Source organism: Dietzia sp. IBK-p2-16D, from assembly GCF_057773085.1.
The window spans coordinates 1-57671 of record NZ_JBYMTL010000004.1 but is presented as its reverse complement, the minus strand read 5'-3'; the positions used below and the strand labels follow the sequence as shown (position 1 = coordinate 57671).

46 protein-coding genes (1 of these 46 running past the window's edge) are annotated in these 57671 nt (G+C 71.1%); 27 read left to right on the top strand and 19 right to left on the bottom strand.

Annotated elements, in window-relative coordinates:
• Together gltB and AC3DE3_RS10080 are read right to left on the bottom strand one after the other, a co-directional pair.
• Positions 1–4468, bottom strand: the 5' portion of a protein-coding gene (gene gltB, locus AC3DE3_RS10085; RefSeq protein WP_488369863.1) for a glutamate synthase large subunit. It extends 134 nt beyond the left edge of the window; only the first 4468 of its 4602 coding nucleotides appear in the window; the start codon lies at positions 4466–4468; the stop codon falls past the left edge of the window.
• A gap of 264 nt (positions 4469–4732) precedes the next feature.
• On the bottom strand, positions 4733–6640 hold the full coding sequence (locus tag AC3DE3_RS10080; RefSeq protein WP_488369862.1) for a hypothetical protein: 1908 nt from the start codon (positions 6638–6640) through the stop codon (positions 4733–4735).
• 279 nt (positions 6641–6919) lie between these two features.
• Here AC3DE3_RS10080 and AC3DE3_RS10075 point away from each other — a divergent pair, with 279 nt between their 5' ends.
• Positions 6920–8206, top strand: coding sequence for a DUF4921 family protein (locus tag AC3DE3_RS10075; protein WP_260489241.1), 1287 nt, complete (start codon positions 6920–6922; stop codon positions 8204–8206).
• A gap of 55 nt (positions 8207–8261) precedes the next feature.
• Here the strand turns inward: AC3DE3_RS10075 and AC3DE3_RS10070 are convergent, their stop codons facing one another.
• Positions 8262–8825, bottom strand: coding sequence for a thioredoxin domain-containing protein (locus AC3DE3_RS10070; RefSeq protein ID WP_260486350.1), 564 nt, complete (start codon positions 8823–8825; stop codon positions 8262–8264).
• Between the two features lie 109 nt (positions 8826–8934).
• On the opposite strand from AC3DE3_RS10070, the gene AC3DE3_RS10065 reads away from it, so the two are divergent.
• On the top strand, positions 8935–10128 hold the full coding sequence (locus tag AC3DE3_RS10065) for a glycoside hydrolase family 183 protein (RefSeq protein ID WP_488369861.1): 1194 nt from the start codon (positions 8935–8937) through the stop codon (positions 10126–10128).
• Here the strand turns inward: AC3DE3_RS10065 and AC3DE3_RS10060 are convergent.
• The gene (locus tag AC3DE3_RS10060) at positions 10125–11669 is read right to left on the bottom strand and encodes a bifunctional aminoglycoside phosphotransferase/ATP-binding protein (RefSeq protein ID WP_488369860.1); all 1545 of its coding nucleotides are present in this window, start codon (positions 11667–11669) and stop codon (positions 10125–10127) included. The genes AC3DE3_RS10065 and AC3DE3_RS10060 overlap by 4 nt on opposite strands.
• Positions 11670–11893: 224 nt before the next feature.
• On the opposite strand from AC3DE3_RS10060, the gene AC3DE3_RS10055 reads away from it, so the two are divergent.
• The 3 genes from AC3DE3_RS10055 to AC3DE3_RS10045 all read left to right on the top strand — a co-directional run bounded on the left by AC3DE3_RS10055 (position 11894) and on the right by AC3DE3_RS10045 (position 15596).
• On the top strand, positions 11894–12613 hold the full coding sequence (locus tag AC3DE3_RS10055; RefSeq protein ID WP_488369858.1) for a hypothetical protein: 720 nt from the start codon (positions 11894–11896) through the stop codon (positions 12611–12613).
• 110 nt (positions 12614–12723) lie between these two features.
• Entirely contained in the window at positions 12724–13845 is a 1122-nt protein-coding gene (locus AC3DE3_RS10050; protein ID WP_260486346.1) for a glycerate kinase, read from the top strand.
• Between the two features lie 167 nt (positions 13846–14012).
• The gene (locus AC3DE3_RS10045) at positions 14013–15596 is read left to right on the top strand and encodes a glutamate synthase-related protein (protein WP_488369857.1); all 1584 of its coding nucleotides are present in this window, start codon (positions 14013–14015) and stop codon (positions 15594–15596) included.
• A gap of 12 nt (positions 15597–15608) precedes the next feature.
• On the opposite strand, the gene AC3DE3_RS10040 is transcribed toward AC3DE3_RS10045, so the two are convergent.
• From AC3DE3_RS10040 to AC3DE3_RS10025, 4 genes are all read right to left on the bottom strand, one after another.
• Entirely contained in the window at positions 15609–16241 is a 633-nt protein-coding gene (locus tag AC3DE3_RS10040) for an HD domain-containing protein (protein ID WP_260486344.1), read from the bottom strand.
• 46 nt (positions 16242–16287) lie between these two features.
• The gene (locus AC3DE3_RS10035; protein WP_260486343.1) at positions 16288–16833 is read right to left on the bottom strand and encodes a DUF779 domain-containing protein; all 546 of its coding nucleotides are present in this window, start codon (positions 16831–16833) and stop codon (positions 16288–16290) included.
• Entirely contained in the window at positions 16833–18356 is a 1524-nt protein-coding gene (gene exaC, locus AC3DE3_RS10030; RefSeq protein WP_488369856.1) for an acetaldehyde dehydrogenase ExaC, read from the bottom strand. Before exaC ends, AC3DE3_RS10035 begins: the two co-directional genes overlap by 1 nt.
• 139 nt (positions 18357–18495) lie before the next feature.
• On the bottom strand, positions 18496–19647 hold the full coding sequence (locus AC3DE3_RS10025) for a GAF domain-containing protein (RefSeq protein ID WP_488369855.1): 1152 nt from the start codon (positions 19645–19647) through the stop codon (positions 18496–18498).
• A 136-nt stretch (positions 19648–19783) separates the two neighbouring features.
• Between AC3DE3_RS10025 and AC3DE3_RS10020 the strand changes: the two genes are divergently transcribed.
• The 5 genes from AC3DE3_RS10020 (at position 19784) to fdhD (ending at position 25540) form a co-directional block, all read left to right on the top strand.
• On the top strand, positions 19784–21574 hold the full coding sequence (locus AC3DE3_RS10020; protein WP_488369854.1) for an AMP-dependent synthetase/ligase: 1791 nt from the start codon (positions 19784–19786) through the stop codon (positions 21572–21574).
• A 183-nt stretch (positions 21575–21757) separates the two neighbouring features.
• The gene (gene cysK / locus AC3DE3_RS10015) at positions 21758–22693 is read left to right on the top strand and encodes a cysteine synthase A (protein ID WP_488369853.1); all 936 of its coding nucleotides are present in this window, start codon (positions 21758–21760) and stop codon (positions 22691–22693) included.
• Positions 22693–23301, top strand: a complete 609-nt coding sequence (epsC, locus tag AC3DE3_RS10010) for a serine O-acetyltransferase EpsC (RefSeq protein ID WP_396118771.1) — start codon at positions 22693–22695, stop codon at positions 23299–23301. Before cysK ends, epsC begins: the two co-directional genes overlap by 1 nt.
• Before the next feature lie 147 nt (positions 23302–23448).
• Positions 23449–24771 carry a glycosyltransferase 87 family protein gene (locus AC3DE3_RS10005; protein ID WP_488369852.1) on the top strand — a complete coding sequence of 441 codons (1323 nt, stop codon included), beginning with the start codon at positions 23449–23451 and terminating at the stop codon, positions 24769–24771.
• Positions 24719–25540, top strand: a complete 822-nt coding sequence (fdhD, locus tag AC3DE3_RS10000; RefSeq protein ID WP_488369851.1) for a formate dehydrogenase accessory sulfurtransferase FdhD — start codon at positions 24719–24721, stop codon at positions 25538–25540. The genes AC3DE3_RS10005 and fdhD overlap by 53 nt, the downstream gene beginning before the upstream one ends.
• 37 nt (positions 25541–25577) lie before the next feature.
• On the opposite strand, the gene AC3DE3_RS09995 is transcribed toward fdhD, so the two are convergent.
• Positions 25578–27122, bottom strand: a complete 1545-nt coding sequence (locus AC3DE3_RS09995; protein ID WP_260486336.1) for an MFS transporter — start codon at positions 27120–27122, stop codon at positions 25578–25580.
• A gap of 85 nt (positions 27123–27207) precedes the next feature.
• On the opposite strand from AC3DE3_RS09995, the gene AC3DE3_RS09990 reads away from it, so the two are divergent.
• From AC3DE3_RS09990 to AC3DE3_RS09940, 11 genes are all read left to right on the top strand, one after another.
• Complete coding sequence (locus AC3DE3_RS09990; protein WP_488369850.1) at positions 27208–27795, top strand: TetR/AcrR family transcriptional regulator; 588 nt, start codon at positions 27208–27210, stop codon at positions 27793–27795.
• On the top strand, positions 27792–29609 hold the full coding sequence (locus tag AC3DE3_RS09985; RefSeq protein WP_488369849.1) for an NTP transferase domain-containing protein: 1818 nt from the start codon (positions 27792–27794) through the stop codon (positions 29607–29609). Before AC3DE3_RS09990 ends, AC3DE3_RS09985 begins: the two co-directional genes overlap by 4 nt.
• 121 nt (positions 29610–29730) lie before the next feature.
• Complete coding sequence (locus tag AC3DE3_RS09980; protein WP_488369848.1) at positions 29731–30195, top strand: RrF2 family transcriptional regulator; 465 nt, start codon at positions 29731–29733, stop codon at positions 30193–30195.
• Positions 30196–30330: 135 nt separating this feature from the next.
• A complete protein-coding gene (locus AC3DE3_RS09975) occupies positions 30331–31608 on the top strand; it encodes a globin domain-containing protein (protein ID WP_488369847.1) in 1278 nt (425 codons plus the stop codon).
• Positions 31609–31830: 222 nt separating this feature from the next.
• Positions 31831–33108 carry an MFS transporter gene (locus AC3DE3_RS09970; RefSeq protein ID WP_488369846.1) on the top strand — a complete coding sequence of 426 codons (1278 nt, stop codon included), beginning with the start codon at positions 31831–31833 and terminating at the stop codon, positions 33106–33108.
• Positions 33105–36878, top strand: coding sequence for a nitrate reductase subunit alpha (locus AC3DE3_RS09965; RefSeq protein WP_488369845.1), 3774 nt, complete (start codon positions 33105–33107; stop codon positions 36876–36878). The genes AC3DE3_RS09970 and AC3DE3_RS09965 overlap by 4 nt, the downstream gene beginning before the upstream one ends.
• Entirely contained in the window at positions 36878–38533 is a 1656-nt protein-coding gene (gene narH, locus AC3DE3_RS09960; RefSeq protein ID WP_260486329.1) for a nitrate reductase subunit beta, read from the top strand. The genes AC3DE3_RS09965 and narH overlap by 1 nt, the downstream gene beginning before the upstream one ends.
• A 4-nt stretch (positions 38534–38537) precedes the next feature.
• Positions 38538–39260 (top strand): nitrate reductase molybdenum cofactor assembly chaperone, encoded by a 723-nt coding sequence (gene narJ / locus AC3DE3_RS09955; protein WP_488369844.1) that lies wholly within the window; start codon positions 38538–38540, stop codon positions 39258–39260.
• Positions 39257–40078 (top strand): respiratory nitrate reductase subunit gamma, encoded by an 822-nt coding sequence (gene narI, locus AC3DE3_RS09950; protein WP_260486327.1) that lies wholly within the window; start codon positions 39257–39259, stop codon positions 40076–40078. Before narJ ends, narI begins: the two co-directional genes overlap by 4 nt.
• Position 40079: 1 nt before the next feature.
• A complete protein-coding gene (locus AC3DE3_RS09945; protein WP_260486326.1) occupies positions 40080–41117 on the top strand; it encodes a tellurite resistance/C4-dicarboxylate transporter family protein in 1038 nt (345 codons plus the stop codon).
• Positions 41118–41129: 12 nt separating this feature from the next.
• Entirely contained in the window at positions 41130–41642 is a 513-nt protein-coding gene (locus AC3DE3_RS09940; protein ID WP_260486325.1) for a hemerythrin domain-containing protein, read from the top strand.
• A 30-nt stretch (positions 41643–41672) separates the two neighbouring features.
• On the opposite strand, the gene AC3DE3_RS09935 is transcribed toward AC3DE3_RS09940, so the two are convergent.
• Positions 41673–41810 (bottom strand): hypothetical protein, encoded by a 138-nt coding sequence (locus AC3DE3_RS09935; RefSeq protein ID WP_260486324.1) that lies wholly within the window; start codon positions 41808–41810, stop codon positions 41673–41675.
• Positions 41811–41903: 93 nt separating this feature from the next.
• Between AC3DE3_RS09935 and bluB the strand changes: the two genes are divergently transcribed.
• Complete coding sequence (gene bluB, locus AC3DE3_RS09930) at positions 41904–42542, top strand: 5,6-dimethylbenzimidazole synthase (RefSeq protein ID WP_260486323.1); 639 nt, start codon at positions 41904–41906, stop codon at positions 42540–42542.
• A gap of 16 nt (positions 42543–42558) precedes the next feature.
• Here the strand turns inward: bluB and AC3DE3_RS09925 are convergent, their stop codons facing one another.
• From AC3DE3_RS09925 to AC3DE3_RS09900, 6 genes are all read right to left on the bottom strand, one after another.
• Positions 42559–43464: a VOC family protein gene (locus AC3DE3_RS09925; protein WP_260486322.1), complete on the bottom strand. Its 906-nt coding sequence runs from the start codon at positions 43462–43464 to the stop codon at positions 42559–42561.
• 116 nt (positions 43465–43580) lie between these two features.
• Entirely contained in the window at positions 43581–46235 is a 2655-nt protein-coding gene (locus AC3DE3_RS09920; RefSeq protein WP_488369843.1) for a multicopper oxidase domain-containing protein, read from the bottom strand.
• A gap of 42 nt (positions 46236–46277) precedes the next feature.
• On the bottom strand, positions 46278–47060 hold the full coding sequence (locus AC3DE3_RS09915; RefSeq protein ID WP_488369842.1) for a molybdate ABC transporter substrate-binding protein: 783 nt from the start codon (positions 47058–47060) through the stop codon (positions 46278–46280).
• Positions 47061–47087: 27 nt separating this feature from the next.
• The gene (locus tag AC3DE3_RS09910; RefSeq protein WP_260486319.1) at positions 47088–47351 is read right to left on the bottom strand and encodes a ubiquitin family protein; all 264 of its coding nucleotides are present in this window, start codon (positions 47349–47351) and stop codon (positions 47088–47090) included.
• Positions 47352–47382: 31 nt separating this feature from the next.
• A complete protein-coding gene (gene moaA / locus AC3DE3_RS09905; protein WP_488369841.1) occupies positions 47383–48438 on the bottom strand; it encodes a GTP 3',8-cyclase MoaA in 1056 nt (351 codons plus the stop codon).
• A gap of 82 nt (positions 48439–48520) precedes the next feature.
• A complete protein-coding gene (locus AC3DE3_RS09900) occupies positions 48521–49909 on the bottom strand; it encodes a uracil-xanthine permease family protein (RefSeq protein WP_488370037.1) in 1389 nt (462 codons plus the stop codon).
• A 168-nt stretch (positions 49910–50077) separates the two neighbouring features.
• Here AC3DE3_RS09900 and AC3DE3_RS09895 point away from each other — a divergent pair, with 168 nt between their 5' ends.
• The 3 genes from AC3DE3_RS09895 (at position 50078) to AC3DE3_RS09885 (ending at position 53791) form a co-directional block, all read left to right on the top strand.
• Positions 50078–51358, top strand: coding sequence for a molybdopterin molybdotransferase MoeA (locus AC3DE3_RS09895; RefSeq protein ID WP_488369840.1), 1281 nt, complete (start codon positions 50078–50080; stop codon positions 51356–51358).
• A gap of 76 nt (positions 51359–51434) precedes the next feature.
• Positions 51435–52094 carry a TetR/AcrR family transcriptional regulator gene (locus tag AC3DE3_RS09890; protein ID WP_488369839.1) on the top strand — a complete coding sequence of 220 codons (660 nt, stop codon included), beginning with the start codon at positions 51435–51437 and terminating at the stop codon, positions 52092–52094.
• Positions 52091–53791, top strand: a complete 1701-nt coding sequence (locus AC3DE3_RS09885) for an MDR family MFS transporter (protein ID WP_488369838.1) — start codon at positions 52091–52093, stop codon at positions 53789–53791. Before AC3DE3_RS09890 ends, AC3DE3_RS09885 begins: the two co-directional genes overlap by 4 nt.
• A 104-nt stretch (positions 53792–53895) precedes the next feature.
• Here AC3DE3_RS09885 and AC3DE3_RS09880 read toward each other — a convergent pair whose 3' ends face one another.
• The 3 genes from AC3DE3_RS09880 to AC3DE3_RS09870 all read right to left on the bottom strand — a co-directional run bounded on the left by AC3DE3_RS09880 (position 53896) and on the right by AC3DE3_RS09870 (position 55958).
• A complete protein-coding gene (locus AC3DE3_RS09880; RefSeq protein ID WP_488369837.1) occupies positions 53896–54051 on the bottom strand; it encodes a hypothetical protein in 156 nt (51 codons plus the stop codon).
• A gap of 87 nt (positions 54052–54138) precedes the next feature.
• A complete protein-coding gene (locus AC3DE3_RS09875) occupies positions 54139–54801 on the bottom strand; it encodes a TenA family protein (protein ID WP_488369836.1) in 663 nt (220 codons plus the stop codon).
• A 68-nt stretch (positions 54802–54869) separates the two neighbouring features.
• Complete coding sequence (locus AC3DE3_RS09870) at positions 54870–55958, bottom strand: NADH:flavin oxidoreductase/NADH oxidase (RefSeq protein ID WP_488369835.1); 1089 nt, start codon at positions 55956–55958, stop codon at positions 54870–54872.
• Positions 55959–56043: 85 nt separating this feature from the next.
• Between AC3DE3_RS09870 and moaCB the strand changes: the two genes are divergently transcribed.
• Both moaCB and AC3DE3_RS09860 read left to right on the top strand, forming a co-directional pair.
• Entirely contained in the window at positions 56044–57114 is a 1071-nt protein-coding gene (gene moaCB / locus AC3DE3_RS09865; protein ID WP_488369834.1) for a bifunctional molybdenum cofactor biosynthesis protein MoaC/MoaB, read from the top strand.
• Positions 57111–57542 (top strand): molybdenum cofactor biosynthesis protein MoaE, encoded by a 432-nt coding sequence (locus AC3DE3_RS09860; protein ID WP_488369833.1) that lies wholly within the window; start codon positions 57111–57113, stop codon positions 57540–57542. The genes moaCB and AC3DE3_RS09860 overlap by 4 nt, the downstream gene beginning before the upstream one ends.
• Positions 57543–57671: the final 129 nt, after the last annotated feature.

The following is a 57671-nucleotide window of genomic DNA, read 5'->3' as shown; positions in this document are numbered from 1 at the left end:
CGCCGAGGATCTCCCGGCCCCGGGCCGAATCGGTCTCCTCCACGTGGCGCTCCACGATGCCGTGGAGGAACTCCACGTCCTCGCTCGTCAGCTCATCGGTGTCGACGAGTTCGACGTTGAGGTTCTCCGGCAGGACGCCCTGCGGGTCGTAGAAGTACGCGACGCCTCCGGACATACCTGCCGCGACGTTCCGGCCCGTCTCCCCCAGTACGACGACGCGTCCGCCCGTCATGTACTCGCAGGCGTGGTCGCCCACGCCCTCCACGACCGCGGTGACGCCCGAGTTGCGCACGCAGAAGCGCTCACCCACGATGCCGCGGAGGAAGACCTCGCCGGCGGTGGCTCCGTAGCAGATCACGTTGCCGGCGATGATGTTGTTCTCGGCCACGAAGTCGGGCGCGGCGTCCTCTGCGGGTCGAACCACGATGCGGCCCCCCGACAGGCCCTTGCCCACGTAGTCGTTGGCGTCACCGAACACGCGCACCGTCACACCCGAGGCGAGGAACGCCCCGAGAGAGTTGCCGGCGGATCCGGTGAAGCTCAGGTCGATCGACCCGTCCGGGAGGCCGGCACCACCATGGGCCTTGGAGATCTCGTGGCTGAGCATGGTGCCCACCGAGCGGTTGACGTTGCTGATCGGGTAACTGCCCGTGTACGACCCCGACGAGGCGTCGTCGATCACACTGCGGCAGTCATCGATGAGCCTGCGGTCCACGACACCCTCGAGCTTGTGGTCCTGCGACTTGGTGTTCCGCAGGTCCTGGTGCATGAACGGGGACTCCGCCTGGGCGAAGATCGGTTCCAGGTCGAGCTTGGCGACGCGCTTGTTGTGGGCGAACGCCCGCGACTTGTCGAGGCACTCGGAGTGGCCGATCGCCTCGTCGAGGGTGCGGAACCCGAGCTCGGCGAGGTACTCGCGCACCTCCTCGGCGATGAACTCCATGAAGTTCACCACGTACTCGGCCTTGCCGTTGAACCGCTCGCGCAGGACCGGGTTCTGGGTGGCCACGCCGACGGGGCAGGTGTCGAGGTGGCACACGCGCATCATCACGCAGCCGGCCACGACGAGCGGAGCCGTCGCGAAGCCGAACTCCTCGCCGCCGAGCAGTGCGGCGACGATGACGTCGCGCCCCGTCTTGAGCTGCCCGTCGACCTGCACGACGATCCGGTCGCGCAACCCGTTGACCAGCAGGGTCTGCTGGGTCTCGGCGAGCCCCAGTTCCCAGGGTCCGCCCGCGTGCTTCAACGAGGTCAGCGGCGAGGCGCCGGTACCGCCGTCGTGCCCGGAGATGAGCACGACGTCGGCGTGGGTCTTGGACACGCCGGTCGCGACGGTGCCCACGCCCTGCTCGGCCACGAGCTTGACGTGGATCCGGGCCTCGGGATTGGCGTTCTTCAGGTCATAGATGAGCTGTGCCAGGTCCTCGATCGAGTAGATGTCGTGGTGCGGCGGCGGCGAGATCAGCCCGACGCCCGGGGTCGATCCGCGGACCTCGGCGACCCACGGGTAGACCTTGCCCGGCGGGAGCTGACCGCCCTCGCCCGGCTTGGCGCCCTGGGCCATCTTGATCTGGATGTCGGTGCAGTTGGCCAGGTAGTTGCTGGTCACACCGAACCGGCCGGAGGCCACCTGCTTGATCGCCGAGCGGCGCCAGTCCCCGTTGGGGTCGGGGCTGAAGCGGTCGATCGACTCCCCGCCCTCGCCCGAGTTGGACCGGGCGTGGAGACGGTTCATGGCGATCGCCAGCGTCTCGTGGGCCTCTGCCGAGATGGAGCCGTAGCTCATCGCGCCCGTGGAGAAACGCTTGACGATCTCCGAGACCGGCTCGACCTCCTCGATCGGCACCGGGGGACGGGTCCCCTTCAGATCGAACAGGCCGCGGAGGGTCGCCAGGCGCTCCGACTGGTCGTCGACGAGCTTGGTGTACTCCTTGAAGATCTCGTAGCGACCGGAGCGCGTGGAGTGCTGGAGCTTGAACACCGTATCCGGGTTGAACAGGTGATACTCGCCCTCGCGGCGCCACTGGTACTCGCCGCCGATCTCGAGTTCACGGTGCGCGGCCTCCTCCGGCCGCGGCAGGAACGCGAAGCGGTGGCGGCGCGCCACGTCCTCGGCGATCTCGTCCAGGCCGATGCCGTCGATGGGGCTCACCGAGCCCGTGAAGTACTCGTCGCACATCTCCTGCGAGAGTCCCGTGATGTCGAAGAGCTGCGCGCCGGTGTAGGACGCGAGCGTCGAGATGCCCATCTTGGACATCACCTTGAGCACGCCCTTGGCAGCGGCCTTGCGGTAGTTGGCGCAGGCCGCGGGAGTGTCCACGTCGGTGATGTGCCCGGCCTTGACGAGCTCGTCGATGGACTCGAACGCCATGTAGGGGTTGATCGCCTCGGCACCGTAGCCGAACAGGACCGCCATGTGGTGGACCTCGCGGGCGTCACCGGACTCCACGACGAGGCTCACCCGGGTGCGGGTCTTCTCCCGGACGAGGTGATGGTGCACGGCCGAGGTGAGCAGCAGCGACGGGATGGGTGCGTTGCGCTCATCCGACTCCCGATCCGACAGGACGATGATCGTGGCGCCGTCCTCGATGGCGTGGGAGACCTCCCGGCGGATCCTCTCCAGGGCGATCCTGAGACCACGCCCGCCGTGGGCGACGTTGTACAGGCCGCGCACGACCACGGAACGCAGGCCCGGGCGCGTCTCGCCGGCCGCCATCAGGGTCGACAGCTCGTCGTTCCCGAGGATCGGGTTGTCGAGCCGGATCTGACGGCACGACTCCGGGCCCGGGTTGATGAGATCGCCCTCGGGGCCGAGTGTCACGCCGTAGCTGGTGACGAGCTCCTCGCGGATGGCGTCGAGCGGCGGGTTGGTGACCTGGGCGAAACGCTGGGCGAAGTAGTCGAACAGCATCCGCGCGCGCTCGGACAGCACGGGGAGCGGAGTGTCGGTGCCCATCGACCCGATCGCCTCGGCGCCGGCCGCTGCCATCGGGGCGACGAGGATCCGGAGCTCCTCCTCCGTGAACCCGAAGACCCGCTGACGCAGGACGACGCGCTCGTGGGGCATGTACGGATGCTCGACCTGGGGCAGATCCTCGAGTCGGACCATTCCCTCGTCGAGCCACTGCTGGTACGGGTGCTCGGCGGCCAACCCGGTCTTGATCTCCTCGTCGTCGATGATCCGCCCCTGGGCGGTGTCGACCAGGAACATCCGCCCTGGGCGGAGGCGGGTCTTGGTGACCACCTTGTCCTGGGGGATGTCGAGGACGCCGACCTCGGAGGCCATGACGACGAGCCCGTCGTCGGTGACCCAGATCCGGGAGGGCCGCAGACCGTTGCGGTCGAGCACTGCGCCGATCACGGTGCCGTCGGTGAACGTGATGGAAGCCGGTCCGTCCCACGCCTCCATGAGGGAGGAGTGGTACTCGTAGAACGCCCGCTTGGCGGGGTCCATCGTCTCGTGGCGTTCCCACGCCTCCGGGACCATCATGAGCACGGCATGCGGCAGGGTGCGTCCGGCCAGGGTCAGCAACTCGAGCGCCTCGTCGAAGCGCGCGGTGTCGGAGCCGCCCGGGGTACAGATGGGCAGGGCCGCCGACAGGTCCTCGATGTGCTCGCTGGTCATCAGTGACTCGCGGGCCCGCATCCAGTTCTCGTTGCCCCGGGCGGTGTTGATCTCACCGTTGTGGGCGACGTAGCGGAACGGGTGCGCCAGCGGCCACGCGGGGAACGTGTTGGTGGAGAAGCGCGAGTGGACGATGCCCAGGGCGGATTCCACGCGCTCGTCCTGGAGGTCCAGGTAGAACTCCGGGAGCTGCTTCTCGGTGAGCATGCCCTTGTAGACGAAGGTGCGCGGGCTCAGGGACGGGAAGTACACGGTCTCGGAACCGAGGTCCCCCTTGCCCGGCCCCTTGGAGCCCAGCTCGTGCTCGCAGCGCTTGCGCACGACGAAGCACTTGCGCTCCAGTTCCAACCCCGTGAGCAGCGTCCCGCCGGGGCCGGCGGCCTTGACGAAGATCTGACGGATACTGGGCTGCGCGTCGCGGGAGATCGCGCCGACCGTGGAATCGTCGACCGGGACCTCACGCCACCCGACGACGGTCACGCCCTGCTCTGCGGCGATCCGCTCGACCATCCGCATAGCGTCCATCGCGAGCATGCGGGACTGGGGGAGAAAACAAAGGCCGGTGGCATATGCACCGGCCTCAGGCAGCTCTACGTTCTGCTCCTCACGCATTACCTCGCGGAGGAACAAATCCGGTACCTGGATCAACAAGCCCGTGCCGTCGCCCGTGTTGGCCTCGGCGCCCACGGCGCCACGGTGCTCGAGGTTGACCAGGGCGGCGATCGCCTTCTCGACGATGTCCCGGGACTGACGTCCGTACATGTCCACGACGAACGCGACACCACACGAGTCGTGTTCGTATTCAGGGCGGTACAGGCTCTTGGGGCCGGGAGTCGTCATCATGTGTTCGCCTTCGCTTGTCGACGGGCGGACTCCGTGGTGTCTGGAGCACCCGTACTCAGAGGACCGAAGTGCTCTGGCTGGGAAATAATATGGGCAAGAGGGGCACAGCACACAAATTGGGAAAGTCAAACTGTTGCGCCTGACATGGGAAGCTGGTTCCACCTTGTGAGATTTCTCTCAGGGACCCCGCTTCACCTGCGCGCGAGATGGCGGAAGGCCCGCCCCGGGAGGACACTCCCCGGGCGGGCCTTCCGCTGCCGTGATTCACCGAATCATCGGCAGTGGCGGCAGGGTGACACCGTTCGGCAACACCAGCTCGTAGTCGCCCAGCGAACCGGCCGTCACGACGACCGCGTTGACACCTCCGCCGGCCCCTGCGCCACCGACCATGCCCGGCTCGGCTCCGCGTCCGTTGGGAGCCGAGGGGCCGGGCGCGACAGGCGGGGCGACGGCGACCGCGGGCGCGGCGGCGACCGCGGGCGCGGCGGCGACCGGAGCCGGCAGCCCCGGCAGCGGCGGAAGTGCTATCCCCATGTCCGCAGCCACCTGCAGGATCATGGGCCCTGCAGCGACCGAACCCCCGATGAGCGCGACGGGCAGTAGGAGGGGCAACGATCCTGCAGCCGATCCCGCAGATCCGAGTGGGGCCAGCGATGCCGTGAGTGAACCGAGCGGAGCGAGGGACCCGGCAGCCGAACCCGGTTCGAGAGATCCCATGGGAAGCGACCCCTCGAGGGAGCCCTCGTCGGACCCCAGACCATCCGAACCCGCAGCAGACCCCGCCGACAACGGCGCGAGTGAACCCTCCAGCGAGCCCGCATCCAACGAACCCTCCAACGAACCATCGTCCGAACCGGCTGCGCTGCCCACCGCGAGCGCCATCAACCCGAGGGAACCCAACAACGGCGCGGACCCCAGGGCCAGGGAGCCCTCCTCAGACCCCAGGTCGTCGGACCCGACGTCGGAGCCCGCCGACAGTTGATCGAGCGACCCCGGCTCCAGGGACCCCTCGACCGAGCCGACCGCACTGCCCACCGCGAGTTCCAGCGAGCCCAGTGGTGCGGATCCCTCGCCGGAACCCTCATCGGATCCCGGCTCGAGGGATCCCAGGTCGAGGGAGCCCTGCAGCGAACCGTCGAGGGAGCCCTCGTCGGACCCCAGACCATCCGAACCCGCAGCAGACCCCGCCGACAACGGCGCGAGTGAACCCTCCAGCGAGCCCGCATCCAACGAACCCTCCAACGAACCATCGTCCGAACCGGCTGCGCTGCCCCCCGCGAGCGCCATCAACCCGAGGGAACCCAACAACGGCGCGGACCCCAGGGCCAGGGAGCCCTCCTCAGACCCCAGGTCGTCGGACCCGACGTCGGAGCCCGCCGACAGTTGATCGAGCGACCCCGGCTCCAGGGACCCCTCGACCGAGCCGACCGCACTGCCCACCGCGAGTTCCAGCGAGCCCAGTGGTGCGGATCCCTCGCCGGAACCCTCATCGGATCCCGGCTCGAGGGATCCCAGGTCGAGGGAGCCCTGCAGCGAACCGTCGAGGGAGCCCTCGTCGGACCCCAGGTCGTCTGACCCGGCATCGGAGCCCGCCGACAGTTGATAGAGCGACCCCGGCTCGAGTGACCCCTCGCCCGATCCCTCGCCCGATGACGCGACCGAGAGCAGGGCCATCAACGCGACAAGCGAGCCGGCCTCGACCGAGCCCGGCTCCAACGAGCCGTCAGGATCCAACGAGCCCGGGTCCAACGAGCCCGGGTCCGACGAGCCCGGGTCCAGCGAACCGTCCGCGCCGAGCGAGTCCGGGTCCAACGAGCCCGGTTCGAGCGACCCACCGTCCTCGCTGCCGGAGGTCAGCGATCCGGCCAGGTCGTCGAGCGATCCCGAGGGGAGAAACTCCTCGAGGGAGCCGTCTGGGCCCAGCGAGTCGGACCCGAGGGACCCCTCCCCGTCGGAGCCGACGTCCTCAAGCGACCCCATCAGTTCCGGGACTCCCCCGAGGGACCCGCCGCCGTCCGAACCGAGGGCGAGATCGAGATTCAACGCCAGTTCTGCCGCGAGCCCCGCCGATCCCGTCTGGGCGTGGGATATACCGGCGGCTCCGGACACGGTCAGGGCGGCGATGCCACCAACCGCGGCCATTCGTCGGATGAGTGGATGGTGATGTGCCATGGCCGGTCTCGATTCTGATCGTGGCCCCCGTTCGGGACCAGCTCCTGAGTCCTGCGGTGCGACGACCCACGGCCTCTGCGGGCTGTTCGCCGCTATCAGAATACTGTTACCTAGATCACAGTTCCACCGCTACTTAGCCATCCACATCAGTTCCTCCCGGCCAGGCCCGTAAATCCGGCCCGGCCGGGTGTCGCGACACCTCGTCGTCGTCATCGTGCGGCCTCCCGACCCCCTAGGCTTTCCGGCGTGACCCGCGCCCCCGTCCCGCCGCTCCGCCGCATGGCGGACGGCACGGTCAAACAGACCAATCCCTTCACCGGCACCGAGGTGTGGACCGTCCCCGGACGCGCCCACCGGCCGATCGAGCACTCCCCCGGCCGGGTCACCGCTGTGGACCCGGTCGTCCCCGAGGCCCGGTGCCCGTTCTGCGTGACCCGCATGCTCGAGACCACCCCGGAGAAGGCACGCGTGGTCCGCGACGGCGACACCTGGCGGGTGCTCGAGGAGGTGCCGGCCGCCGACCTCGACGCCACGACCCCGGAGTTCCGCCTGTTCGGCAACCTCTTCGAGATCGTCTCGCTGGACTACTGGAGAGCCGTGCACGGCTACCGACTCCCCGGCCGCGCGGCCGCCCACCAGGCCGCCTATCTCTCCACCCCGGCCGGCGTCGCCCACGTCCGCGCGCTGGTCCGCGCCCGCATCGCCGCCGCACAGGGCGACCCGGCCGCCGTCGACGCCATGGACCCGGCCGCTCTCGCCGCCCATTCGGAGAGCTTCTTCGGTGGCTGCCACGACGTGGTGGTCGCGCGTCGGCATCTCACCGACGGCGCGACCACCAGCGACCGCCACGCCTCCTCCGGCGACCTCACCCCCGCCGAGCACGAGCAGTTCACCGCCTTCACCATCCGCGCCATGCGGTCCCTGTACCGCGACAATCCCCACGCGCGGTACGTGTCGGTCTTCCAGAACTGGCTCGCGCCGGCCGGAGCCTCGTTCGACCACCTGCACAAGCAACTGGTGGCGATTGACGAGATCCCCGCCAAGACCGCCCGCGAAGCCGCGGCCCTGGAGGGCGACCCCGACATGTACAACAGGCTCGGCGTGGACCACGCGGCGGCCGAGCAGCTGGTGGTGGCGGCCAATGAGCACGCCGTCGCGGTGGTGGGCGTCGGGCACCGGTACCCGGCCCTGGTGGTCTACTCCCGGTCGGCGGCGAGCTCGCCCTGGGAGCACTCGGCGGCCGAGCTGCGTGGCGTCTCGGATCTGCTGCACGCGTGCCACGCGGCGACGGGTCGGCTGGTCCCGTGCAACGAGGAGTGGCACACCCGTCCGCCCGGAGTGGGCGACGTGGCCATGCCGTGGCGGATCGTGCTCAAGTGGCGCATCTCCACCCCGGCCGGCTTCGAGGGGGCGACGGGGATCTTCGTCAACACCGTCGACCCGTGGACCCTGCGCGACAGGGTGGTACCGCGCCTCGTGGAGCTGCGGGCGGCGGGCCGGATCGCCGGGATGGCGGTGGGCGCCGAGTGTGGTGACGTGCGGGGGTCACTGCGGTACGGGCGGTGACGGCGAGGGGAACGACGACGAGGTGATCGTCCGGCCCGACCGGCGGACGGGCTGGTCAGCGGCCGCGGACGCCGAGGCTGCGGGGCCGGTCGGAGACGGACGTGATGGCACGCACGGAGCGGATGGCCCGTAGGGGCGCGGCGGTGGCCTCGCGGATGCCCGGGACCGACGCCGGGATCACCACCGGGGACGCCAGTGCCGGGTCGAGCAGCATCGCGGTGGGCGTCTCCTCCGAGCCACCGTTGATCCCGCAGCACAGCCTGTACGCGTCCTCGTCCCGCCAGATATTGACCCAGTGGACCTCGAGTCCCTCCCGGGCGGCCCGGCGGCGCAGTGCCGACGAGTACGGGCATCCCGGCCGCCAGAGCACCACCACGGCGCGGCCCGCGGCGGCGACCGACCGGACGGCCTGGAGCGGCTCGTGACCGGAGGCGCGCAGCGGGGAGTTCCACAGGGCGAGCAACAGTGACCCGACCAGGACCGCCGCGGCCAGCGGTGCGCCGTGACCGAACCCGATCAGCGCCCACGCCGTCGCACACCCGAGCGCCAGGACGGCGGCGGGGCCGAACCAGTGGCCGGGGACGAGCTCCCGCCCGGCCCGTGCGAAGGGGTGGGTCACGCGGATGACCATACGCCTCGCCGTTCGCGGCGTGGGGTCTGCTTCGCCACATCTGTGATCTGACAACGACTCTGGTTGCCCCGGGCGGTCGCGCGGTAGCGTCTGTCACATGACGGATTCGCCTCCGCCCGGCGCGGCCCCCTCCCCGGGCACCCGCAAGGTGCGGGACCTCACCGGACCGGGGATCACCACGGCGTTCGGCATGGAGGGGACGGACCTGGGAATCCTCGCCCGCACCCCGTCCGGCCGCCTGCTCGCGGTGTTCGGCGACACCTTCGCGGGCGCCGGGATGGGCGCCCCCCATGTGGGGAGGCCGCACCCGGGCATCGCGCAGTGCGCCCCCACCACCGAGGAGCGGCCCGGGCCCGGGAACCCGGACTGGCGCTCCCCCGTCGGGTTGTACTCCGATGCCACCGAGCCGTCCGGGGGACTCAGGTGGTCGGAGGCCGCCGGGCCGGGCCCCCGGGACTACGCCGCCCAGTTGATCGACTACGTCCACGGCCGCGGCTGCTCGACGGTGCTGCCGAGTGACGTACTGACCGTCGGCGACACGATGTACCTGCACGTCATGGTCAACGAGGGCCTGGGCACCGTCACCCGCACCCGGATCCACCGCTCGACCGACGACGGCCGGACCTGGGAGCCCACCGGGGCCGAGTTCTCGCCCCGCCTGGAGGGCGGTCATCGTCAGCTGTGGACGTGGGAACTCGGCGGCGACGGGTTCGTCTACGTCCTGTCCACCGGGTTCCAGCGGGACAAGGGTGTCATCCTCATGCGGGTCCGCGAGGAACACCTCGCCGACCCCGACCTCGGCCGCTGGCAGACCTGGGGCTTCCGCAAGGGCGCCTGGGGGTGGGGCAACCCCACCACCATCGTGCTGCCCGGCCGGATCGGCGAGATGTACCTGCGCCGGTGTGAGGACTTCTGGACCCTGACCTACTTCAATGCCGAGCACTACCGCATCGACTGCCTGACGTTCCCCCACATCGAAGCCGACCTGACGGACCGGTCGGTCACCGCGCACACCACGCTGTTGCCCGGGAGCGCGTGGGGCGACGAGTCCGACGGCACCGATCCGGATTCCGGGCCCGCCCGCGTCGCCCAGCTCTACTGCGGCTGCCCGGTGCCGGGGTCCACACCGGAGGAGTGGCACTTCGTGGTGAGCCAGTGGAACACCCACGACTCGGCCGCCGGTCGGGCCGGGTGGCCGTACCGGTCCATGCAGTTCGTCGGCTCGATCCCGCGCCCTCCGGGCGTCCGAGCCCGCGCAACCGCTACCGATGTCCCGGCCGGGGACATCTAGGCCCAGGGCAGCGGCCCCAGCTCGCGCTCGGCCCACCGACGCACCGCGGCGCGGTCGCGCACGTCGAGCCCGGTGGTGTCGACCTCGATCGCGTCGGGCCACGGCGCCGCGGCCGCGAGCTGGGCGTCCAGCACCTCCACCGTCGCCTCGGACGGGTCGGTGCCCGCGCTCGCCCGCCCGGTGATCCGCCGCACCAGCTCGTCCCGGGGCGCGGTGCACGCGATCTCCACCAGCTCGGCGTGCGCGTCCGCGGCTGCGGTCTCGGCCTCCGCGCGTCTCCGCGGCTCGAGCCAGGTGGCGTCCAGCACCACGCTGCGCCCCTGCGCGAGCATCCCGGCCGCGCGGGCGAGCATCTCCGCGTAGACCGCCTCGACGGCCTCGTCCGAATACCTGTCAGGGGCGGCCGCGGCGGGGCCGGGTGCGGTCGCTCCGGCAGCGGCGACCTCACGCCGGACCACGTCGGAGCGCAGCAGCTCCGCCGAGAGCGCCTCGGCCAGCGGCGCCGCCAACGTCGACTTCCCCGACCCGGACACCCCGCCCACCAGCACCAGGCGCACGCGTCCGCGCAGGAGCGCGTCGACCGCCCGGTCCGCCAACAGCAGTGCCCGCCGGGCCTCGGCGCCGGCGGCACCGTCGGTGGTCTGCCCGGCCCGGATGGAGGTGACCTTGGACCGGACCAGGGCCCGGTACGCCATGTAGTGGTGGACGAGCGAGGACGGCGCGTCGTCGCCGGAGAAGTCGCGGTAGGCCTCGAGGAGGACGACGGCGAGGTCCCGCGCCCCCGAGGCGTCGAGGTCAATGGCGAGGAACCCGATGTCCAGCATCGCGTCGCCGAACCGGAGCCGATCGTCGAACTCGAGGCAGTCGATCACCCGCGGTCCGTCGTCGGTGAGGTAGACGTCGGCGGCCAGCAGGTCCCCGTGGCCGTCCACGATCCGGCCGGCCGCCACGCGCGCCTGCAGCAACGGGCCACGTCCGCGCAGGAAGTCGGACGACAGCACCTCGATGTCGTCGACGATCTCAGGGGCGTCCCCGCCGACGTCGAGGCGGCGCAGGTGGTCCAGGGACTCCGCCCACAACCGCGCCACGGCGCCGGGGGACCCCGCCGCGTCGATCTCCTCCGAGCGGGGGCTGGCCGCGTGCAGGTGGTCCACCTGCCGGGCGACCTCGCGGAGCCCGGCCACGAGGTCCGGATCGCCGCCCCCGGTCCGGCCGCCCTGCCGGGATCGCACCAGCGCGGCGAGGCTCCGGTGCGCCGGGAGCCGACGCATCCGCACCACGTGGTCGATCACCTCGCCGTCGGGTCCCCTCACCTCCAGCACGCCGGTGTACACGTCCGGGGCCAGCCGACTGTTGAGCTCGACCTCGCGTCGACTCTGCTCCGCCCGGGCCTCGACCGTGGTGTTGTCCAGGAACCCGAGATCCACCGGTTTGCGCACTTTGTGAGCCTCGTCACCCCAGAGGATGATGAGCGCGCTGTGGGTCTCGACCAGGGTCGGCGGACCGGGCGTCGCGGGAGCGGAACCTCCGGGGGCGGTCATGGACCCAGCCTAGGCAGGCACGACGCCGCCCGTGGACGCTCGGGCGGACCCGTCCCGCCCGCCTGAGAAACGTGAGTGACCGGAGTGTTACATCAAGGCGCACTCACGTTTCGGACCCCTTGCGCTCTCGGCACCCGCTTGTAGTGTCGCCGACGCACCTCGCTTCCGACCGAGGTGCCCGCGATGAGAGACATCGGGGTCAATGCAGATCGGAGACGTGCTCTATGACGAACACTCACCGGAAGACCACCAATCGCACCACCGCGAAGATCGCCGCCGTCGGCGCGTTCGGACTCGGTGCCGCCATCGCATTCCCGGGCCTCGCCGCCGCGCAGACCGAGGCCCCCACCGATCCCACCGCCAGCCTCGCCGAGATCGCGGGCGAGGACGGCAGCCTCCAGGGCGCCCTGGGGACCGACGTGGACCTCGACCTGGGCAGCCTGGCCGTCAACCTCAACCTCGACGCGGAGACCCCGAACCCGGGCTCCGTCGAGCTGGGTAGCCTCGGCGTCTCCCCGAACACCGGCAGCGCGCTGGTCGACGGCGAGTCCGGCTCCGGTTCGGCCGAGGAGGAAACCCAGACCGGTGCGGCCACCGGGTCCGCGGGTGAGGACGCCACCGAGACCGAGACCGCTGACGACAGCGGCTCCTTGGACCTCGGCTCGCTGGGCAGCGGCGACGAGGCCACCGATGACACCGCCGGCGTCGCGACCGCCGCGGTGACCGAGGAGGCTCCCGCCGCCAGCGGTTCGCTCGGCTCGGGTGACGAGACCACCGACGAGGCCCCCACCGACGAGGCTCCCGCCGACGAGACCGCCACCGAGACCGGGTCGCTCAGCGGCTCGCTCGCCGGCCTGAGCTCCGGCGCCGAGGACGAGGCTCCGGCCGCGGACGTCGACCCCGACGCAGCCGCTGAGGCCACGGGCACCGGCTCGCTGGGCTGATACGCCACCCGGCGCACCGGATGCGCCTTCCCGGCCCGGGATCGTGACTCTCCCCCTCACGATCCCGGGCCGTCGTGTGTCCGCCGACACTCATGGGGGATGATGCAGGTGTGACGATCGTCGTGGCCTGCGGGGCCTTCAAGGGCTCCCTCACCGCTATCGAGGCCTGCCATCACGCGGCCGAGGGCGCGCGTCGGGCGCACCCCGACACCGATGTGCTCGAACGGCCCGTCGCCGACGGCGGGGGCGGCAGCCTCGAGGTGATGGTCGCGGGCGGCGCCCGCACCGTGCCGGTCACGGCGTCGGGGCCGACCGGCGAGCCGGTCGAGACCTCGTTCGCCGCCGTCGATCCGGACACCGCGTTCGTCGAGATGGCGGACGCCTGCGGCCTGCTACGTCTGCCCGGCGGACACGCCCGCCCCCTCGAGGCGTCCAGCCGCGGCGTCGGCGAGGTCATGCTGGCGGCATTGCGATCCGGCCGCGGGAACATCCACCTGGGCATCGGCGGCAGCGCCTCGACCGACGGCGGCACCGGGATGCTCTCCGCCCTGGGGGCGCGCTTCCTGGACTCCTCCGGTGCGGAACTGCCCGACGGCGGCGGCGCCCTGGTGCACCTGGACCGGGTCGACCTGGACGGCCTCGACCCGGCCGTCCGCGCCGCCCGCATCCGCGTCGCCTGCGACGTGGACAACCCCCTGCTCGGCCCACTCGGTGCGGCCCGCGTCTACGGACCGCAGAAGGGCGCCACCCCGGACCAGCTGGAGGACCTCGAGGCCGGACTGGCCCGCCTGGTCGAGGTCCTGTGCGCCCAGGGGCTCGACGTCGACCCGGACGCGCCCGGTTCCGGCGCGGCCGGCGGGGTCGGCTTCATCGCCCGCGAGCTGCTCGGCGCCTCCCTCGATCCCGGGTTCGAGGTGCTCGGCACCCTCACCGGTCTGGAGGACGTCCTGTCCGCCGCCGACCTGGTGGTCACCGGGGAGGGTCGGCTCGACGACCAGACCATGCACGGCAAGACCCCGATGGGAGTGGCGGCCCTGTGTCGCTCCCACGGCGTCCCCGTCGTCGCGGTGTGCGGTCGTCTGGACCTCGAGGCCGACCGGGTCGCGGAGGCCGGGTTCGCGGCCGCTGCGGCGCTCACCGAGCGGGAACCCGACCTGGCCCGCTCCATCGCCAACGCGGGTCCGCTGCTCGAGGACGTGGCCGCCGAGGTCGTCACGCGCATCCTGCCCTGAGGCGGCCCCGGCCCTCCCGCGCGAGCGGTCAGCCGATCCGCGAGCGCAGTTCCGCCACGCCGCCCATGAGAACTCCTCCGTCCGCGGCTGGGGTGGTCTCATCGAGCTGCCCCACCCGACGGTGTGGTCCATGATGGAACCGTCCCCGCCCCCTCATGGAGGTCGACATGCGCAGATTGCTCCTCGGCGCGCCCCTGGCCGCCCTGGCCGCGGTCGCGGCCACGGACCTGCGGCAGACCCGCTACCCGATCCTGCGGACGTTCCCCGTCCTCGGACACGCCCGCATGGCGCTGACGGCCATCGGCCCCGAACTGCGGCAGTACATCGTCGCGAGCAACGACGAGGAGCGTCCCTTCACCCGCGACCAGCGCTCCTGGATCTACGAGTCCGCCGAGTCCCGGGGGACCACCTTCGGGTTCGGTACGGACAACGACATCGAGTTCCTCGAGGGCTACCCGATCATCAAACAGCGCACCTTCAGCGACGTCGCGCTCTCCGCCCACGCGCACTCCGGGCAGCAGCTCCCGCTCCCTCCCGCCAAGGTGCTCGGCGGTGCCCGCGGCCGGGCCCGCGCGTTCCGGCCGGACTCGCTGGTCAACATCTCGGCGATGAGCTACGGGTCGCTCTCCGCCCCGGCCGTCGAGGCGCTCAACCGGGGCGCCGCCCTCGCCGGGGCCCTCCACAACACCGGGGAGGGCGGCCTGAGCCCCTACCACCAGAACGGCGCGGACCTCGTCTTCCAGATCGGCACCGCTTACTTCGGTGTCCGCGACGACGCGGGCCGGTTCGACATCGACAAGCTGATTGCCCTGACCGAGAAGCACCCGATCCGGGCGGTCGAGATCAAGCTCTCCCAGGGCGCCAAGCCAGGACTCGGCGGGCTGCTCCCCGCCGCGAAGATCACCGAGGAGGTCGCCGCGATCCGCGGGATCCCGATGGGCGAGGACTGCGCGAGCCCCTCCCGGCACACCGCGTTCGACGACGTCGACTCGATGCTCGACCTCGTCGAGGAGATCGCCGACCGCACGGGGCTCCCCGTCGGCATCAAGTCGGCCGTCGGCGACATCACCTTCTGGGAGGAACTCGCCACGGCGATGATCCCGCGCGATCGCGGCGTCGACTTCATCACCATCGACGGCGGCGAGGGCGGCACCGGTGCCGGGCCGCTGGTGTTCACCGACGCGGTGTCGCTCCCCTTCCGCCTCGGCTTCCCCCGCGTCTACTCCGTGTTCGCCGAGGCGGGCCTGACGGACGACGTGATGTTCATCGGCGCCGGCAAGCTCGGCATCCCGGAGAACGCGGTGGTCGCGCTCGCGCTGGGGGTGGACATGATCAACGTGGCCCGGGAGGCCATGCTCTCGGTGGGGTGCATCCAGGCGCAGAAGTGCCACACGGGCGGCTGCCCCACGGGGGTCGCTACCCAGAACCCATGGCTGGTGCGCGGGGTGGAGCCCACGGCGATGGCCGAGCGCTGCTCCAACTACATCCGGTCGCTGCGCCGCGAACTCGTCAAGGTGGCCGGCGCGGTCGGCGTCCCGCATCCCGGCCTGATCGGACCGACCGACGTCGAACTGGCCCGCGGCACCCGGGACTCGCACACCCTCGCCGAGATCTACGGTTACGGCGAGAAGTGGGGACTTCCCGGTCCGGACGACGCGCGGGCCGTCACCGACATCATGGTCGCCGCCGGCGTCGCCGAGCACACCGCGGCGATCACCCCACCGGGCATCGAGCCACGCGACCAGTCGTGATGTCCGCGCGGGTCAGGTCTCGGCCACCCCGGCGCGCAGCATCCCCAGCTCGCGGTTGAGATTGGCGTGGGCCTGCTTCTCCCACATGTCGCGGCCCGCCCGCGTGCGGAACACGGACCTGCGCTCGAGCAGCCCCTCGAGCGCGGCGACCCGCCCGGCGACGAACCTCTCGCCGGGCACGTGCGCGAACTCGTGCCGCACGTCCGCGGCGTAGGTGTCGTAGGTCTCCGGGTCGGCGCCCAGCACGGCGAGGTCGGCGTCCGAGAGCACGGCCCCGTTGAGATCGCCGTCCTCGACCCGGTGTCCGCCCATCAGCCGGACCAGTCTCGCGACCTCCTCGACGGGCGCGGCCGGGTCGAGCCGCTTCTCGGCCAGTACCGCCGACTTCTCGTTGTTCTCCGCGCCGGCGGGATCGAACACCGCCGCGTGCAGCCAGCCGGCCAGCCGGACCGCCGTGGAATCGAAGGTCTCCCCGTCCGCCTCGAGCGCGTCCACGGCGCGGAGCACGGCACGCAGGTGAGTCTCGTTGTGGTAGCGACGCTGCGGTTCGTTCCAGCGTTCCAGCAGGTCAGCGCGAAGATCGGGCGTGAGGAACTCGACGGGGGCGTCGAGTGGGTCAGCGGAGGCCGTGCGATCCGTGTCCATGGTCGGACTCTACCGCCGAACCCCCGCCGATCCGGGCCGGATCGGGCTACTCCTCCAATTCCGAACCGGGTATCGGCGGGAACTCCTCGAGCGCGGCGAGCTCGCCGGGATCGAACGTGCGGGCCCTGGACAGGAACCGCTTGCCGGTCGGGTTCTCGAGACTGAACCCCGAGCCCCGGCCCGGGATCGCGTCCAGGACCATCTGCGTGTGTTTCCAGGTCTCGAACTGGGAGCCCGAGATCCACACGCGCACCCGGGGCGCCGCCGACTCCGATCGGCCGCTGACCTCGTCGTCGTCGTCCCCTGATCCCACCGGCGCCGGGCCCAGGTCCAACTCCCCCACCAACACGTCACGCTGGCCCACGCGGAACTCACCGTCGGGGTAACACATGGGTGCCGATCCGTCGCAGCACCCGCCGGACTGGTGGAACATCACCGGGCCGTGTCGGCCGATGAGCTCGCGGAGCAGTTCGACGGCCGGCCCGGTCGCCACGACCCGCGGAGGGAGGTCGGCGGGCGCACCCTCCGGCGGGAGCGCACGCGCGACGATGCGCACGCTCCCGCCCGAGGGCAACCCGCACACGTTGTCCATCAGAAGAAGCCCTGCGGCTTGCCCGAGTAGCTCACGAGCAGGCACTTGGTCTGCTGGTAGTGGTCGAGCATCATCAGGTGGTTCTCGCGGCCGATGCCGGACTGCTTGTAGCCGCCGAACGCCGCGTGGGCCGGGTACTGGTGGTACGTGTTGGTCCACACGCGGCCGGCCTGGATGGTGCGGCCTGCGCGGTAGGCGGTGGTGCCGTTGCGCGACCACACGCCGGCGCCCAGGCCGTAGAGCGTGTCGTTGGCGATCATCATGGCGTCGTCGAAGTCGGTGAACGAGCTCAGGCTCAGCACCGGCCCGAAGATCTCCTCCTGGAACAGGCGCATCTTGTTGTGGCCGCGGAAGACGGTCGGCTGCACGTAGTAACCCCCGGCCAGGTCACCGTCGAGTTCCGCGCGGCCACCGCCGGTGAGCACGTCCGCGCCCTCCTGCTTGCCGATGTCGATGTAGGACAGGATCTTCTCCAGCTGGTCGGAGGAGGCCTGCGCGCCGATCATCGTGTCGGTGTCGAGCGGATTGCCCTGCGTGATGCGGTTCGTGCGCTCGATCGCGAGCTCGGTGAACTCGTCGAAGATCGACTTCTGCACGAGCGCTCGAGACGGGCAGGTGCACACCTCGCCCTGGTTGAGGCCGAACATCGCGAAGCCCTCGAGCGCGGCCGAGCGGAAGTCGTCGTCGGCGTCCATCACGTCCTCGAAGAAGATGTTGGGGCTCTTGCCGCCCAACTCGAGGGTGACGGGGATGAGGTTCTCGGAGGCGTACTGCATGATCAGCCGGCCGGTGGTGGTCTCGCCGGTGAACGCGACCTTGCGGATGCGCGGGTTGGAGGCGAGCGGCTTGCCGGCCTCGGTGCCGAAGCCGTTGACGACGTTGACCACGCCCGCCGGGATGAGGTCGCCGATGACCGACATGAGGAACAGGATCGAGGCGGGGGTCTGCTCGGCCGGCTTGAGGACGACGCAGTTGCCGGCGGCCAGGGCGGGGGCGAGCTTCCACACCGCCATGAGGATCGGGAAGTTCCACGGGATGATCTGCCCGACCACGCCGAGGGGCTCGTGGAAGTGGTAGGCCACCGTATCGTCGTCGATCTGGGAGATGCCGCCCTCCTGGGCGCGGATCGCGCCGGCGAAGTAGCGGAAGTGGTCGATCGCCAGCGGGATGTCGGCGTTCAGGGTCTCGCGGATCGCCTTACCGTTGTCCCAGGACTCGGCCAGGGCCAGCTTGTCGAGGTTCTGCTCCATCCGGTCGGCGATGCGCAGCAGCACCAACGAGCGCTCGGCGGCGGAGGTGGCGTTCCACGACGGGGCGGCGGCCCACGCGGCGTCGAGCGCGGCCTCGATGTCCTCGGCGGTGCCGCGCCCCACCTCGCAGAACGCCTGACCGGTGATCGGGGTGACGTTCTCGAAGTACTCGCCCTTGGCGGGCGCGACCCACTCGCCGCCGATGTAGTGATCGTAGCGGCTCTCGTAGGACATCACCGCGTCGGAGGAACCGGGCTGGGAGAAGACGGGCATCGTGAGCACCTTTCGCGTACCGGGGGACGCCGGCCCACGCGGCCGGCGACTGTGATCCGGGACACTATCGGCGCGGGGGTTGCACGCACGTTGCACGCCGCGGGGCGGGGACGGCGAGTCGCGACGACGACGAGGGCGGTCAGGCCCCCAGGCGGTCGTCCAGCACCCGGTACACCGAACGGGCCGAGGAGGTCGCCGCCGCGGACAGGCCCGGCAGCGACCCGAGCACCCGCCATCCGTCGGGATCCTCGCGACCGGGACCGGCGACCCAGTTCCGCAGGGCCTGCGCTGACCCCGCGGCCAGCGCCGCGGCACGCACCCGCGCGTGCAGCTCCTCCCGCAGGTCGACCACGCCCGGGGCGTCCGAGCCCGGCAGCAGCGGCCCGGGATAGGCGGCCACGGCGGCGGCCACGTCGGAATCGACCAGGCCGGCGACGTGGGCGGCGTCGGTCTCCAACACCCCCGGGGACAGGCGGTACGGCCGGGAACCGATCACGTCCGGACCCAGGACCCGCCGCAGCCGCGACATCTCCGCGCGGATGCTCACCTCGTCGAGCCGGCCCGCGGCGAGCAGTTCGGCCAGGGCCCCGCCCGACAACCCCTGCGGGTACGCCGAGAGCAGGACGAGGATCTCCGCGTGCCGACGGGTGAGCGGGCCGAGTCCGGCCAACGTGGGACGCAGGGTCCCGAGCGCCTCCAGCCGCCGCACCCCACCGGTCGGCGTGGACCTCAGCTCCGCCTCGGCGAGCAGGGCGGTGGCCCTGACCAGCGCCAACATCTCGGCGGATGCGGCGGAGTCGGTCCCGGTCACGTCGATGCCGCCGATCACCCGGCCCGTCAACGGGTCGTGGACCGGCGCGGCCGAGCAGCTCCACGAGTGCGCGGGAGCGAGGAAGTGCTCCTCGCCCCGGACCCGCACCGGGACGTCGTGCCGGATCGCCAGGCCCGGGGCGTTGGCACCCACCGCGTCGTCGCTCCACAGCGCGCCGGGGACGAACGCCATCCGTTCCGCGCGGGTCCGCACCCCGCGGTCCCCGTACAGCCACAGCAGTCGACCGTCGACGTCGGCCACCGCGACCAGATGCCCGCTGTCCACCACCCCGGCGACGAGGATCTTCTCGACCACCGGGAGCACCGCCGCCATCGGGTGGCCGGCGAGGTGCGCGGACAGGTCGACTCCCTGCAGATCGACCGGCGGGTCCACCCGTTCCGGGTCGATCCCCCGCCGTCTGCTGCGCTCCCGCGACTGCGCCACGAGCGCGTTGATCGCCGCCGGCGTCCCTGCCGTCATGACGCCAGTGTAACGGGAATCACACAACCTGACGCATCCCTCATAAACAGATCTAAATAGACCGTGTTCGACACAGCACGGAGATGGGCCTCTACACTTGCTAGTGATACAGGCCACACATGACCTAAGGATCGCGATGACGACCGAGTTCGCCACCCCTCCCGCCGCAAAGCCCTTCCCTGTCCAGAACCTGTCGAGACTGGTGTTCAGGAACGCGGAGGAGGCCCCGAACGACGTCGCCGTGATCCGACGCGTGGGCACCGACTGGAAAGAGGTCACCTGCGCCCAGTACCTGGAGGACGTCAAGGGCGTGGCCAAGGGCCTCATCGCCCGGGGCGTGAAGCCGGGCGACCGCATGGCCATCATGAGCCACACCCGGTACGAGTGGTCCCTCATCGCCTGGGCGGCCTGGGCGGCCGGCGCCGTTACCGTCCCGATCTACGAGACCTCCTCGTCCGTCCAGTGCGACTGGATCCTCACCGACTCCGGGTCGACCGTCGCGGTGGTGGAGAACGCCGAGCTGCGCGAGGTGCTCACCGCAGAGACCGACTGGCAGGGCGACGTCCTCGTCATCGACGACGACCTGCTCGGCCAGCTCACCGAGGCCGGCCGTGACATCACCGACGAGCAGCTCGAGCAGGCCTCGGTCGCCGTCGGCCTCGAGGACGCCTGCGCGATCGTCTACACCTCCGGCACCACCGGCAACCCCAAGGGCTGCGAGATCCTGCACGGCGGGTTCGGCAACATGGTCGTGGCCGTGGAGGAGCAGCTGGAGGACGCGTTCGTCCCCAACAGCCGCACCCTGATCTTCCTGCCCCTGGCCCACATCCTCGCCCGGGTCCTCGAGGTGACCTGCTTCTACAAGCGCGTCGCCGTGGCCCACGAGCCCGACACCACCAAGGTCGTCGAGCGTCTGGCGGAGATCCACCCCACCTTCCTGGTCTCGGTCCCCCGCGTCCTGGAGAAGGTGTACAACTCCGCCGCCGCCAAGGCCGAGAACGCCGGCGGCGCCAAGGCCAAGATCTTCAAGGCCGCCGTCCAGACCGCCATCGACTACTCCAAGGCCATCGAGGGCGGCCGCACGCCGTCCCGCGGCCTCGCGCTCAAGCAGAAGCTGTTCTCCAAGCTCGTGTACTCCAAGCTGCACGAGGCCCTGGGCGGCGAGTGTGATCGCATCATCTCCGGCGGCGGCCCGCTCGGTGCCCGCCTCGGCCACTTCTACCGCGGTGCCGGCTTCGACCTCCTCGAGGGCTACGGCCTCACCGAGACCCTCGGGCCCATCACCGTCAACCGGCCGTACAACGCCCGCGTCGGCAGCGTCGGCACGCCGATCCCCGGTGGAGCCATCCGGATCGCCGAGGACGGCGAGATCCTGGTCAAGGGCAACGCCCTGTTCAAGGGGTACTGGCAGAATCCGAAGGCCAACGAGGAGGCGTGGAGCGGCGACTGGTTCCACACCGGTGACATCGGCGAGCTGGACTCCGACGGCTACCTGTCCATCACGGGCCGCAAGAAGGACCTCATCGTCACCGCCGGCGGCAAGAACGTCTCGCCGTCGCAGCTCGAGGACCTCCTCACCTCCGACCCGCTGATCAGCCAGGCCATGGTGGTGGGCGACAACCGCAACTACATCGCGGCGCTCGTCACCATCGACCCGGAGACCTTCCCCGCGTGGCGGGACAAGCACGGCAAGACCGGCGAGGTGAAGGACCTGCTGCAGGACGGCGACCTCGTGGGCGCCGTCCAGGACGCGGTGGACCGCGCCAACAAGTCCGTCTCCCGCGCGGAGTCCATCCGCAGGTTCAAGATCCTCGAGCACGAGTTCACCGTCGAGGGCGGCGAGCTCACCCCGACGCTCAAGCTCAAGCGCAACGTCGTCCACGACCGCTTCGGCAGTGACATCGACTCGCTGTACACCGACGCCTGATACGACCGACGCCTGACACTCAAGCCACGAGGGCGCCCGGACCACCACGGTCCGGGCGCTCTCGTCATTTCCCGTCGTCGGCGCACACCCGCCGAAATCCCGCCGGGCCGGTCCCGCGAGGGTCTCCATCACGTACACTCACGGATAGACAGACCTGTTCATTCTTCAGAACGGAACCCACAAATGGCGCAGATCTACTCCGACATCAGCGAGACCATCGGCAAGACCCCGCTGGTCCGTCTCAATTCCCTGACCGACGGGCTGCAGGCCACCGTCCTGGCCAAGCTCGAGTCGGCGAACCCGGCCGCCAGCGTCAAGGACCGCATCGGCGCCGCCATCATCGACGACGCCGTCGCGTCGGGCGGCCTCAAGCCGGGCGGGACCATCGTCGAGGGCACCTCCGGTAACACCGGTATCGCCCTGTCCATGGTCGCCGCGGCCCGCGGTTTCAAGGCCGTCATCGTCATGCCCGACACCATGTCGGTCGAGCGTCGTGCCGTCATGCGCGCCTACGGCGCGGAGCTCATCCTCACCCCCGGTTCCGAGGGCATGAAGGGCGCGGTCGCCAAGGCCGAGGAGATCGCCGCGACCCGCGAGAACGCGGTCCTGGCCCGCCAGTTCGCCAACCCGGCCAACCCGGACGTCCACCGTCGCACGAGCGGCCCGGAGATCTGGAACGACACGGACGGCGAGGTCGACATCTTCGTGGCCGGCATCGGTACCGGCGGCACCATCACCGGCGCCGGCGGGTACCTCCGCGAGCAGAAGTCGGACGTCCAGATCGTGGCCGTCGAGCCCAAGGACTCCCCGCTGCTCACCGAGGGCAAGGCCGGACCGCACAAGATCCAGGGCCTGGGCGCCAACTTCGTCCCGGAGATCCTCGACCGGGAGATCTACGACGAGGTCATCGACGTCACCCTCGACGACTCGCTGGAGATCGCCAAGCGCCTCGGCAAGGAGGAGGGCATCCTCGCCGGCATCTCCTCCGGTGCGAACGTCTGGGCGGCGCTCGAGGTGGCCAAGCGCCCCGAGAACGCGGGCAAGACCATCGTCGTGATCGTGTGCGACTACGGCGAGCGCTACGTCTCCACGATGCTGTTCGAGGACTACCGCGACTGATGTCGGCCGACTCCGACCGCCCGGTGGGGTTCCTGCGCACCCTGCGTGAGGACCTCGCCGCGGCGCGCGCCCACGACCCGGCCGCCCGGGGCGACGTCGAGAACGCCGTCGTCTACTCCGGTCTGCACGCGATCTGGATCCACCGGCTGTCCCACCGCATGTGGAACTCCGGCGGCGTCGGTCGAACCGCCGGACGCGTCCTCGCCCAGTTCGGCCGTTTCCTCACGGGGATCGAGATCCATCCCGGCGCCACCATCGGCCGGCGGTTCTTCATCGACCACGGCATGGGGGTCGTCATCGGGGAGACCGCGGAGATCGGTGACGACTGCATGCTCTACCACGGCGTCACCCTGGGCGGGGTCTCGCTCAAGCAGGTCAAGCGGCACCCCACCCTGGGCGACCGCGTGACCGTCGGCGCCGGCGCGAAGATCCTCGGCCCCGTCGAGATCGGTGACGACTCGTCGGTCGGCGCCAACGCCGTCGTCGTCAAGAGCGCCCCCGCCGATTCCATCGTCGTGGGCGTCCCCGGTGAGGCCCGGCCCGCCAAGTCGACCAAGGAGGAGCTGCGCGACGCGCAGTTCTACATCGACCCGGCGATCTACATCTAGCCCGATTCCCATCGAGAAGACCGTTCCGCACGCATCGCCCGAGTGGCGGCGTGCGGAACGTCCTTTTCGATGACGCCGAGCTGGCCCCGAGCCCACGCCGAGCCGGCCCCGAGCCGCCGCGCGCCGGACGGGCTAGGCTCGGCCACTGTGCGATCGCTCCCCACCACCGTCTGGCTGCGCGGCCCGCTGACGCTACTGGCCCTCGCGTCGGTGGTCATGGTGTTGCGTGCTCCCGACGAGCGGACGCCGTGGTGGGGTATCACCGGCAACTTCCTCGACGTGAACGTCTATCGCTGGGGCGGGCACGCGGTGCTCAACTCGATCCCGCTGTACGAGGGGTTGCTCACCGGGGACGACTCCGGGCGATTCTATCCGGAGATGCCGTTCACCTATCCGCCGTTCTCCGCGGTGCTGTTCACGCCGCTGGACCTGGTGACCCCGCGACTCATGGAAGCGGCGTGGCTCGCACTGACCCTGGCCCTGCTCTACCTCGCGGTCCGGATGTGTCTGCGCGCGCTCGACTACCGCCCGGACCGGGTCACCGCCCAGGTCTCGGTGTGTCTGGCACTCATCGCCCTCTCGACGGAACCCGTACGGACCACGGTGTGGTTGGGCCAGATCAACATCCTCCTCCTGGTCCTGGTCCTGGCCGACCACCTCGCCTGGAGGTCGGGCCGCCGGTGGGCGGGCATCGGGTCCGGCCTGGCGGCCGGCGTCAAACTCACCCCGGCGTTCTTCTGGGCGCACTGGATCCTCACCGGGCGCTGGCGGATGGCCCTGACCTCCGGTGCGGCGTTCCTCGGCACCGTCGCGCTCGGATTCCTGCTGATCCCCCGCGACGCCTTGCGCTACTGGTCGGGAACCCTGTTCGAGTCCCAGCGGATCGGTCACGACGCCATGCTGGCCAACCAGTCGCTGCGGGGCACGATGGCCCGTCTGGCCGGTTCCGAGATGGCGCCCACCTGGGCGTGGCTGCTCGGCGCCGCCGTGGTGGCGGTCATCGGTCTCGGCGTCGCGGCGCTGGCCCACCGCGCCGGGCACCAGCTCCTCGCCCTGACGGTGGCCGGGCTGACGATGACCATGGTCTCCCCGTTCTCGTGGGGCCACCACTGGGTGTGGTTCGTGCCGCTGCTCGTGCTGGCCGTGCACTACGCGGTCACCGCCCGGCGCTGGTACCTCTGGCTCCTGCCGCCGCTGCTCTGGGCCGCGTGCGCGAACTGGGTCCAGAGCTTCCCCGACGTGAACTTCCCCGACGATCGCTGGGTGGCGATGGGCCTGTTCATGCTCGGCGGTGACATCCCGCCGGTCGTCTACACCGTGTTCACGAATGTCTACCCACTGGTCTGGCTGGTGGCGGTGGTGCTCACCGCCCTCCTGCTCCGGCGCTCCGGCAGCGACGGCGCTAGGCTGCGCGACTATGGGACGGCGGACGACGCGTCACCCCGCGCGCAGGATCCTCGCCGCGGGTGACACCAGGCGGGAGGTGGCGACGCTCGCCGTCGAGGAACCCCTGGAGATCAGGGTGGGCGGTGAGCCGTTCGTCGTGACCATGCGGACCCCGGGTGACGACATGGACCTCGCGGCCGGCCATCTGGTCTCCGAGGGGGCCGTGTGGCACCGGGATCACCTGCCCGAGATCTGCTACTGCACCACCGTCAGCGGCCGGGCCGAGCAGGACTACAACACCCTCACCGTGACCGTGTCGCCGGACATCCCCACGCCCCGCTCCGCGCGGGCCTCCACCATGAGCAGCGCCTGCGGCGTCTGCGGCGTGGACTCGATCGACGAGGTCCGGCGCGCGACCCACTTCCCCGCCGAGCCGGCGGAGCCGCTCGTCGGCGCCGCGGTCCTCCTGTCGCTACCCGACCGGCTCCGCGATCACCAGCGGGTCTTCGACAAGACGGGGGGAGTCCACGCGGCCGGCCTGTTCTCCCCCACCGGCGAGCTGCTGTGCCGTCGCGAGGACGTGGGGCGGCACAACGCCGTGGACAAGGTCGTCGGCTGGGCGTTGCGCGAGGGACGGCTGCCGCTGCGCGGGACGATCCTGCAGGTCTCCGGCCGGGCCTCGTTCGAGCTCGTGCAGAAGGCGTCGATGGCGGGGATCCCGGTGCTGTCCGCGGTGAGCGCGCCGTCGTCGCTGGCGGTCGAGCTCGCCGCGGAGACCGGCGTGACCCTGGTCGGCTTCAGCCGGGGCGACCGCGCCACGGTCTACACCCACCCCGACCGCGTCGTCGACTGAACCCGCCCGATCGGGGTGCCCTCGCGCGAGTAGCCGGTCAGCGACCCGCCTCGGCCGGTTCGTCGGTGGCGAGGGGGTCACCGAGCGCGACGTATCCGCGACCGGGCGCGATGAACAGCAGCAGGACCGCGGCACCCGCGGCCACCATCCCCAGGGCGAAGAGCGCCGACGAGATGCCGTCCGCGAAGATCCCGGCGGCCGCGTCGACCACGGCCTGCCCCGCGGGCCCGGCCGCGGCTCCGAATTCGCGGGCGCCGGCAAAGGAACTCTCGACCGCCTGCCGGCCGGCCTCGGGGACGTCGGGCAGGACGTCGACGATCCCGGCGGCGTAGCGCCCGGCCAGGATGCTGCCCGAGAGCGCGATGCCGATCGCGGCCCCGACCTCGCGCATCGCGTCGTTGACGGCGGCGGCCACGCCCTGTTCGTCGGACGGGATGTCCGAGACGATCGCCGACGTGGCCGGCGCCGTCGACAGCCCGAGCCCGATACTCGCGACGAGCATGGGCCAGAGGATGTCCCAGTACCCGGAGTCCACCGACAACCGGGAGAGGAACACCATCCCGGCGGCGATGGCCCCCACGCCCGCCACGGACACCGCCCGCAGTCCCACGGCCGCGGTGAGGCGCGGGGAGAGCAGCGAGAAGACCATCACCGGCACGACCATCGGGGCCAGTGCCAGCGAGGCGGACAGGGCGTCGTAGTCCTTGACCAGCTGGAGGAACTGCACGATGAGCAGGAAGAACCCGAAGATGGTGAGGAACTGCAGCGCCACCGACACCGAGCCGGTGGTGAACCCACGCCGGCGGAAGTAGCGCACGTCGAGCAGGGGGTCCGCGACGCGCAGCTCGACCAGGACGAAGGCCACGACGCTCACCGCCGCCACGCCGAGCGCCCCGATGACCAGCGGCTCGGAGAAACTGGTGTGCGCGCCCTCGATGAGCCCGAACACCACCCCGCCCACGGCGAGCGCGGAGAAGACCGCCCCGAACACGTCGGGCCGCCCGACGCGGGAGGCCACGGACTCCCCGATGGTGAAGGCGGCCGCCAGGACGACCAGGCCGATGACGGCGTAGACGCCGAAGATCGCCTTCCAGGTCCACACCCTGAGCATGAGCCCGGAGCCGAGCAGGCCGATGATGCCGCCGACCCCGGCGAAGCCGGCCCACAGCCCCACGGCCGCCCCCCGGCGATCCGAGGAGAAACTGGCCGTGAGCAGGGACAACGTGGAGGGCATGACGAAGGCGGCGCCGACGCCGGCCACCGCACGGAGCATGATCACCCACAGCGGCGAGTCCAGCCACAGGGGCAGCGCCGAGGAGACGGTGAACAGGGCCAGGCCCACGATGAGCGTGGCCCGGCGGCCGAAGCGGTCCCCCAGCGCACCGGCGGTGAGGACGAGCGCCGCCAGCGCCAGCGTGTAGGAGTCGACGATCCACGTCAGCTCGGCCTGGGTGGCACCGATGTCCACGGCGATGTCCGGCAGGGACGTGTACAGGGCGGACATCGTGGCCACCACCAGGGACACGGCCACGAGGTTGACGACCAGCAGCCACCGCCGCCGACCCGTACTCAGCTCCAACACGTCTGCCCCCGCTCCCCGGAAACGATACCGACGGTATCGCATGGTGTGCCCACCCTAGCGCACCGGGCAGGCCACAATGGAGCCCATGTCGACCCCGGATCCGCGGCGCGCCCGCTCGCAGAGCAAGCTGCTCGACGCGGCGTCGTCCCTGTTGCTCTCGGGCGGGGCGGCGGCGGTGACCGTGGACGCGGTGACCCGGATGTCGGGCGTCGCCCGGACCACCCTCTACCGCAACTTCCCGTCGACGGACTCGCTCATCGCCGCGGCGTTCCGGCGCCTGCTCCCCACCCCGACGCGCCCCCCGGCCGACCTGCCCGTCCGGGAACAGCTCGTGCGGTTGGCCGCGTCGATGACGCAGCTCATCCAGGGCGCCCCCCTCCAGCAGTCGATGTTGGGGTGGCTGGCGATGGGCCGCCACGCCGGGGACGACGACGAGGTGGGCCTCCTCCGCCGCAGCGTGGTCGAGTCGTACACCGAACCGCTGCACGCCGTCCTCTCGGACGCGGAGGAGTCCGGGGCCCTGATCCCCGGCGACCGCGACCTGGCCGTGGCGCAGCTCGCCGGCCCCGTCGTCCTGGCCCGCATGATCGGCCTGCGCCCGTACACCGAGCAGGACGTGGAGAGGCTCGTCGACGACTTCCTGCGCGGCCGCCTGGTCGAGGACGCCGGATGACGAGCAGCGGCAGCGACCCCACGAGCACCGTCGGCGCGATCGTCCTCACCGGCGGTCGCGCGAGCCGTCTCGGCGGGATCGACAAGGCGCGACTGGCGGTGGCGGGTCGGCCAATGGTCGAGGCGGTTCTCGGCGCCGCCCGGGCGGTGGCGGGCCCCGTCCGCACGGTGGGCCCCGGGGGCGACACCCGCGAGGATCCGCCCCACTCGGGACCCGTCGCCGGGATCGCCGCGGGACTGCGGGCGCTCCCGCCGTCGGTCGACCTCGTCGTCGTCACCGCCTGCGACCTGCCCGATCTCGACGCCGCCACCCTCCGCTCCCTCCTCACCGCCCTCCGGCCCGCCACCTCCCCCGCCCCCGGCGCCGCACTCGCCGTGGACGCGACCGGGCACGACCAGTTCCTCCTCGCCGCGTGGGACCGCCGCGCCCTCGCCGCGCGCCTGGCCGCCCTGGAGACCTCCGGCGGCGTGGGCGGACGACCGGTTCGAACCCTGTACGACGACGAGGAGGTCGTCCGCGTCCCCGTGGGCGGACTCGCGCGGGACGTCGACACCTGGGCCGACCTGGCCGCACGCGGGCCGGTCGCGCTCCCACACGTGGGGGCTGTCCTGCGCGCCGGGCTCACCGCGTTGCCGGCGGTCGCACGGCCGCCCCTGGCAGCCGTCGGGGCGGTACTCGCGTCGCCGCTGGTCGCCGTGGACCCGATGCCGCGGGGGCCGGTGTCGGCGATGGACGGCTACGCCCTGGCCGGACCCGGCCCGTGGCGGCTGGCCGGGGCCGCCCGCCGCGCCGGGGACGGTTCGTCCGCGACACTGGCGCCCGGCACGGCGGCGCCCATCGCGACCGGCGCCCTGGCCCCCGCCGGCTGCGATCGCGTGCTGCGGCACGAACTGGTGACGGTGACCCCGGCCCGCACCGGCCCCCCGGTGGTCACCGCACTGCCGGGGGGCGACGGGGTGAACGACCTCCGGCCCGTCGGTGAGGACTGGCCGGTCGGACACGAACTGGCCCCTGCGGGCGCGGTGCTCGACGCGGCACTGGCCTCCGCGGCCCTGTCCGCGGAAGTCACGGAGGTCCCGGTCCGGGGACCCGTGCGGGCGACGCTGGTCACGACCGGCGACGAGGTCCTGCCCGCCGACGCGCCCTCGCCGCTGCCGCCGGGCCGGATCCGTGACACCGTGGGCCCGCTGCTCGGGGCGGTCCTGGCGCGGGCGGGGTTCGCCGGCGTCGGACCGCCCGGGCACTGCCCGGACACCCCGGCCGCGGTCGACGCCCTGCTCGGCGGCGGCTCCGACTCCGTCGACGCGACGCCCGGCGACGTGCTGGTGCTGGTGGGCGCCACCGGCCGCGGGGTGGCCGATCTCCTACGCCCGGCCCTGGCGCGCGCGGGTGCGCGGATCGTCCTCGACGGGGTCCGCGTCCGCCCGGGGGGGTCGCAACTCGTGGCCGTTCTCGCCGACGGTCGCGTCCTGTTGGCATTACCGGGCAATCCGCTGGCGGCGGTGTCCGCGGCGGCGACCACGGGTCGCGCGCTGGTCGACGCCCTCACCGGCCGTCAGCGCACACCGGTACTGACGTGCGTTCCCGGGGTGGCCGAGCTGGCGGCCCCGCACCGCTCACGGATCCTGCCCGCCCGGCCGGACGGCGCCGGCGGCTGGCACCTGACCGGCCGCGTGCGCACCGCGCACCTGGCGGACCTGGCGGGCGCGCCGGCCCTGGCCGTGGTGCCCGAGGGCGGAGGCGCCGGGGCCGGGGCCGGGGCCGACGCCGACGCCGCGGCCGACGACCTCGTGGAGATCATCGACTGGTTCTGATGGCCCGGGTCGGGCGTTCCCGCAGGTCGGAGGGCGGCCCCAAATGACCAGTTCAGAAGGTATTTGAGATCACCGGCATCAAATACACCCGGCGAGCTCGCAATATGGCACGCTCGGCGTTGTGCAGCTGTCCCGGTCCTCCGATCTCGCGCTCCGCGCCCTCATGCGCCTCGCCGTCGCCGACGAGCGTGGCGACCGCATGACCGCCGCGGCGATCGCGGAGTCGGTGAACGCCTCGACCTCCCACGTGGCCAAGATCGTCTCCCGGCTCGTCGACCTCGGCCTCGCCGAGTCCCGGCGCGGCCGGGGCGGGGGGCTCGTCATCACCGAGGCGGGCCGGCACGAGTCGGTCGGGACGCTGCTGCGCGAACTGGAGGGCCCCGGCGAGGTCGTCCAGTGCGAGGGCCCGACGCCCTGCCCGCTCGCCGGCAACTGCGGTCTGCGACGAGCTCTCGTCGACGCTCGCGAGGCGTTCTTCACCGCCCTCGACCCCCTCACCGTCGAGGGCATCGTCCGGGCACCCACCCGCCAGGTGTCACTCAGCCTCGCCACCGCCCCACGGCCGGACCCCGGCCCGGGGTCCTGACCACCCGCTCGCCACATCACCCCCACCCCACATCACACCCAACCCACAGTCCGGCGCCCACGGTGCCCGGGCCACCCCGTCGCGCCCCGGTCCGCCCACACCGGGCTCCGGCGCCGTCACCCGAAGGAGATCCCCATGACCACGTCGCTCACCACCCTGGAGTCGATCCTCGCGCACCCCCGCGAGCTGTCCGAGGAGCACGCCACCGTCATCCGCGCGACCCTGCCGGTCATCGGCGCCCACATCGACGAGATCACACCCGTCTTCTACCGGACGATGTTCGCCGACAACCCCGAACTCCTCCGCGACACCTTCAACCGCGGCAACCAGAAGCTGGGCGCCCAACAGCGCGCGCTCGCGGCGTCGATCGCGACCTTCGCCACCCTGCTGGTGGACGGCCGGAGCCCGGTCGACATGCTTTCCCGGATCGGGCACAAGCACGCCAGCCTGGGCATCACCCCCGACCAGTACCAGGTGGTCCACGACTACCTCTTCGGCGCGATCGTGGAGGTGCTGGGTGAGGCGATCACCCCGGAGGTCGCGGCCGCGTGGGACGAGGTCTACTGGATCATGGCCGCCGTCCTGGTGGACTTCGAGAAGGCCCTCTACGCCGAGGCCCAGGTGGAGCCGGGGGACGTCTTCCGCACCGCCACCGTGATCGCCCGCGAGGACGTGACGGACTCGGTCACCGTGATCACCCTCGGTGGCCCGGACGGCGAGCCGCTGCCCGACTTCCGCCCGGGTCAGTACACCTCCGTCGGCGTGGTCCTGCCCGACGGCGCGCGTCAGCTGCGCCAGTACTCCCTGTCAACGGCACCGGGCGACGGCACGTGGCGCATCGGCGTCCGCCGGGTCGACGCCGAGGTCCGGGGCGGGCTCGGCTGCCCCGCCGGCGAGGTCTCGGGCTGGCTGCACGCCCACGCCGACGTCGGCACGACGATCCAGGTCACCCTCCCGTTCGGCGACCTCGTCCTGGACGCCGCCGGGATCGGCGGCGACCGGGACGCCGCGCCCGTGGTCCTCTGTTCGGCCGGGATCGGCATCACCCCGATGCTCGGGATGGTCGCCCACCTGTCGGCGACGGAGGACACCCGTCGCGTGCTCGTCCTGCACGCCGACCGCTCGCCGGCCGACCACGTCCTCGCCGAGGAGGTCGCGGGCGAGTCCTCGATGCTCGCCGACGCCGACGTGCACACCTGGTACGAGCAGGGTGCGGACACCGTCGCCGGGCCGGGCGCGGTCCACCCGGGGTTCATGGACCTGGCGGCGGTCGAGCTCCCCGAGGGGGCACACGTCTTCCTCTGCGGGTCGACCGGCTTCCTCCAGTCACTGCGCCCGCAGTTCCTCGAGGCCGGCGTGCCCGCCGAGCGGCTCCACGCGGAGCTGTTCGCCCCGAACGACTGGCTGGTGTAGTCCCGCCGGCGTGGGCCCGGATGAGCTCTGTCCGGGCCCACGCGCCGCCCGAAAGGCGCGTCGCGGAGTGTATTTGACCTGTAACAACTCGTGGGCGTGTGGACGAACTCGCAGACGCTCGTCGGCGATCTGGCAGACACTCGGGGTCCGGGCGGTTCCCCCTCGGACGGACCCGGCGCAGAGAGATCTGACACAGCGAGAGCCGACGCGAAAGGACCCACAGTGTCCTCAGCACCAGATTCCGCTATCCGCGATGCGGGACCCCCTGCCGTTCCCGACCCGGGGAAGGCGAACCTCGCACTGGCCCTGTGCTTCTCGGGGTTCCTCCTCACCTTCTGGGCCTGGGCCCTGATGGGACCGCTGGGCGCGACGTACAAGGACCAGCTGGCACTGACGTCGTTCCAACAATCGCTCGTGGTGGCGTTGCCGGTCGTGGTCGGGTCGCTCGGCCGGATCCCCGTCGGTGCGCTCACGGACCGCCTCGGCGGCCGCACGATGTTTCCGCTGATCGCCGCGCTGACGATCTTCCCCACCCTGTTCGTCGGCTTCGTCGACAACAGTCTGATCGTCCTGCTCATCGGCGGCTTCTTCCTGGGCATCGGCGGCACCTCGTTCGCCGTCGGCGTCCCCACCGTCAACTCCTGGTTCCCGCCGAACCGGCGCGGCACGGCCATCGGCATCTTCGGGGCCGGCATGGGCGGTACGGCGATCGCGGCCTTCACGACCCTGCGACTCCGCGAGGCCTTCGGAGACCAGGCGCCGTTCGTCCTGGTCGCGATCCTGCTGGCGGTGTACGCGGTCATCGCGCGAATGCTCCTGCAGAACTCGCCGACCTGGACGCCCGCCCGGGGAAACTGGGTGGTCAAGGCGGCCAGGACCCTCGCCCGCCCCGTCACTCTCAAACTGGCCTGGCTGTACGCGATGGGCTTCGGCGGGTTCGTGGCGTTCTCCGTCTACCTGCCGACCTACCTGCACAACTTCTACGAGTTGGAGACGGAGGACGCGGCCCTTCGGACTGCCGTGTTCGTGGTGATCGCGGTGGCCTGCCGACCCCTCGGCGGCGCGCTGGCCGACAGGTTCCCCGGCGCCTGGGTGCTCATCGTGAGCTACATCGTCACCGGGTTGATGGCCGCCGCCGCGACGGAGCGGATGCCGCTCGTCAGCACCGAGAGCGGGGACCTGTACCCCCTCGGCACCGTGGTCTTCCTGTTCATGGCCGCCTCGCTGGGCACCGCCTCCGGCGCCGTTTTCGCCCTGGTGGCGGAACTGGTCGAGCCCACCGCGGTCGGCTCGGTCACCGGCATCGTCGGTGCCGTGGGAGGACTCGGCGGCTTCGTCCCCCCGCTGCTGCTCGGCTACTTCTGGACCGCCCACGGCAACTACCGCATCGGGCTCCTCCTGCTCTTCGTCCTCTCGATCGCCACCGCCGCCCTCACCTGGCTGTGGTTCCTCCGTACCCGTCGCAGTGAGCCCGCCGCCACGGAAAGGACCCCGGCATGACCAGCATCGACTCCCCCCGTCCCGCCTCGCCGACGCCGGAGGGCCGCGGCACCGGGTCCGGTCGGATGGACGGTCCCGCCTCCGAGGCCCTGCTGCGGGCCGGCCGGTTCTTCCGCCGGGGGGAGGCCTCCGACGACCTGCGGACCGTCACGCACTCCGGCGGGCGGGAGTCGGACGTGTTCTACCGCGACCGCTGGAGTCACGACAAGGTGGTCCGTTCCACCCACGGCGTCAACTGCACGGGCTCGTGTTCGTGGAAGGTGTACGTCAAGGAGGGGATCATCACCTGGGAGTCGCAGCAGACCGACTACCCGGACATCGGCGACGACATGCCCGGGTACGAGCCCCGCGGTTGCCCGCGCGGCGCCGCGTTCTCCTGGTACACCTACTCCCCGACCCGCGTGCGCTACCCCTACATCCGTGGCCGGTTGATGGAGTTGTGGCGCGCGGCCCGCACGGAGCACTCCGACCCGGTGGACGCGTGGGCCTCGATCGTCGAGGACCACGAGAATACCGCCTACTACAAGCGGGCCCGCGGCAAGGGCGGGCTGGTGCGCTGCCGGTGGGAGGACGCGATGGAGATCGCCGCCGCCGCCCACGTGTACACCGCCAAGACGGCCGGACCGGACCGGGTCGCCGGGTTCTCGCCCATCCCCGCGATGTCCATGGCCTCGTTCGGCGCCGGCTCCCGCTTCATCGAGTTGTTCGGCGGCTCCATGCTGTCGTTCTACGACTGGTACGCGGACCTGCCCGTGGCCTCACCCCAGGTGTTCGGCGACCAGACCGACGTCCCCGAGTCCGCGGACTGGTTCAACTCGTCCTACCTCATCATGTGGGGCTCCAACGTCCCCGTCACGCGCACGCCGGACGCCCACTTCATGACCGAGGCCCGCTACCGGGGCCAGAAGGTGGTGGTGGTCTCCCCCGACTACGCGGACAACACCAAGTTCGCTGATGAGTGGCTGCACCCGCACCCCGGCACCGACGGCGCGCTCGCGATGGCCATGGTGCACGTGGTGCTCACCGAGTTCTACGCCCGCCGGTCCACGCCGGAGTTCGAGTCGTACGCCAAGAAGTACACGGATCTGCCGTTCCTGGTCACCCTGCGCACGCGCGAGGACGGCTCGGTGGTGCCGCACAAGTTCGTCACGGCGGACATGCTCGCCGACGGCGTCCTCGAGGTGGCCCCGGGCGAGAACGCCGCGAACAAGACCGTCCTCATGGACGCCGTGACCGGGCGTCCGGTGGTCCCGAACGGCACCCTGGGCGACCGGTTCGGCGAGCAGGGCGCCGGGAATTGGAACCTCGACCTGGGTGACGTCGACCCGGCGTTGAGCCTGCTCGACACCCTCGAGGGCACCGCCGAGGTCGTCCTGCCGCGCTTCGACACCGTGCGTGGCGACGCCGGGACCATCTCCCGCGGGGTGCCCTACCGGACGGTGAGGGGTGACGACGGCGAGGACCTGCGCGTCACCACCGTCCTGGATCTGATGATGGCGCAGTTCGGCGTGGCCCGCCAGGGCCTGCCGGGCAGCTGGCCGAGCGGTTACGACGATCTCGAGCCCTATACCCCGGCGTGGCAGGAGCAGCACACCGGCGTGCCGGCCGCCCAGGCCGAGCGGATCGGTCGCGAGTTCGCCCGCAACGCCCTCGAGTCCGGTGGCCGGTCCATGATCCTCATGGGCGCCGGCACCAATCACTGGTTCCACTCCGACGTCATCTACCGGGCCTTCCTGGCGTTGACCATCCTCACCGGGACGCAGGGGGTCAACGGCGGCGGCTGGGCCCACTACGTCGGGCAGGAGAAGGTCCGGCCACTGACCGGGTTCCAGCAGGTGGGCATGGGCCTGGACTGGTCGCGCCCGCCCCGGCAGATGATCGCCACCGCCTTCTTCTACCTGCACACCGGACAGTGGAAGTACGACTCCTACGGGGCCGACGTCCTGACCGCCGCCACCGGCGAGAACCGCTTCGCCGGCATGAGCACCCCGGACCTCGTCGCGATGTCGGCCCGGCTGGGCTGGATGCCGTCCTACCCGACCTTCGACGCCAACCCGCTGGACCTGGGCGCGGAGGCCGCCGACGCCGGGGTGCCGGCGGCCGATCACGTGGTGGGCCGGATCAAGGACGGGTCACTGCGGTTCGCCGCCGAGGACCCGGACGGCCCCGGCAACGCGCCCAAGGTGCTCACCGTGTGGCGCTCCAACCTGCTCGGGTCGTCGGCCAAGGGTGACGAGTACTTCCTCCAGCACCTGCTGGGCACCGACTCGTCACTGCGCGCCGACCAGGCGCCGGAGGGCCACCGCGGGCGGGACATGGTGTGGCGGGAGGACGCCGAGGACGGCAAGTTGGACCTGCTCACCACGCTCGACTTCCGGATGACGTCCACGACCCTGTTCTCCGACCTGGTGTTCCCCGCGGCCACCTGGTACGAGAAGCACGACCTGTCGTCGACGGACATGCACCCCTTCGTGCACTCGTTCAACGCCGCCATCAACCCGCCGTGGGAGACCAAGACGGACTTCGAGACGTTCCGCCTCCTCGCCGAGAAGGTCTCCGAGCTCAGCCACGGTCACCTCGACATCCGGACCGATGTGGTGGCGACGCCCCTGGGGCACGACACCCCGGACGCGCTCGCCAACCCGGGCGGCACGGTCTCGGACTGGAAGGACGGCTCGTGTGAGCCCGTCCCGGGGAAGAACTTCCCCAAGATCACTGCGGTCGAGCGCGACTACCGCCTACTCGGGGAGAAGTTCGGGTCGCTCGGCCCGCTCGCGGAGAAGGTCGGCATGCCCGTCAAGGGACTCATGCTCAAACCCGACAAGGAGATCGGGGTCCTGCTCAAGGCCAACGGCGAGACCCGCAAGGGCGTCGGGAAGGGTCGACCGCGGCTCGACACCGACATCCGGATGTGCGAGGCGATCCTCACCCTGTCCGGGACGACCAACGGACGGCTGGCGACGCAGGGGTTCGAGCAGCTCGAGGCCCGGACCGGCCGCGAGCTGGCGGACCTGTCGCGGGGCGAGGAGGGCAAGCGCATCACCTTCGCGGACACCCAGTCCCGGCCCCAGCCGGTCATCACGTCCCCCGAGTGGTCGGGGTCCGAGCACGGCGGCCGGCGGTACAGCGCGTTCGTCATCAACGTCGAGCGGCTCAAGCCGTGGCACACGCTCACCGGGCGGATGCAGTTCTTCATGGACCACGACTGGATGGCCGAGATGGGCGAGCAACTGCCGGTGTACCGGCCGCCGCTCAACATGCACCAGCTCTACGGCGAGCCCGTCCTCGGCTCGGATGACGGGTCCGGCGGCGCGGCGCTGACCGTCCGCTACCTCACCCCGCACAACAAGTGGTCGATCCACTCGGAGTACCAGGACAACCTCCTCATGCTCAGCCTGTCCCGCGGCGGGCCGACCATCTGGATCAGCAAGGAGGACGCCGAGCTCATCGGCGTCGTGGACAACGACTGGATCGAGGCGGTCAACCGCAACGGCGTCGTCGTCGCCCGCGCCATCGTCTCCCACCGCATGCCGGCCGGGACGGTCTACATGCACCACGCTCAGGACCGCGTGGTCGACGTGCCGATCGCGGAGGCCTCGGGCAAGCGCGGAGGTATCCACAACTCGGCGACCCGCATCCTCATCAAACCGAGCCATCTCATCGGCGGGTACGCGCACTTCAACTACGCGTTCAACTACATCGGCCCCACCGGAAACCAACGTGACGAGGTGACGGTCATCCGCCGTCGCTCCCAGGAGGTGCAGTACTGATGCGCGTCATGGCCCAGATGTCCATGGTGATGAACCTGGACAAGTGCATCGGCTGCCACACCTGCTCGGTGACCTGCAAGCAGGCGTGGACCAACCGGTCCGGCACCGAGTACATGTGGTGGAACAACGTCGAGACCCGACCCGGGCAGGGGTATCCCCGGACGTACGAGGACCAGGAGCGGTGGAAGGGCGGCTGGGAGCTCGGTAAGAACGGCCAGCTGAGGCTCAAGGCCGGTGGGCGCATGAAGAAGCTGCTCCAGATCTTCTCCAGCCCCACGATGCCGTCGATCGATGACTACTACGAGCCGTGGACGTACGACTACGACACGCTCGTGTCCTCGCCCCTGCAGGAGCACACGCCGGTCGCCCGGCCCTACTCGCTCATCAGCGGCAAGCCGATGAAGATCTCGTGGTCCGCCAACTGGGACGACGACCTGGGCGGTTCCCCCACCCACCTGAAGGACGACCCGATCCTGGCCAAGGTGAGCGAGGAGATCAAGGCGGAGTTCTCCGAGACCTTCATGTTCTACCTGCCGCGCATCTGCGAGCACTGCCTCAACCCGTCGTGCGTGTCCTCGTGCCCGTCGGGCGCGATGTACAAGCGGGTCGAGGACGGCATCGTCCTGGTGGACCAGGACCGCTGCCGCGGCTGGCGCCAGTGCGTCACCGGCTGCCCGTACAAGAAGGTGTACTTCAACCACCGCACGGGCAAGGCCGAGAAATGTACGTTCTGCTTCCCCCGGGTCGAGGTGGGCATCCCCACCGTCTGTTCCGAGACGTGCGTGGGACGGCTGCGGTACATCGGACTCATCCTCTACGACGCCGACAAGGTCCTCGAGGCGGCCTCCGAGCCGGACGAGCACGAGCTGCTCGCCGCGCAGCGCTCGTGCTTCCTCGACCCGAACGATCCCGAGGTGGTCGCCGCGGCCCGCGAAGCCGGCATCCCGGACGACTGGATCGAGGGCGCCCAGCGGTCGCCGATCTGGCAGCTCATCTCCCGATTCGAGGTGGCCCTGCCGCTACATCCGGAGTACCGCACCATGCCGATGGTCTGGTACGTCCCGCCGCTGTCGCCCATCGTCGACCGGGTCGCCGCGGACGGTGGTGACGGCGAGGACGCCGACACCCTTTTCGGCGCCATCGACACCATGCGCATCCCCATGGAGTACCTCGCGGAGCTGTTCACCGCGGGCGACGTGGACGCCATCCAGGTGGTGCTCAACCGACTGGCCGCGATGCGCACCTACATGCGTGACATCAACCTCGGTCGCGAACCCCGTGCGGAGATCTGCGACGCCGTCGGGATGACCGAGGAGGACGTCTACGACATGTACCGGCTCCTGGCCCTGGCCCACTACGACGAGCGCTACGTGATCCCCACCGCCCACCAGGAACAGGCCCACTCGCTGGAGGAACTGGCCACCGAGTGCAGCCTGGACTACGAGGGCGGGCCCGGGATGATGGGCGAGTCCGGGCCGTTCGGTGAGGGCTCGGGCGACCAGGCCCTCCCCATCGCCGTCGAGAGCTTCCACGCCCTCAAGCAGCGGCAGACCTCGGACACCATCGCGTCGCCGGGCGACAAGTCCAGAAGGGTCAACCTCCTCAACTGGGACGGTCTCGGTACGGGCGGCCTGTTCCCCGGAAGCAAGGACTGACGCGATGGCTGCACAATTCCTGGCCGGAACCGGCTTCGGCAGCGACCTGTTCGCGCGGGTGCGTCGGGCGGTGAGCCCCGGCAGCGGGCCGGCGGTGGGCCGCGGGGCGCCCGGCGACCCCGCGCTCTACCAGGCCGTCTCGCTGCTGATCGACTACCCGACCGCCGAGCTGATCGACCGGCTCCCGCTCGTCCGCGAACTGGCCGACGAGCGGGGCGCCGTCGCGCGGCCACTGGTGGGTCTGGTGGACCACCTGGAGTCGACCCCCCTCGACGAGCTGCAGTCGGAGTACGTGGAGACGTTCGACATGCGGCGCCGCTGCTGCCTCTACCTGACCTACTACCGCTACGGCGACACCCGTAAGCGCGGCACCGCACTCGTCGACTTCATCGAGGCGTACAAGGCGGCCGGTGCCGAACTCGGGGCCGGCGAGCTCCCCGACCACCTCGGCGTGGTCCTCGAGTTCGGTGCGCAGTGCGATCTCGACGGCTGCCGTGCGCTGCTCGTCCAGCACCGCGCCGGTCTCGAGTTGCTGCGGATCTCGTTGACCGACCGCGGCTCGCCCTGGACCGGCGCGCTGGAGACCGTCTCGGCCACCCTGCCCCCGATCGGTGGGCATGACCGCGACGCCGTGAGCCGACTCGTCGCCCAGGGGCCGCCTGACGAAGAAGTCGGCCTGGAGGCGTTCACTTCCTCGTCCTACATGGAAAGCGGGGCCCGGCCATGATCGGAACGAATGCAGCCGATGTGACGATCCCGGACATCGTCCTCTGGGTGATCCTGCCGTACGTGTGCCTGGCGATCTTCGTCGTGGGCCACTGGTGGCGGTATCGCTACGACAAGTTCGGCTGGACCACCCGCTCCAGCCAGCTCTATGAGTCGCGCCTGCTCCGCTGGGGCAGCCCGCTGTTCCACTTCGGCATCCTCTTCGTGGTCGGCGGCCACATCATCGGCCTGGTCATCCCCAAGTCGTGGACCGAGGCCGTGGGCATCAGCAACGACGCCTATCACTGGATCGCGGTGATCACCGGGGCGATCGCCGGGTTCTCCACCGTGGTCGGACTGGTCATCCTCATCTACCGCCGCCGCACGGTCGGGCCGGTCTTCTCCGCCACGACCGTCAACGACAAGGTCATGTACGTCTTCCTGGCCGCGACGATCTTCCTGGGCATGGCCAACACCATCGTCGGCAACATCCTCAGCCACTACGACTACCGCGAGGAGCTGTCCGTGTGGTTCCGTGGGATCTTCTGGTTCCAACCCGACCCGGCACTGATGTTGTCCGCGCCGATGTCCTTCAAGCTGCACGCGATCGTGGCGTTCCTGCTGTTCGCCATCTGGCCGTTCACGCGCCTGGTCCACGTGTTCTCCGCGCCGGTCGGCTACCTCTGGCGTCCCTACGTCGTGTACCGATCGCGTCCGGCGGGCCAGTTCGGCAACCGCCCGTACCGCCGGGGCTGGATGCGCGAGGACGTCGGCGACGTCAGCCGCGAGATCGGCGCCGGGCGGGCCGGATCCGGATCGAGCCGCGCACCACGTCATTGACATGACCCGGTCACGCAGCCTCCCGACGCCCGCGCGACTGTCCCCGGGGTATTTCGCCATGGTCATGGCGACGGGGATCGTCGCGGTCGGAGCCGGGCAGCGGGGCTGGGAGACGGTGGCCGTGATCCTGATCGTGCTCACCGCGATCGAGTACGTGATCCTCGTGCTCCTCACACTGTGGAGGTTGATCGCCTACCGCGCCGAGGTCGTCGCCGATCTCCACGACTCCCGCAAGGCGTTCCTCTTCTTCACGTTCGTCGCGGGGACGAACGTCCTCGCCGTGGCGCTCGCGGGGCGGCACCTGCTCGTGGCGTCCGTGGCGCTCCTGAGCGTCGGGGCGGCCGTCTGGATCGTCCTCGGCTACACGGTCCCCTGGGTCGCGGTCCTGTCCCGCGACGAGCGCCCCGTGGTCGCGGAGGCCAACGGCACCTGGTTCATCTGGGTCGTCGCCAGCCAGTCGGTGGCTGCCGCCGCTGCGACCCTGGAACCCCATTTCGAGTCGGCCCGCGACGCGCTCGCGATCGGGGCCGTGGCGTCGTGGTCGGTCGGCGTCGTCCTCTACGTGGCGTGTGCGGTGTTCGTCTCGCTCCGGCTCATGCTCTATCCGCTGGATCCGCGGGAGCTCGATCCCCCGTACTGGGTCTCGATGGGGGCGGTGGCGATCACCGTCGTCGCCGGCGCACGGGTCGTGGAGATGGCCAGCGCCCCGATGGTCGACGCCGTGCGGGGACTCGTCGCGGGTCTGGTCGTGGTGTTCTGGTGCTTCGCCACCTGGCTCATCCCGGCCCTGGTGGCGGTGGGGGTGTGGCGTCACCGGGTCAGAGGAGTGCCGTTCCGCTTCGAACCCACCTGGTGGTCGATCGTCTTCCCGCTCGGCATGTACGCCGTCGCGGGGATGTACCTCGGGCGCGCCGACGACCTGCCGATCGTCGCCTGGATCGGCGAGACGTGGATGTGGGTCGCGGTCGCGGCCTGGCTCGTCGCGCTCGTCGGCATGATCCGATCCAGACTCCCGCGTATCACGCGGGTCCCGGTATGACAGGAGAGCGAGATGTGCCAGTACTGCGGTTGTCATGAGAACACCATCATCGGCCGACTCTCGGCAGAGCACGACGCCCTGGTCGACCTCACGGGGGACATGGTCCGTGCCGTCGACCGCGGCGACCCCGACACCGCCTCCGCTCTCGCGCTGCGCGCCCGGGACATGCTCCACCCGCACACCAGCGCCGAGGAGCACGGGCTCTTCGCCGCACTGCGACTCGAGGAGGAGGCGTACGCCGACACCATCGACCGGTTGTGCGGGGAACACACGACGCTCGACGGCATGATCGACCGGATCGTCGACGGTGACCTCTCCCTGGGCCGCGAGTTCGCCAGGGGCCTGCGGGACCACATCGATCGCGAGGAGAACAGCCTGTTCCCGGCCTCCGTGGTGACGATCATCGACGGCGACGTGTGGGACCGGATCGAGGCCGACGACGCCGCCGCCCGCGGCGAACCGGCGCCGCGCCCTCACGACCACGACGACCACGACCACGACCACCCGCACGGACACACGCACTAACCGCGGTCGCGCGCCCGCGCGGACGAGCCGTCAGCGCCGGCGGTTGCGCATCTTCTCCGCGAACTCACGGGCCTTGCGCTGGTTCTCGGGCTTCGAGGCTTCGCGCTTGACCACCTGGACGGCCTTGATCGCGAGGCCGCTCCTCAATGCGTTGCGTAGGAATGCCACCGTGCACCTCCATGTCTCGGGGGCGCCAGTCTAGAGTCGGCGACCGCCTACCGCGACCGGGCGACGGGGCGGCCTGGGCTACCGTGACCGATCATGAAGATCGACCCCGCCCCCGGTGGCGACCGTGCGGCCGATGGCGACGCCCTGTGGCGCATCCTGGCGACCCGCCGCGATCATCGCCACTTCCACCCGACACCGATCGACCGCGCGACCATCGAGCGACTCCTCGAGGTCTTCGCCGTCGCGCCGAGTGTCGGACTGAGTCAACCGTGGCACGTCACGGTGGTCGAGGACCGGGACGCCCGGGAAGCCGTCCACGCGGGCTTCCGCGCGGTCCGGGCTGCCGAGGCCGAGCGGTTCGAGGGCGAGCGTCGCGACCTCTACGACTCCCTTCGCCTCGAGGGCATCCTCCAGGCGCCCGTGGGGCTGGTCGTCAGTCATGTACCGCCGCCGGGACCGACGCTGGGGACCACCAGTGTCCCGGCGGCCACCGAGTACAGCGTGGTCTCCGCCATCACCCTGTTGTGGCTGGCGGTGACGGCCGAGGGCCTGGGTATGGGATGGGTGAGCCTCGTCGAGCCAGGCCATCTCTCCGATGCGGTGCCGCTACCGGACGACGCCCGCCCCCTCGCGTACCTGTGCCTCGGCTACCCGTCGCTGGAGCTGGAGGAACCGCTGTTGCAGACCGTCGGGTGGGCACGGCGCTCCCCGCTGTCGGTGAACTGGGTCTGACCGTCCCCGGCCCGGTTCAGCTCTGCTCGACCCCGACCTGGATGAGGGTGCCCCACGGGTCGTCGACGCGCAGGACCGCACCGTCGTGGCGGGTCTCGATCCGATGGTCGGACAGTCGCTGTCGGAGCGCGTCGACATCGTCCGCGGTCGGCAGGTCGATGTTCACCCGGCCCAACCCCAGTGCCGCCGCACGGGGGCCCGCGCCTGCCGTGCCCCACGTGTTGACCGCGATGTGGTGGTGGTAGCCGCCGGCGGCGATGAACAGCGCGGAGCCGACGTCACTCATCACCTCGAAGCCGAGTGCGTCGACGTAGAAATCACGGGCCACGCCGATGTCGCCGACCTGCAGGTGCACGTGACCGAGAGTGGCGGGCGGCGGGCCGGCGATCGGCCGGGCGAGGTGGGTGCGCAGGAAGGCGTTGGGGTCCAGTGGGTTGGTGGCGACCTCGAGCAGCCCGTGGGATCCGGTGGCCCAGGTCTCGCGCGGGCGGTCGGCGTACAACTCGACGCCGTTGCCCTCGGGGTCGTCGAAGTAGAAGGCCTGGCTGTACAGGTGGTCCGAGCTGCCGGTGAAGGATCTCGGCGCGTGCCGGGCGACCGAGGCGACGGCGGCGGCCAGCGACGGCTCGTCGTCGAAGAGGACAGCGGTGTGGAACAGTCCGGCCTGCCCCTGCCTGCGCGGGGGCAGGTCGGGCATGCGGCGCATCCGCACGATCTGGCGACCCGCCCGGCCGAGGACGGCGGTGTCGCCGGTCTGCTCGAGCACCTCGAGGGTCACCCCGCCGGAATAGAAGGCGATCATCGCGTCCAGGTCGCGGACCAGCAGTTCGACCGCGCCCATGCGGGTGTCGGCGGCGAGCAGGTCGTCGGCGGGGCGTTCGACGAGGCTGCGGGGATCGGGGTTCTGGACGTAGACGGGCATGGGATCTCCTCGATCGCGATCGACTTATTGCGTGATGTGTCATCTATATCAACCGCCGGGACGCTCCGTCCATTCCGTGATGCGTCAAATACCCCCGCGGGGCCGGGTCCTGTCACCTACCCCACGACGTCGAGGAAGCCCGTCGCGCCCTTCTCCGCGTCGGCGAAGGAATGGTCGACGAACGTGTAGCGCCCGGGCTCGGCGAAGGTCATCTCCACGAATCCGCCCTGCGACGGAGCCAGGTCGAGGGCCTGCGCCCCGCCGCTCCCGCCGCCCAACGCGTCCCGCCCGTCCCGCAGCAGGTAGGCGCCCTCCTTGTAGACGGTGTCGAACTGGGAACCCACCACGTGGAAGCTCGTCCCGTCGCTCGGGCCGGCCACCACCACCCAGACGCGCACGGTCTCGCCGACCCGGGCGGTCAGCGGATCCCGCCGGTATTGGGTCGCGTGCCCGTTGAACATCACCAGGTCGGGCTGTCCCGCGGCGATCTTGCCGGAGTCGAACGGCTCGTCCTCCGCGCCGAGGTACGACTCGGACTGGACCAGGGCGTACTCGCGGTCCACCTCGGACAGGCCCGGCGGGTCCACGATGAGGGCACCGAACATCCCCGCGGCGACGTGGCCACTCATCGGTGCGGTCGCGCAGTGGTAGAGCCAGGCACCGGCCCGCTTCACGGTGAACCGGTACTCCAGCTCCTCGCCCGGCGGGATCGTCCGCATCACCTCGTCTGGACCGACGTCGCCGGCATGGAAATCGATCGAGTGTCCGATGGTCCCCTCGTTGCGGAAGGTCACGATGAACGTGTCTCCCACCCGGCCCCGGAGGGTGGGGGCCGGGAGCCCGCCGTTGTAGGTCCACACCGGCCGCACCACCCCGGGTGCGAGTTCATCGGTGGTCTCCTCGACCGTGAGGGCGATCCGGTGTTCGCGACCGGCAGGGGCGGGCGCGAGGGCCGGGTCCCGGGTCACGACGTCGCCGGAGGGCGGGGCCAACACATCGATCGCCTCGGTCGGGGCGGTGGCAGCGGCACCGCCGGCCCCACCATGGGCGTCGTGGGCGGCCGCGGGGTCACCGCCCTCGACCAGGACCCGGAAGGTCATGCCCATCGCCTTGTGTCCGGCGATCGTGCACCACCCCTCGAGTGAGCGGCCGACCACGCCTGCGTCCACCGTGACGGAGCCGCCCGGGTCGACCCTGCCCGAATCGGCCCCGTTGGTCAGGTACAGGTCGTGAACCGTCGTGTCGTCGTCGTTCGTCAGTTCGATCACCAACCGGTCGCCCGCGGGGACCGTCACCGTGCTCGGTTCGAACCTCATCCCCACCGCCGTGACCTCCACGGTCGTCGTGTTCCCGGTCGGCGTGACCGATACGGCCTGGTCGGTGCGGCGGAGTGGCGAGGACGGGTCGGCGGCGAGCGCGACCCCCGTGGCGAGGACCACCACCAGTGCGGCGGACAGCGCGCCGACCAGATTCCGCCGACGGCCGGGCGCGATCTCCGGTCGGGGCGTGCCCGGGGTGACGCGGGCGGTCTTCTCGCCGGCCTCGCGGGCCGCGGCCGCGTTCCGGATGACGGCCAGCTGCGCGCGGACGGCGCGGATCATGACCGGGAGGAACAGCGCGAACCCCGCGAACGCCAGTGTGGAGCCGACGACCCGGGTCCAACTGGTCCCACCGGGTACGAGGAAGACGATCAGGCCGGCGTTGACCAGGACGAGGCGGAAGGCGACCAGGCGGTTCATCTCCACCATCCCGGCCCGCACCGCCGCCGGACCACCCCGCATCACGGTGGGCATGAGGAAACTCATCGCTCCGAGGAGGATCTGGGCGGCCGCCCCGGCGAGCAACGGCGTCGTCACCTGCCCCAGGTCCCCGATCCGGCCGGTGGCGACGAGCCACGTCGCCCACGCCAACGCCACCGGCAGCCACACCAGGCCGCACGCGATGCTCATCGAGGCGAACTCCCGCGGCGGTGCCGTGCGCGCGGTGCGGACGAGGTGGACCAGGTGCCACAGCACGGCGAGCAGATACAGGCCCAGCGCCGTGGCGGTCACCGGCGTCACGCCCGCGAGCGAACCCGCCGCTGCCGCCACCACCGCGGCCGACATCACCCCCAGGGACCGGACCGCCGCGGCGTCCTGGCTGTCGGCCATGGGGGTTCGCAGCACCGTCGCCCAGAAGGTCACCAGGGTGGTGAGCACGGTGATCCCGACGAAGCCCAGGACGTTGACCGCGAGGTGGAACGCGTGCAGGCGCACGGCCCACTCCTCCGGGACGCCGACCCCCATGACCGCTCCGGCCACCGCCCCGGCCGGAAGGAACGCCGCGGCCACGGCGTAGTACCGGACGACCGGCCGGAACCGGGTCGGTTCGGCGGCGCGCAGCTGCCGGATCAGGTCCACGACGTACCAGGCCACCGCACCGCCCACGACCGTGGCACCGGCCACGATCGGAATCGGCCAGGACCCGAGCATTCCCGCGATCAGGATCACGATCCCGACGTTGAGCACCATGATCCTGCGCACCTGGAGTGCGCGAGACTCCTCCGGGGGACGCCGGTGCAGCAGGGTCTCGGTGAAGTGCTGGCCCCACACGAGGATCGAGTTGGTGAGCAGGCCCAGGGTGAAGACGTGGATGATCGTCCACGTGGACGCGGGCACCCACCGGTGGACCACACCCACCACGACCAGGGCGATCATCCACAGCTGTACCGGTCGGGTCGCCCGCCGGTGCCACGAGCCCTTCCGTCGGGTCCGGGGCGCCGCGGTGTCCATGTCGCCGAGTCTAGGGACGGCCACCGTCCTGAGGGCGGACTCCTACTGCGGCAACGGGGCCAGGCCCGCGCCCTCGAGGGCGCGGCGGCCGCGGTCCGAGGTCACCAGCGCGAGGAAGTCGCTCGCGGCCTCGCGCTCGGCCTCGGCATCAGATCCGTTCTCGGCGGCGGGGATCCGGGCCACGGTGTAGCGGGTCGTGCCGGCGGCCTGCGCCAACTCCCTGTCCCGCTGGTCGATCTCGGCGTGGGACACCCACCCGTGGGACGCCGCGACATCGGTCCGGTAGACGATGCCCACGTCGAGTTCGTTGTCCGCCAGACGCGCGGCCACGGATCGTGAGCCCGCATCCCGTTCGACCACCGGCGGCGTCACGCCTGCTGCGGCCAGCAGCGACTCCGCTGCGCGCCCGCACGGCACCTCCAGCTGGCACAGCCCCACCCGCAGGTCGGGCCGCTCCAGGTCACGCAGGCCCGTGACCTGGCGGGGATTGCCCGAGGGGACCGCCACCACGACGTGGTTGCGGGCGAACACCATGGGTTCGACCGCCACCCCCTCGTCGACGAGCCACTGCATGGACACCTCGTCCGCCGAGGCGAAGACGTTGATGTCGTCGCGTGCGGGCATCCCCTCCGCGATGGTGTCGGAGCGGCCCAGCTCCAGGCTCACCCGGATCCCGGGATGCTCGTCCTCGAAGAGATCGATCATCTCGGTGAACGCGCCGGACAGGGATGGTGCGGCCGCGACCCCGATCGTCATGACGGGGGACTCGGGGTCCGGCTCGGCGCAGGCGACGAGTCCCGAGCACGCCAGGGCGAGTGTGACCACGCTGAAACCCCGGCCCCGGTTCACCGATCAGCCTCCGGCGAACGGCGGAAGAACGTCCACCGCGGAGACACCGTCGATGGAGGCGTGCGGATCACGGGTCGTCTCCTCACCCACGAGGAACGACGACACGGTCACGATGCTGGCCAGCGGCTCACCGTGGCGCTCGCAGACCTCCCGCGCCAACTCCCCGATGGTCGTGGCATGTGTGTGCAGCCGCTCGCGGGCGGTGCCCGCGGCGTCCTCGGCAGCCGCGTAATACCCCACGGTGATCACTCTCGGAGTCCTGCTCACAGCGTCAACCCTATCGTCCGACACTGACACGTCAACCACCAATGGCGCCCATCGATCGGCGGGGCCTGTGGAAGGCCGTACCGCCGATCCCGTGCCCTGCCTGCTTGCCCCACATCGCACCCCTCCAGACCTCGGAGATCTCGTCATCCGGGGCCCCGGCTCTCAGCACCCCGAGTACGTCCGTCTCGTCGTCGCTGAACAGGCACGACCTCACCGTGCCCTCGGCGGTGAGGCGGGTCCGGTCGCAGGCGGCGCAGAAGTTGCGGGTGACGGTCGCGATCACCCCGACCGTTGCGGGAGCATCTCCCACGGCGCGTCCGGCGACCCGCCACATCTCGGCCGGCGCGGACGGGTCCTCGCGCCCGGCGGGAACGAGGTCGAAGCGGGTGCCGAGGGAGTCCAGCACGTCCTGCGCGGTCACCATCTCCGCGCGCGACCACGTGTTGTCGGCGTCGAGCGGCATCTCCTCGATGAACCGTAGTTGCACCCCCTCCGCCAGGGCCCATTCCAGCAGGTCGGGCGCTCCGTGCAGGGTCGCCCGCAGGGGCACCGCGTTGACCTTCACCGGGTCCAGGCCGGCCTCGACCGCGGCCCGCACTCCCCGCAGGACGGACGGCAGCCGGTCTCTGCGGGTGAGTTGGGCGAACTCGAGGCGGTTGACGGTGTCCAGGGAGATGTTGATCCGGTCCAGACCGGCCTCGACCAGCGCGCCGACCCGGTGTTCGAGCCCCACGCCGTTGGAGGTCATCGCGATCGGCAGGTCGGGGCACTCGGCCCGCGTGCCGGCGATGATGTGCTCGAGGTCGGCCCGCATGAGCGGCTCGCCCCCGGTGAAGCGGACCTCGTGGACGCCCAGTTCGCGGTGCGCGAGGGCCACCAGCCGGATCACCTCGTCCGTCGTCATCCGGGCGGCGTCGGGGATCGGCGGCAACCCCTCCTCGGGCATGCAGTACGTGCAGCGCAACGAACACTTCTCGGTCAGCGAGACGCGCAGGTCGCGGGCGACGCGGCCGAAGGAGTCGACGAGCAGCGGGGTGGCGGGGCGCGCGGAGGGGCGGCCGGTGTCCGGTGCGGTCACGGCGCCCACCTCTCCTCCGCGGTCGCGTGACCCCAAGTGTAGGTGGCCCCGCCCCGCAGCGCTCGGCCCGTCCGGACACCCGCCAATCCGGTCACCTGCCCGGTACGTCCCCGTCCGTCCGGCTCGCCTCCGGCACACCGACGTCCGGATTCGGCCCCAGCAGCGTGAGCTCGTGGATCTCGTCGCGCTCGGCCTGGCCGCGCAGCTGCGGCGCGATCGCCCGTCCCAGGTGGTAGCCCAGGACCACCACCAGGGTGCCCAGGGCGATGCCACCGAGCTGGAAGTCGTCGGTGATGACCAGGGTGGTGTCCCCGATCGCGATCACCACGCCCGCGGCGACCGGGACGAGGTTGAGCGGGTTGCCGAAGTCGACCCGGTTCTCCTTCCAGATCTTGGCGCCGAGCAGGCCGATCATGCCGTAGAGCACAACCGTGATGCCGCCGAGCACGCCGCCCGGGGTCGCGGAGATCACGGCTCCCAGCTTCGGCGAACACCCCAGCACGATCGCGGTCAGCGCGGCCACCACGTAGGCGGCCGTCGAGTACACCTTGGTCGCGGCCATCACACCGATGTTCTCGGCGTACGTCGTCGTCGCCGATCCACCGAACGAGGTCGCCAGCACGGTTCCCGCGCCGTCCGCGGCCAGCGCCCGGCCCATCAGGCCGTCGGTCTCGGTGCGGGTGATCTCGCCGATCGCCTTGACGTGCCCGGCGTTCTCGGCGATGAGCGCGATGACGCCCGGCACCACGAGCAGCACGAACGCCAGCGAGAAGTCGGGCGCGTGGATACCCACCACGCCGGCGGCCTCGTCGGTCATCGGCGGCAGCCCGATCCACGGCGCGTCCCACACGCCCGACCAGTCCACCCGCAGGTGCTCGGTCACCTCACCGGCGGTGGCGTTGAACGAGGTGATGGGCCCGGTGACCAGATCGAGCACCCACGACAGGACGTAACCGAAGACCAGGGACAGGAAGATCGCGATCCGCCCGGCGAAGCCCTTGAGCCCCACGGTCATCCCGATCAGCACGATCATCACCGCCAGCGCGACCCACTGGTCCTGCGGCCAGTAGGTGTCCGCCACCACCGGCGCGAGGTTGAAGCCGAGCAGCATCACCACGGCGCCGGTGACCACGGGCGGCAGGATCGCGGTGACCACGCGGCCGCCCACAACGTGCACGATCAGCCCCACCACCAGCAGCGTCGCGCCGGCGACGAGCATCGCGCCGGTGACCTCGGCGCTCGTGCCGCCCTGCGCGCGGATCGCGGCGACGGCGCCCACAAAGGCGACAGAGGTGCCGAGGTAGCTGGGCACCTGCCCCTTGACCACGGCGAGGAACAGCAGGGTGCACACGCCGGAGAAGAGGATCGCCAGCTGCGGGTTGAGCCCCATGATGATGGGGAAGACGAACGTCGCGCCGAACATCGACACCACGTGCTGGGCACCGATCCCGATGGTCCGCGGCCAGCTCAGCCGCTCCATGGGGGCGACCACCTCGCCGGGTCTGATGTTCTTGCCGTCGCCGTGTACCGACCACAGCGCTGCCGACCCCCGTGCCCTACGTGCCACGTCCCGCCACCTTCTGTTCGTTCCCGCCGGCCGCACCCGCGCGGACCGTAGGCACAGTACAACGCGGGTTACCGTGGGGACATGACCTCCCTGCCCGACAACCCGAGCCGCCCGTCCCCCGCCGAGTACCGCGAGCTCCTGCGCTCGCACCTGGCACCGGTGCTCGAGCGGGCGTCCCGGAGTACGCACCTGCCGCTCGCGGCGTGCGCGGACTCGGTGTTGGCCGCGGAGCTGCGGGCCTCGGTCGACCTTCCGCTGTTCGTGAACTCGCAGATGGACGGGTACGCGGTGCGGTCCGCGGACGTGGCCGGGGCGGGGCCCGACTCGCCGGTGCGCCTCGAGGTGGTCGGGGCGGTGCACGCCGGTGACGGCGCGGGACCCGATGTCGACGACAACGAGGCCTGCAAGATCATGACCGGCGCGCCCGTCCCCGAGGGCGCCGATTGTGTGGTGCCCATCGAGGACACGATCGTGAGCGAGGCCGACCCCTCTGTCGTGCTGGTGCTCGCACCGCGGTCGCGGGGCGAGTTCATCCGTCGCCCGGGCGACGACGTCCGGGCCGGTGACGTGGTGATCGACGCCGGGGTGCGGCTGCAGGCGCGGCACCTGGCGGCGGCGGCCTCGCTCGGGGAGTCCGGTCTCGACGTGCGGCCGCGGCCGCGGGTCGGGGTGGTGGCGACCGGCTCGGAGCTGGTGGCGCCCGGGCGGCCGCTCGCGCCCGGGCAGATCTGGGAGTCCAATTCGGTCACCCTGGCCGCCGCGCTCAAGGCCTGCGGGTGCGAGGTCACCAGGACGCTCATCAGCGGCGACGACCGCGCGACGTTCACCTCGGCCCTGGACGCGGCCGCCGGGGACGCCGACCTCGTGGTGACCGCGGGCGCCGTCTCGATGGGCGACGCCGAGGTCGTGCGCCAGGTGCTCGCCGACCGGGAGGGCGCCCGTTTCGCCCCGATCGCCATGCAGCCCGGCGGCCCGCAGGGGCTCTCGGCCTGGCGCGGCACCCCCGTGGTGTGCCTGCCGGGCAATCCGGTGAGCGCGCTGGTGTCGTTCGTGGTGCTGTTGCGGCCGGTGATCCTCGAGGCGGTGGGGCGCACCCCGATCCGGCCCGTCCGCGCCCGTCTGGCCCGCGAGGTGCGCTCCCCCGCCGGGCGGGCGCAGTACCTGCGCGCGGCCCTGGCTCCGGGAGGCACCCCGGCCGACCCCGCCGACCCGACCGACGGGGCTCTGCCCACAGCCGATCCGGTCTCCGGCCCGGGGTCGCACCTCGTCGCCTCGATGGCCCGTGCCGACGTGTTGATCGAGATCCCCGCCGACGTCACCTCTCTGGCCGTCGGCGCGCAGGTGGACGTCCTGCCGCTGTAGAGCACTGCTCCTCCGAGTCGCTGCTTGCAGGAACTGCAATCTTGCAGTGAGTGCATTTTCGGCGCATCATCGTCTGGTGACCGCCGCCGACCCCGCCGACCCCGCCCTCAGCCTGCGCGAGACCAAGAAGGTCCGGACCCGTGCCGGGATCGCCCGCGCCGCGCTGCAGCTGGTCGCGGACGAGGGCTTGCAGGCCACCACCGTCGAGGCCATCGCGGCCCGGGCGGAGGTGTCGCCGCGCACGTTCTTCAACTACTTCGAGTCCAAGGACGACGCGGTGGTGCACCTCAGCACGGACCGCTACCGGCGGCTCCTCACCAGCCTGTTCACGGACTCCTCGGCGCCCGACGCCAACCCGGTCGTGCAGGTGCGCGAGACGATGCTGCGGTTCCTCCGCGAGTCCGACCCCGGGACCGACGCCGAGCCCGGGGCCGATTCCGATGCCGACGACGACCTCATGCGCGCCGCCCTCGAGCGCGACCCGTCCCTGTTCGGGGCGCTACACGCCTCGATGTCGGTGGTGGGCGCCGAGTTCGAGGCCGCCATCGCCGCCCGCTACGCCAGCGACGAGCAGCGCGACCTCGCCCGGGTCGGGCTCAGCGTGGCGCTCGGCCTCGCCCAGACCGCCATGCTCGACGCCCGCGACGGCCGCTCGACCGCGCACATCGCCGACCGCGTGTCCTACTACTTCGCCCTCCTCGAATCCGCTTTCCACGAAAGGCCGACCACCTCATGACCACCACCTCGTCGACGCCTCCCGCGTCGGCCGAGAGTGATCCGATCACGCTCACCTCGCGTACCGTCTGGATCATCTTCGGAGCACTGATGGCGAGCATGTTCCTCGCCTCGCTCGACCAGTCCATCCTCGGCCCGGCACTGCCGACCATCGTCGGCGAGCTCAACGGCGTCGAGTCGCAGGCCTGGATCATCACGATCTACATCCTCGCCGTCGCTGTGACGATGCCGCTGTACGGCAAGTTCGGCGACCTCGTGGGCCGTCGCAATCTCTTCCTCCTGGCGATCGCCATCTTCACCCTGGGTTCGGTCGGCTCGGGCGCGGCCGGGTTCTTCACCGACCCCGCCACCGAGGCCGGTTTCTGGGAGCTCGTCGCGTGGCGCGGCGTCCAGGGTCTGGGCGGCGGCGGGCTCATGATCCTGTCGCAGGCGATCATCGCCGACATAGTGCCCGCCTCGGAGCGAGGTAAGTACATGGGCCCGATGGGCGCCGTGTTCGGCATCTCCGCGGTCGCCGGCCCACTACTCGGCGGGTTCTTCACCGATTCCGCGCACTGGCGCTGGTGCTTCTGGATCAACGTCCCGGTCGGCATCATCGCCTTCGTCCTGGCGTGGAAGTACATGCGCCTGCCCACCCGGCGCAGCACCGCGAAGGTCGACTGGGCGGGCATCCTGTTCATGGTCCTGGGCACGTCGGGCCTGGTCCTGGTCACCGACCTGGGCGGCGATCAGCTGGCCTGGGACTCCGCCGGCATGATCGCGATGATCACCGGCACCGTCCTCAGCATCATCGCGCTGATCGTGGTCGAGAGCCGCGCCGCCGAGCCGATCCTCCCGCTGCACCTGTTCACCGGCCGCGTGTTCGTCATCGCCACCGCCATCGCGTTCGTCCTGGGCGTCGCGATGTTCGCCGCGATCGGCTTCATCCCCACGTTCCTGCAGATGGCCACCGGCACCTCCGCCGCCGGATCGGGCCTGCTCATGATCCCGATGATGGTGGGCCTCATGGCCACGTCGATCGGCTCGGGCTTGGCGATCGCCAAGACCGGCCGCTACCGGATCTACCCGATCGTGGGCATGGCCCTGACGGTCGTGACGGTCATGGTGATGACGCAGATGACCGGCACGACACCCATCTGGCAGATCATGGGAATGCTGTTGTTCTTCGGCGCCGGTCTGGGCCTGGTCATGCAGGTCATCGTGCTGGCGGTGCAGAACGCCGTGGATCCGCGCGAGGTCGGCGTGGCCACCAGCTCGAACAACTACTTCCGTGAGATCGGCGCCGCGATCGGTACAGCGTGGTTCGGCTCGCTCTTCACCGACCGCTTGATCTCCAACCTCACCGACACGGTCGCGGCGAACCCCGAGCAGGCCATGGCCTCCGGGCTCAATCCGAACGGCGTCACACCGGCCTTCGTGGCGGGCCTACCCGAACCACTGCACCAGGGGATCGTGGATTCCTACGCCAACGCCCTGGCACCCGCCCTCTGGTACGTGGTGCCGGTCCTCGCGGTGGCGCTGTTGTTCGCGTTCTTCCTGCCGCAGGTGAAACTGAGCGACGAGGCCGGAATGGTCGCGCGCGGCGAAGCGGTGTGGGACGACGGCAAGGCTGTCCCGGTCGGTAGGGCCGCCGACGGTGACGGCGACGACGACGAGGTCACCGCTCTCTCAGGAGGGATCGCACCCGGCCGGGCATAGCGGGTAGACCAACGACAAGAGCGTTCCGCACGCCCATCACTCGCGCGATGTGTGCGGAACGCTCTTCTCGACGGGCCCGGTCCGAGTGTCGCCGGACCCCGTGGTCAGAACCAGTGCTTGCGACCACCGACCGCGCGGCCGGCGGCGCCGAGGATGACGAGGATGACGCCGATCGCGATCAGCACCAGGCCGATCGTCCAGAGGATGGGGATCTCGAGAATGAACCCAAGGATCAACAAGATTGCACCGAGGATGATCATTTATTCGTCCTTCCACTCAGTCCTACAGGATGGATCGAGCCTATCCGGCCGGAGCCCCGGCCACGACCGATCAGGCAGACCGAGCGGTCAGCTCGCGCTGTCGAGCGCCTGCTGCCAGAAGTCGATCTCCAGCCGGGTGGCCGTCCGGAACACCTCGGTGAGCTCGTCCAGGCGACGGTCGGTGAGCCCGCCCTCGGACAGGACGTCGAGCTGCTCGATCGCGGCCGCGGACGCGGCGGTGAACTCCACGCCCGAGTACTCCATGATCCACTCGCCGTACGGGTGCTCGCCGTCGTGCTCGGCGAGGCCGGGGAGCAGGTGGGCGCCGATCTCGGCGTAACCGATCGTGCACGGGGCCAGCGCCACGTGGAGGTCGAGCACGTCGCCGGCCATGCCCGAGTCCAGCACGTACCGGGTGTAGGCGACGGTGGCCTGCTTCTCGGGCGCGGCCTCGAGCTCGGCGCGCGGGATACCCCAGCGCTCGGTCAGGCGGAGGTGCAGCTCGGTCTCCGCGAGGATCGCCCCGGTGGCGTTGTGCGCTGCGGTGATGTCGGCCAGGGTGCGGCTCTTGTAGGCGGCCAGGGCGTTGGCGCGGGCGAACTGCACGAGGAAGTGGAAGTCCTGCACGAGGTAGTCGCGGAACACCGCCAGTGGCAACGTCCCCCGCCCGAGCTGCTCCACGAAATCGTGGCGGGTGTACGCCTCCCACTCGGGGCGGCAGCGGTCCTTGAGCGTCTCGAACAGGGTCAACGCGGGTCTCCTCGGTAGCAGGTGTGTCCGTGCACCATCATCCGTCGACACCCCACCGCGTGGTCCCGTCAGACCCACTTCCCGCGCGTGTACTGCGGCGGGTACGGGGCGTCCCGCCAGTCCACACCGAGCTCGGCGGCCGCGCGCAGCGGCCAGGCCGGCTCGCGCAGCGCGGCGCGCCCGAGGAACACCACGTCAGCGCGCTCGTCGACCAGCAGCTGTTCGGCGTACTCCGGGTCACTGATGAGCCCCACCGCTCCGGCCAGCACCGCGCCGGACGCGCGCACCTCCTCGGTCAGCGGCACCTGGTAGCCCTGCTCCAGCTCGACCGGTGGCCGGTCCGGCGTGTTGGCGGCCGACGAGACGTCCACCAGGTCGACGCCGTGCTCGGCGAGCCGGCCCGCCAACCAGCGCGAGTCCTCCGGGGTCCACCCTCCACGCACCCAGTCCGTCGCCGAGATGCGCACGAACAGCGGCTTGCCCTGGGGCCATACCCGACGCACCGCGTCGCAGATCTCCAGCAGCAGGCGGGCCCGGTTGTCGCGCGAGCCGCCGTAGTCGTCGTCACGCTCGTTGGACAGCGGCGAGAGGAACTCGTGGATGAGGTAGCCGTGCGCCGCGTGGATCTCCACCACGTCGAAGCCCGCCTGATCGGCCCGTCGCGCGGCGTCGGCGAACGCGGTCACCACCGCGCGGATCCCGTCGGCGTCCAGCGCCTCCGGTCGCGTCATGTCGCCGAACGGGATCGCCGACGGCGCGACCGTGGACCAGGCACCCTCCTCGGGTGACAGAGAGCCGGCGGGGTAGCCGGGCCACGCCCGGTACGCCGACGCCTTCCGCCCGGCGTGCGCCAGCTGGATGCCGATCGCCGCCCCCTGGGAATGCGCGAAGTCGACGATGGGAGCCCATGCGTCGCGCTGCGTGTCGTTCCACAGCCCGGCGTCCTGGGGGCTGATCCGCCCCTCCGGCACCACGGCCGAGGCCTCCGCGAGGATCAACCCGAACCCGCCCTGCGCCCGCGCCCCGAGGTGCACGAGATGCCACGGCGTGGGCACCCCGTCCCGGTCCTCGCACGAGTACTGACACATCGGCGAGAGCCAGACCCGGTTACGGATCTCGAGGTCGCGGATGCGGATCGGTTCGAAGAGCGTCGCCATGTCCGCGATTAAACCCGGCCCCCGCGACGTCCCGCCCCGACGCACCCCCGGGGACCGCCGCGCCCGGCCGACTACCGTGAACGGCATGACTGACGCGCCGACCGGACAGCATCCGACCCCCGAGCCGCAGGTGACCGCCGCGCCGCAGCTCACCCACCTCGACGCCGAGGGCCGTGTCCGCATGGTCGACGTCGGCGACAAGGCCGTCACCACCCGAACCGCCACCGCCGAGGGGATCTTCCGCACCCGCCCCGAGGTCGTCACCATGGTCGCGGGCGACGCGCTGGGCAAGGCGGACGTGCTGGCCACCGCGCGCCTGGCCGGGATCGGCGCGGCCAAGAAGACCTCCGAACTCATCCCGCTGTGCCACCAGATCCCGCTCAACTCGGTCAAGGTGCACTTCGACCTCGACTCCGAGGCCGGGGAGATCCACGTCCGGGCCACCGCCAAGACGACCGGCCGGACGGGCGTCGAGATGGAGGCGCTCACCGCCGTCTCGGTGGCCGGGCTGACGTTGCACGACATGGTGAAGGCCGTCGACCCGCTCGCCACCATGGACGGGGTCCGTCTCGCCGCCAAGTCGGGCGGCAAACGCGGTGACTGGACACGGGAGTCCGGCAGCGGAATCAGGTACGACGACGAGGGCGCTGATCCGCACTCCGGGCCCGCGGCGCTCGATTCCGGCCGAAGTGGTGTCGTCGTCGTCTCCTCCACCGCCGCCGCGCACGGACACCGCGAGGACACCACCGGTCCGGCCATCGAGGGATGGCTCCTCGAGCGCGGTTTCTCCCCGGTCGAGGTGCACGTGGTGGCCGACGCCGACATCGCGACGGCCGTCACCGAGCAGGTGCGGCGGTCCCCCGCCGTGCTGCTCACCACCGGCGGCACGGGTGTCGCCCCCGACGACCGCACGCCCGAGGCCACCGCACCCCATCTGGACCTGGAGTTGCCGGGGATCGCCGAGGCGATGCGCGCCCGCGGGTTGGCGGCCACACCCACGGCCGCCATGAGCCGCGGTCTCGCGGGCTTCGCCGGACGTACCCTGGTGGCGAACCTGCCGGGCTCGACGGGCGGGGTCCGCGACGGACTGGCGGTTCTCGACGAGCTGCTCGAGCACCTGCTCGAGGTCCACGCCCACGGAGGAGGACACCGATGAGCGACTCCGGTCCACTCGTGGACATCACCGACCGGGTGATCGACCCGCGCGAGGTCGAGAAGAGCGTGTGGACCAGCGCCGACGGCGCGATGGTGACGTTCTCCGGTGTGGTGCGCGATCACGACGGCGGCCGGGGCGGCGTGCTGGACATCGAGTACTCCGCCCACCCCACCGCCCGCGACACCCTCGCCCGGCTCTGCGACGAGGTCGCGGCGGAGCACTCGGCGCGCGTCTCCGCCGTCCACCGCGTGGGCGTGCTGCCGGTGGGAGAGGTCGCGGTCGTCGTGGCGGCCGTCGCGCCGCACCGGGCCGAGGCGTTCGCGGCGTGTTCCGAGCTCATCGAGCGTCTCAAGCACGGCGTTCCCATCTGGAAGCGGCAGCGCTTCGCGGACGGCGTCTCCGAATGGGTGGGCGTCGGCGACTGCTGAGACGGTCAGGCCGGCCGTCTGCGTGGACGGTGCCTGTCCTGACCCGGTGGATTGATGAGTGTGCCATCGTCGGCGACGATGCGGTCCGCATAGGCGTTCCACTCGCGTTCCCAGATGGCGTCACGGGCA

Excerpts from the sequence above, each read along its gene's own strand:
- AC3DE3_RS10080 (WP_488369862.1), bottom strand. The coding sequence starts at position 6,640 with ATGGCACATCACCATCCACTCATCCGACGAATGGCCGCGGTTGGTGGC.
- AC3DE3_RS10075 (WP_260489241.1), top strand. The coding sequence starts at position 6,920 with ATGGCGGACGGCACGGTCAAACAGACCAATCCCTTCACCGGCACCGAG.
- AC3DE3_RS10065 (WP_488369861.1), top strand. The coding sequence starts at position 8,935 with ATGACGGATTCGCCTCCGCCCGGCGCGGCCCCCTCCCCGGGCACCCGC.
- AC3DE3_RS10060 (WP_488369860.1), bottom strand. The coding sequence starts at position 11,669 with ATGACCGCCCCCGGAGGTTCCGCTCCCGCGACGCCCGGTCCGCCGACC.
- AC3DE3_RS10055 (WP_488369858.1), top strand. The coding sequence starts at position 11,894 with ATGACGAACACTCACCGGAAGACCACCAATCGCACCACCGCGAAGATC.
- AC3DE3_RS10045 (WP_488369857.1), top strand. The coding sequence starts at position 14,013 with ATGCGCAGATTGCTCCTCGGCGCGCCCCTGGCCGCCCTGGCCGCGGTC.
- AC3DE3_RS10040 (WP_260486344.1), bottom strand. The coding sequence starts at position 16,241 with ATGGACACGGATCGCACGGCCTCCGCTGACCCACTCGACGCCCCCGTC.
- AC3DE3_RS10035 (WP_260486343.1), bottom strand. The coding sequence starts at position 16,833 with ATGGACAACGTGTGCGGGTTGCCCTCGGGCGGGAGCGTGCGCATCGTC.
- exaC (WP_488369856.1), bottom strand. The coding sequence starts at position 18,356 with ATGCCCGTCTTCTCCCAGCCCGGTTCCTCCGACGCGGTGATGTCCTAC.
- AC3DE3_RS10025 (WP_488369855.1), bottom strand. The coding sequence starts at position 19,647 with ATGACGGCAGGGACGCCGGCGGCGATCAACGCGCTCGTGGCGCAGTCG.
- AC3DE3_RS10020 (WP_488369854.1), top strand. The coding sequence starts at position 19,784 with ATGACGACCGAGTTCGCCACCCCTCCCGCCGCAAAGCCCTTCCCTGTC.
- cysK (WP_488369853.1), top strand. The coding sequence starts at position 21,758 with ATGGCGCAGATCTACTCCGACATCAGCGAGACCATCGGCAAGACCCCG.
- epsC (WP_396118771.1), top strand. The coding sequence starts at position 22,693 with ATGTCGGCCGACTCCGACCGCCCGGTGGGGTTCCTGCGCACCCTGCGT.
- fdhD (WP_488369851.1), top strand. The coding sequence starts at position 24,719 with ATGGGACGGCGGACGACGCGTCACCCCGCGCGCAGGATCCTCGCCGCG.
- AC3DE3_RS09990 (WP_488369850.1), top strand. The coding sequence starts at position 27,208 with ATGTCGACCCCGGATCCGCGGCGCGCCCGCTCGCAGAGCAAGCTGCTC.
- AC3DE3_RS09985 (WP_488369849.1), top strand. The coding sequence starts at position 27,792 with ATGACGAGCAGCGGCAGCGACCCCACGAGCACCGTCGGCGCGATCGTC.
- AC3DE3_RS09975 (WP_488369847.1), top strand. The coding sequence starts at position 30,331 with ATGACCACGTCGCTCACCACCCTGGAGTCGATCCTCGCGCACCCCCGC.
- AC3DE3_RS09965 (WP_488369845.1), top strand. The coding sequence starts at position 33,105 with ATGACCAGCATCGACTCCCCCCGTCCCGCCTCGCCGACGCCGGAGGGC.
- narH (WP_260486329.1), top strand. The coding sequence starts at position 36,878 with ATGCGCGTCATGGCCCAGATGTCCATGGTGATGAACCTGGACAAGTGC.
- narJ (WP_488369844.1), top strand. The coding sequence starts at position 38,538 with ATGGCTGCACAATTCCTGGCCGGAACCGGCTTCGGCAGCGACCTGTTC.
- narI (WP_260486327.1), top strand. The coding sequence starts at position 39,257 with ATGATCGGAACGAATGCAGCCGATGTGACGATCCCGGACATCGTCCTC.
- AC3DE3_RS09945 (WP_260486326.1), top strand. The coding sequence starts at position 40,080 with ATGACCCGGTCACGCAGCCTCCCGACGCCCGCGCGACTGTCCCCGGGG.
- AC3DE3_RS09940 (WP_260486325.1), top strand. The coding sequence starts at position 41,130 with ATGTGCCAGTACTGCGGTTGTCATGAGAACACCATCATCGGCCGACTC.
- bluB (WP_260486323.1), top strand. The coding sequence starts at position 41,904 with ATGAAGATCGACCCCGCCCCCGGTGGCGACCGTGCGGCCGATGGCGAC.
- AC3DE3_RS09925 (WP_260486322.1), bottom strand. The coding sequence starts at position 43,464 with ATGCCCGTCTACGTCCAGAACCCCGATCCCCGCAGCCTCGTCGAACGC.
- AC3DE3_RS09920 (WP_488369843.1), bottom strand. The coding sequence starts at position 46,235 with ATGGACACCGCGGCGCCCCGGACCCGACGGAAGGGCTCGTGGCACCGG.
- AC3DE3_RS09900 (WP_488370037.1), bottom strand. The coding sequence starts at position 49,909 with ATGGAGCGGCTGAGCTGGCCGCGGACCATCGGGATCGGTGCCCAGCAC.
- AC3DE3_RS09895 (WP_488369840.1), top strand. The coding sequence starts at position 50,078 with ATGACCTCCCTGCCCGACAACCCGAGCCGCCCGTCCCCCGCCGAGTAC.
- AC3DE3_RS09885 (WP_488369838.1), top strand. The coding sequence starts at position 52,091 with ATGACCACCACCTCGTCGACGCCTCCCGCGTCGGCCGAGAGTGATCCG.
- AC3DE3_RS09880 (WP_488369837.1), bottom strand. The coding sequence starts at position 54,051 with ATGATCATCCTCGGTGCAATCTTGTTGATCCTTGGGTTCATTCTCGAG.
- AC3DE3_RS09870 (WP_488369835.1), bottom strand. The coding sequence starts at position 55,958 with ATGGCGACGCTCTTCGAACCGATCCGCATCCGCGACCTCGAGATCCGT.
- moaCB (WP_488369834.1), top strand. The coding sequence starts at position 56,044 with ATGACTGACGCGCCGACCGGACAGCATCCGACCCCCGAGCCGCAGGTG.
- AC3DE3_RS09860 (WP_488369833.1), top strand. The coding sequence starts at position 57,111 with ATGAGCGACTCCGGTCCACTCGTGGACATCACCGACCGGGTGATCGAC.